The 56213-nt window shown below is 68.8% G+C and carries 52 protein-coding genes and 1 tRNA gene (2 of these 53 cut by a window edge); 15 read left to right on the top strand and 38 right to left on the bottom strand.

Annotated features, from left to right (window positions below; translation table 11 throughout):
• The 3 genes from GRI72_RS04920 to GRI72_RS04910 all read right to left on the bottom strand — a co-directional run.
• Nucleotides 1-917 carry the 5' portion of a pyruvate dehydrogenase complex E1 component subunit beta gene (locus GRI72_RS04920; RefSeq protein ID WP_160732822.1) on the bottom strand. 466 nt of this gene lie to the left of the window's left edge, so the window shows 917 of its 1383 coding nt (coding positions 1-917); it begins with the start codon at nucleotides 915-917; its stop codon lies off the left edge, out of view.
• 3 nt (nucleotides 918-920) lie between these two features.
• Nucleotides 921-2009 (bottom strand): pyruvate dehydrogenase (acetyl-transferring) E1 component subunit alpha, encoded by a 1089-nt coding sequence (gene pdhA / locus GRI72_RS04915; protein WP_160732821.1) that lies wholly within the window; start codon nucleotides 2007-2009, stop codon nucleotides 921-923.
• Between the two features lie 171 nt (nucleotides 2010-2180).
• On the bottom strand, nucleotides 2181-2504 hold the full coding sequence (locus tag GRI72_RS04910) for an FtsB family cell division protein (RefSeq protein ID WP_160732820.1): 324 nt from the start codon (nucleotides 2502-2504) through the stop codon (nucleotides 2181-2183).
• A 132-nt stretch (nucleotides 2505-2636) separates the two neighbouring features.
• Between GRI72_RS04910 and hppD the strand changes: the two genes are divergently transcribed.
• The 3 genes from hppD to GRI72_RS04895 all read left to right on the top strand — a co-directional run bounded on the left by hppD (nucleotide 2637) and on the right by GRI72_RS04895 (nucleotide 5248).
• Nucleotides 2637-3758, top strand: a complete 1122-nt coding sequence (gene hppD, locus GRI72_RS04905) for a 4-hydroxyphenylpyruvate dioxygenase (RefSeq protein WP_160732819.1) — start codon at nucleotides 2637-2639, stop codon at nucleotides 3756-3758.
• Nucleotides 3755-4321: a VOC family protein gene (locus tag GRI72_RS04900; RefSeq protein ID WP_160732818.1), complete on the top strand. Its 567-nt coding sequence runs from the start codon at nucleotides 3755-3757 to the stop codon at nucleotides 4319-4321. The genes hppD and GRI72_RS04900 overlap by 4 nt, the downstream gene beginning before the upstream one ends.
• A 63-nt stretch (nucleotides 4322-4384) precedes the next feature.
• Nucleotides 4385-5248 carry a mechanosensitive ion channel family protein gene (locus tag GRI72_RS04895; protein ID WP_337191151.1) on the top strand — a complete coding sequence of 288 codons (864 nt, stop codon included), beginning with the start codon at nucleotides 4385-4387 and terminating at the stop codon, nucleotides 5246-5248.
• 62 nt (nucleotides 5249-5310) lie between these two features.
• On the opposite strand, the gene GRI72_RS04890 is transcribed toward GRI72_RS04895, so the two are convergent.
• Nucleotides 5311-5387, bottom strand: a tRNA-Arg gene (locus GRI72_RS04890).
• Between the two features lie 46 nt (nucleotides 5388-5433).
• A complete protein-coding gene (locus GRI72_RS04885) occupies nucleotides 5434-5868 on the bottom strand; it encodes a (deoxy)nucleoside triphosphate pyrophosphohydrolase (RefSeq protein WP_160732816.1) in 435 nt (144 codons plus the stop codon).
• Nucleotides 5869-5944: 76 nt separating this feature from the next.
• Here GRI72_RS04885 and GRI72_RS04880 point away from each other — a divergent pair, with 76 nt between their 5' ends.
• Nucleotides 5945-6127, top strand: coding sequence for a Flp family type IVb pilin (locus GRI72_RS04880; protein ID WP_160732815.1), 183 nt, complete (start codon nucleotides 5945-5947; stop codon nucleotides 6125-6127).
• A 121-nt stretch (nucleotides 6128-6248) separates the two neighbouring features.
• Nucleotides 6249-6416, top strand: coding sequence for a Flp family type IVb pilin (locus GRI72_RS04875; protein WP_160732814.1), 168 nt, complete (start codon nucleotides 6249-6251; stop codon nucleotides 6414-6416).
• An 82-nt stretch (nucleotides 6417-6498) separates the two neighbouring features.
• Here the strand turns inward: GRI72_RS04875 and GRI72_RS04870 are convergent, their stop codons facing one another.
• The 5 genes from GRI72_RS04870 to GRI72_RS14835 form a co-directional block, all read right to left on the bottom strand.
• Nucleotides 6499-7974, bottom strand: coding sequence for a M48 family metalloprotease (locus tag GRI72_RS04870; RefSeq protein ID WP_160732813.1), 1476 nt, complete (start codon nucleotides 7972-7974; stop codon nucleotides 6499-6501).
• 103 nt (nucleotides 7975-8077) lie between these two features.
• Nucleotides 8078-9025: an acetyl-CoA carboxylase carboxyltransferase subunit alpha gene (locus GRI72_RS04865; RefSeq protein WP_160732812.1), complete on the bottom strand. Its 948-nt coding sequence runs from the start codon at nucleotides 9023-9025 to the stop codon at nucleotides 8078-8080.
• 10 nt (nucleotides 9026-9035) lie between these two features.
• A complete protein-coding gene (locus tag GRI72_RS04860; protein ID WP_160732811.1) occupies nucleotides 9036-9917 on the bottom strand; it encodes a tyrosine recombinase in 882 nt (293 codons plus the stop codon).
• Nucleotides 9917-11779 carry a hypothetical protein gene (locus GRI72_RS04855; RefSeq protein WP_160732810.1) on the bottom strand — a complete coding sequence of 621 codons (1863 nt, stop codon included), beginning with the start codon at nucleotides 11777-11779 and terminating at the stop codon, nucleotides 9917-9919. Before GRI72_RS04855 ends, GRI72_RS04860 begins: the two co-directional genes overlap by 1 nt.
• Nucleotides 11776-11910, bottom strand: coding sequence for a hypothetical protein (locus GRI72_RS14835; protein ID WP_272916368.1), 135 nt, complete (start codon nucleotides 11908-11910; stop codon nucleotides 11776-11778). The genes GRI72_RS04855 and GRI72_RS14835 overlap by 4 nt, the downstream gene beginning before the upstream one ends.
• 75 nt (nucleotides 11911-11985) lie before the next feature.
• Here GRI72_RS14835 and GRI72_RS04850 point away from each other — a divergent pair, with 75 nt between their 5' ends.
• Nucleotides 11986-12555 (top strand): shikimate kinase, encoded by a 570-nt coding sequence (locus GRI72_RS04850; RefSeq protein WP_160732809.1) that lies wholly within the window; start codon nucleotides 11986-11988, stop codon nucleotides 12553-12555.
• The gene (gene aroB / locus GRI72_RS04845; RefSeq protein ID WP_160732808.1) at nucleotides 12546-13655 is read left to right on the top strand and encodes a 3-dehydroquinate synthase; all 1110 of its coding nucleotides are present in this window, start codon (nucleotides 12546-12548) and stop codon (nucleotides 13653-13655) included. Before GRI72_RS04850 ends, aroB begins: the two co-directional genes overlap by 10 nt.
• On the opposite strand, the gene GRI72_RS04840 is transcribed toward aroB, so the two are convergent.
• From GRI72_RS04840 to pgi, 15 genes are all read right to left on the bottom strand, one after another.
• A complete protein-coding gene (locus tag GRI72_RS04840; RefSeq protein ID WP_160732807.1) occupies nucleotides 13641-14093 on the bottom strand; it encodes a DUF488 domain-containing protein in 453 nt (150 codons plus the stop codon). The two genes, aroB and GRI72_RS04840, sit on opposite strands and share 15 nt — an antisense overlap.
• On the bottom strand, nucleotides 14093-14464 hold the full coding sequence (locus tag GRI72_RS04835) for a tRNA-binding protein (RefSeq protein ID WP_160732806.1): 372 nt from the start codon (nucleotides 14462-14464) through the stop codon (nucleotides 14093-14095). Before GRI72_RS04835 ends, GRI72_RS04840 begins: the two co-directional genes overlap by 1 nt.
• Before the next feature lie 4 nt (nucleotides 14465-14468).
• A complete protein-coding gene (locus GRI72_RS04830; protein WP_160732805.1) occupies nucleotides 14469-16523 on the bottom strand; it encodes an acetyl-CoA carboxylase biotin carboxylase subunit in 2055 nt (684 codons plus the stop codon).
• A 19-nt stretch (nucleotides 16524-16542) separates the two neighbouring features.
• On the bottom strand, nucleotides 16543-17829 hold the full coding sequence (locus GRI72_RS04825) for an O-acetylhomoserine aminocarboxypropyltransferase (RefSeq protein WP_160732804.1): 1287 nt from the start codon (nucleotides 17827-17829) through the stop codon (nucleotides 16543-16545).
• Nucleotides 17830-17842: 13 nt separating this feature from the next.
• On the bottom strand, nucleotides 17843-18862 hold the full coding sequence (bioB, locus tag GRI72_RS04820; protein WP_160732803.1) for a biotin synthase BioB: 1020 nt from the start codon (nucleotides 18860-18862) through the stop codon (nucleotides 17843-17845).
• Nucleotides 18859-19320, bottom strand: coding sequence for a DMT family transporter (locus GRI72_RS04815; protein ID WP_237486798.1), 462 nt, complete (start codon nucleotides 19318-19320; stop codon nucleotides 18859-18861). The genes bioB and GRI72_RS04815 overlap by 4 nt, the downstream gene beginning before the upstream one ends.
• Before the next feature lie 109 nt (nucleotides 19321-19429).
• A complete protein-coding gene (scpA, locus tag GRI72_RS04810; protein WP_160732802.1) occupies nucleotides 19430-21583 on the bottom strand; it encodes a methylmalonyl-CoA mutase in 2154 nt (717 codons plus the stop codon).
• A gap of 124 nt (nucleotides 21584-21707) precedes the next feature.
• Entirely contained in the window at nucleotides 21708-22493 is a 786-nt protein-coding gene (locus GRI72_RS04805; protein ID WP_160732801.1) for an enoyl-CoA hydratase-related protein, read from the bottom strand.
• A 109-nt stretch (nucleotides 22494-22602) separates the two neighbouring features.
• Nucleotides 22603-23049: a methylmalonyl-CoA epimerase gene (mce, locus tag GRI72_RS04800; protein WP_160732800.1), complete on the bottom strand. Its 447-nt coding sequence runs from the start codon at nucleotides 23047-23049 to the stop codon at nucleotides 22603-22605.
• 69 nt (nucleotides 23050-23118) lie between these two features.
• Nucleotides 23119-23412: a hypothetical protein gene (locus tag GRI72_RS04795; RefSeq protein WP_160732799.1), complete on the bottom strand. Its 294-nt coding sequence runs from the start codon at nucleotides 23410-23412 to the stop codon at nucleotides 23119-23121.
• Nucleotides 23409-24941, bottom strand: a complete 1533-nt coding sequence (locus GRI72_RS04790; protein WP_160732798.1) for an acyl-CoA carboxylase subunit beta — start codon at nucleotides 24939-24941, stop codon at nucleotides 23409-23411. The genes GRI72_RS04795 and GRI72_RS04790 overlap by 4 nt, the downstream gene beginning before the upstream one ends.
• A 141-nt stretch (nucleotides 24942-25082) precedes the next feature.
• Nucleotides 25083-26447, bottom strand: coding sequence for a glutathione-disulfide reductase (gene gor / locus GRI72_RS04785; protein WP_160732797.1), 1365 nt, complete (start codon nucleotides 26445-26447; stop codon nucleotides 25083-25085).
• 71 nt (nucleotides 26448-26518) lie between these two features.
• Nucleotides 26519-27973 (bottom strand): DEAD/DEAH box helicase, encoded by a 1455-nt coding sequence (locus GRI72_RS04780; RefSeq protein WP_160732796.1) that lies wholly within the window; start codon nucleotides 27971-27973, stop codon nucleotides 26519-26521.
• A 195-nt stretch (nucleotides 27974-28168) separates the two neighbouring features.
• Nucleotides 28169-29557: a PAS domain S-box protein gene (locus GRI72_RS04775; RefSeq protein WP_237486797.1), complete on the bottom strand. Its 1389-nt coding sequence runs from the start codon at nucleotides 29555-29557 to the stop codon at nucleotides 28169-28171.
• 121 nt (nucleotides 29558-29678) lie between these two features.
• On the bottom strand, nucleotides 29679-31205 hold the full coding sequence (gene pgi, locus GRI72_RS04770) for a glucose-6-phosphate isomerase (RefSeq protein ID WP_160732795.1): 1527 nt from the start codon (nucleotides 31203-31205) through the stop codon (nucleotides 29679-29681).
• Between the two features lie 207 nt (nucleotides 31206-31412).
• Here pgi and lepB point away from each other — a divergent pair, with 207 nt between their 5' ends.
• The 4 genes from lepB to GRI72_RS04750 all read left to right on the top strand — a co-directional run bounded on the left by lepB (nucleotide 31413) and on the right by GRI72_RS04750 (nucleotide 34370).
• Complete coding sequence (gene lepB / locus GRI72_RS04765; protein ID WP_160732794.1) at nucleotides 31413-32255, top strand: signal peptidase I; 843 nt, start codon at nucleotides 31413-31415, stop codon at nucleotides 32253-32255.
• Nucleotides 32252-32923: a ribonuclease III gene (gene rnc, locus GRI72_RS04760; RefSeq protein ID WP_337191134.1), complete on the top strand. Its 672-nt coding sequence runs from the start codon at nucleotides 32252-32254 to the stop codon at nucleotides 32921-32923. Before lepB ends, rnc begins: the two co-directional genes overlap by 4 nt.
• Nucleotides 32920-33840, top strand: a complete 921-nt coding sequence (era, locus tag GRI72_RS04755) for a GTPase Era (RefSeq protein WP_160732792.1) — start codon at nucleotides 32920-32922, stop codon at nucleotides 33838-33840. The genes rnc and era overlap by 4 nt, the downstream gene beginning before the upstream one ends.
• A 110-nt stretch (nucleotides 33841-33950) precedes the next feature.
• Nucleotides 33951-34370, top strand: a complete 420-nt coding sequence (locus GRI72_RS04750) for a hypothetical protein (RefSeq protein WP_337191133.1) — start codon at nucleotides 33951-33953, stop codon at nucleotides 34368-34370.
• Here the strand turns inward: GRI72_RS04750 and GRI72_RS04745 are convergent, their stop codons facing one another.
• The 4 genes from GRI72_RS04745 to plsY all read right to left on the bottom strand — a co-directional run bounded on the left by GRI72_RS04745 (nucleotide 34371) and on the right by plsY (nucleotide 40003).
• Nucleotides 34371-35531: an alpha/beta fold hydrolase gene (locus tag GRI72_RS04745; RefSeq protein ID WP_160732791.1), complete on the bottom strand. Its 1161-nt coding sequence runs from the start codon at nucleotides 35529-35531 to the stop codon at nucleotides 34371-34373.
• A 38-nt stretch (nucleotides 35532-35569) separates the two neighbouring features.
• Nucleotides 35570-38173, bottom strand: coding sequence for a type I DNA topoisomerase (gene topA / locus GRI72_RS04740; RefSeq protein WP_160732790.1), 2604 nt, complete (start codon nucleotides 38171-38173; stop codon nucleotides 35570-35572).
• Nucleotides 38174-38279: 106 nt separating this feature from the next.
• Complete coding sequence (gene dprA / locus GRI72_RS04735) at nucleotides 38280-39377, bottom strand: DNA-processing protein DprA (protein ID WP_160732789.1); 1098 nt, start codon at nucleotides 39375-39377, stop codon at nucleotides 38280-38282.
• Entirely contained in the window at nucleotides 39374-40003 is a 630-nt protein-coding gene (gene plsY, locus GRI72_RS04730) for a glycerol-3-phosphate 1-O-acyltransferase PlsY (protein WP_160732788.1), read from the bottom strand. Before plsY ends, dprA begins: the two co-directional genes overlap by 4 nt.
• A 113-nt stretch (nucleotides 40004-40116) precedes the next feature.
• On the opposite strand from plsY, the gene murI reads away from it, so the two are divergent.
• Both murI and hemA read left to right on the top strand, forming a co-directional pair.
• Entirely contained in the window at nucleotides 40117-40911 is a 795-nt protein-coding gene (gene murI / locus GRI72_RS04725) for a glutamate racemase (protein ID WP_160733220.1), read from the top strand.
• Between the two features lie 101 nt (nucleotides 40912-41012).
• Nucleotides 41013-42233 carry a 5-aminolevulinate synthase gene (hemA, locus tag GRI72_RS04720; RefSeq protein ID WP_160732787.1) on the top strand — a complete coding sequence of 407 codons (1221 nt, stop codon included), beginning with the start codon at nucleotides 41013-41015 and terminating at the stop codon, nucleotides 42231-42233.
• 19 nt (nucleotides 42234-42252) lie between these two features.
• Here the strand turns inward: hemA and GRI72_RS04715 are convergent, their stop codons facing one another.
• The 3 genes from GRI72_RS04715 to GRI72_RS04705 form a co-directional block, all read right to left on the bottom strand.
• A complete protein-coding gene (locus GRI72_RS04715) occupies nucleotides 42253-42987 on the bottom strand; it encodes an extensin-like domain-containing protein (RefSeq protein WP_202388935.1) in 735 nt (244 codons plus the stop codon).
• Nucleotides 42988-43038: 51 nt separating this feature from the next.
• The gene (locus GRI72_RS04710) at nucleotides 43039-43668 is read right to left on the bottom strand and encodes a UdgX family uracil-DNA binding protein (protein WP_337191132.1); all 630 of its coding nucleotides are present in this window, start codon (nucleotides 43666-43668) and stop codon (nucleotides 43039-43041) included.
• Between the two features lie 178 nt (nucleotides 43669-43846).
• On the bottom strand, nucleotides 43847-45280 hold the full coding sequence (locus tag GRI72_RS04705) for a sodium-dependent transporter (RefSeq protein WP_160732785.1): 1434 nt from the start codon (nucleotides 45278-45280) through the stop codon (nucleotides 43847-43849).
• Nucleotides 45281-45395: 115 nt separating this feature from the next.
• Here GRI72_RS04705 and panB point away from each other — a divergent pair, with 115 nt between their 5' ends.
• Nucleotides 45396-46265: a 3-methyl-2-oxobutanoate hydroxymethyltransferase gene (panB, locus tag GRI72_RS04700; RefSeq protein WP_160732784.1), complete on the top strand. Its 870-nt coding sequence runs from the start codon at nucleotides 45396-45398 to the stop codon at nucleotides 46263-46265.
• Between the two features lie 97 nt (nucleotides 46266-46362).
• Entirely contained in the window at nucleotides 46363-47442 is a 1080-nt protein-coding gene (locus GRI72_RS04695) for a DUF475 domain-containing protein (protein ID WP_160732783.1), read from the top strand.
• Here GRI72_RS04695 and GRI72_RS04690 read toward each other — a convergent pair.
• From GRI72_RS04690 to GRI72_RS04665, 6 genes are all read right to left on the bottom strand, one after another.
• Entirely contained in the window at nucleotides 47405-48379 is a 975-nt protein-coding gene (locus GRI72_RS04690; RefSeq protein ID WP_337191131.1) for a bile acid:sodium symporter, read from the bottom strand. The two genes, GRI72_RS04695 and GRI72_RS04690, sit on opposite strands and share 38 nt — an antisense overlap.
• 66 nt (nucleotides 48380-48445) lie before the next feature.
• Nucleotides 48446-50191, bottom strand: coding sequence for a tetratricopeptide repeat protein (locus GRI72_RS04685; RefSeq protein WP_160732781.1), 1746 nt, complete (start codon nucleotides 50189-50191; stop codon nucleotides 48446-48448).
• A gap of 4 nt (nucleotides 50192-50195) precedes the next feature.
• Nucleotides 50196-51560, bottom strand: coding sequence for a PEP-CTERM-box response regulator transcription factor (gene prsR, locus GRI72_RS04680; RefSeq protein ID WP_160732780.1), 1365 nt, complete (start codon nucleotides 51558-51560; stop codon nucleotides 50196-50198).
• Nucleotides 51560-53689 carry an XrtA/PEP-CTERM system histidine kinase PrsK gene (prsK, locus tag GRI72_RS04675; RefSeq protein ID WP_160732779.1) on the bottom strand — a complete coding sequence of 710 codons (2130 nt, stop codon included), beginning with the start codon at nucleotides 53687-53689 and terminating at the stop codon, nucleotides 51560-51562. The genes prsR and prsK overlap by 1 nt, the downstream gene beginning before the upstream one ends.
• A complete protein-coding gene (locus GRI72_RS04670; protein ID WP_160732778.1) occupies nucleotides 53686-55071 on the bottom strand; it encodes a TIGR03013 family XrtA/PEP-CTERM system glycosyltransferase in 1386 nt (461 codons plus the stop codon). Before GRI72_RS04670 ends, prsK begins: the two co-directional genes overlap by 4 nt.
• A gap of 94 nt (nucleotides 55072-55165) precedes the next feature.
• Nucleotides 55166-56213: the 3' portion of a helix-turn-helix domain-containing protein gene (locus tag GRI72_RS04665; RefSeq protein WP_160732777.1), read on the bottom strand. Its footprint extends 368 nt past the window's final position; only the last 1048 of its 1416 coding nucleotides appear in the window; the start codon falls outside the window, past its right edge; its stop codon occupies nucleotides 55166-55168.

Raw genomic sequence — 56213 nt, 5'->3', positions numbered from 1 at the left:
TCCAGAAAGACGACCGGATCTTCGCTGCGGATCGCGGCCTTCAGCAGGCCTTTCGCGTCCGAGCTGTCATAGGGCGCGATGACGATCAGGCCGGGGACGCTAGCATACCACGGACCGTAGTTCTGGCTGTGTTGCGCCGCCACGCGGCTCGCCGCGCCGTTGGGGCCGCGGAAGACCACCGGGCACCGCATCTGGCCGCCGGACATGTAGTTCGTCTTGGCGGCGGAGTTCACGATATGGTCGATCGCCTGCATCGCGAAGTTGAAGGTCATGAACTCGACGATCGGACGCAGTCCGCCCATCGCCGCGCCCGTGCCGATGCCGGCGAAGCCATATTCGGTGATCGGGGTGTCGATCACCCGCTTCGGGCCGAATTCTTCGAGCAGGCCCTGGGTGACCTTGTAGGCGCCCTGGTACTCGGCGACTTCCTCGCCCATGACGAAGACCCGTTCGTCGCGGCGCATTTCTTCCGCCATCGCATCGCGCAGCGCCTCGCGCACGGTGACGCTGGCCATGTTGGTGCCATCGGGAATTTCCGGGTCCGCGCGCGGTTCGCGCCGGGGCCGTTGGGGCGCCGGGCCTGCCGATGCGCCCTCGTCGTCATCGGCCGCGGAGCTTTCTTCCCCTTCATCCGCCGGTTCCGCGGAAGACGCCTCGATATCGCCCACGTCCTCGCCCTCGTCGGCCAGGACCGCGATCACCGTGCCCACTTTCACGTTCTCGGTCCCCTCGGGCACGACGATCTTGCCGACCGTGCCCTCGTCGACCGCCTCGAACTCCATCGTCGCCTTGTCGGTCTCGATCTCGGCCAGGATATCGCCGGAGGAAACCTCGTCGCCCTCCTTGACCAGCCAGCGGGCCAGCGTTCCCTCTTCCATCGTGGGCGAAAGCGCCGGCATCTTCAGTTCGATCGCCATGGCTCAGTACCCCTCCACCAGGACATCGGTGTAGAGTTCGGCCGGCTCCGGCTCCGGCGAATTTTCCGCGAAATCCGCAGCTTCTGCCACGATCTTGCGAATTTCCTTGTCGATCGCCTTCAAGTCGTCCTCGCTCTTGCCCTGCTCGACCAGGGTCTTCTTCAGCCCCTCGATCGGATCCTTGTGCTCGCGAATGTCCTGCACTTCCTCGCGCGTGCGGTATTTCGCCGGGTCGGACATCGAGTGCCCGCGATAGCGATAGGTGTTCAGTTCCATCAGGACCGGGCCCATGCCTTCGCGCACGTGCTTGAAGGCGACTTCGGCCGCGGCGCGCACCTCGAGCACGTCCATCCCGTTCACGTCCATGCCGGGGATGCGGAACGCCGTGCCGCGCCGGTGAAACTCGGTCTCAGCGCTCGAACGGGCGGTGCTGGTGCCCATCGCGTACTGGTTGTTCTCGATCACGAAGACGATCGGCAGCTTCCACAGGCTGGCCATGTTGAACGTCTCGTAGACCTGGCCCTGGTTGGCCGCGCCGTCGCCGAAATAGGCGAGGCACAGGCCGCCGTCCTCGTTGTACTTGTGCGCGAGCGCGAGACCCCCGCCCAGCGCCACCTGGGCGCCGACGATGCCGTGCCCGCCGTAGAACTTGTGCTCGGTGCTGAACATGTGCATCGAGCCGCCCTTGCCCTTGGAGATGCCGGCCTGGCGGCCCGTCAACTCGGCCATGATGACCTTGGGATCGATGCCGTAGGCCAGCATGTGGCCGTGGTCACGGTAACCGGTGATCACGCTGTCGCGATCGTTGTCGAGCGCGCTCTGCAGGCCGATCGCGACCGCTTCCTGCCCGATATAGAGGTGGCAGAAACCGCCGATCAGGCCGAGGCCGTAGAGCTGCCCGGCCTTTTCCTCGAACCGGCGGATCAGCAGCATCTGGCGATAGAACGCGAGCAGCTCGTCCTCCGAAGCGTCGTAACGCTTCGCCTTCTCGAACGCTTCCTGGAGGCTGTGCAGCGCGAAATCGACGTCTTCCGCCGGGCCTTTGCCTTTGTTGCCGGCGGGCGTTTTGCGGGTCTTGGCGGTTCTGGCCAAATCTCTTTCCTCGGTTGTCGCGATCACCTGGGGAGGCGTGCCGTCTCTCGCGGCATGGCCGCCCTATAGGCGCAAGCCGATTGCAGGCGCAACGCCCCGGCGACGCCGTGAATACGAAATTTTGCGGGTGCCGCCGTGCGCCGGGGGGGCGCGATTCCGTAAGGGCGGCGCCTATTCGCCGGTTTCGTCGAGGATCAGCACCAGCTCGTCGGGATGGACGACGTTGAAGTTCTGCCGGAGCTGCTCGCCGACGAGGTCGGGATCGGCCTGCGCGGGATCGAGCAGGTCGACCCGGTTCTTCAGCGCGTCCCGCTCCTCCACCAGTTCGGCGATGCGGGTCTGGCGCTGTTCGAGCAGGCGGGCATTCTCCCCCCAGGCGAGCAGCCCGCTGGGCCCGGCAATGGCAAGCGCCATGAGCAGCAGGAGGATCGCGAGGGCCAGCCCCTGCGTCAACTTCTCCCGGGGGAGAGTGATCCTGTGTCCTTCGCGCGTCATGTCGCGACAGAATCACAGTTTGCCCGTGGATTCAAGGCGTTTGTCGCGATTGGCCGCCTGTCCGGACCCGCCCTTGCGCGCTGGCGCCGAATTGGTTACATATGAAACCAATAACCAAGGAGATAGCTTCAGATGCCCGACCTGTTCGACAACCCCGCCGGCCTTGACGGTTTCGAGTTCGTGGAATTCTGCGCACCCGAAAAGGGCGTGCTCGAACCCGTGTTCGAGGCCATGGGCTTCACCCACGTCGCGACCCACCGCAGCAAGGACGTCCAGCTCTGGCGCCAGGGCGGGATCAACCTGATCACCAATTACGAACCGCGCAGTGCCGCGTGGTACTTCGCGCGCGAGCACGGGCCGTCGGCCTGCGGCATGGCCTTCCGCGTGCGCGACGCGGCCAGGGCGTGGGACCACCTGATGGACAAGGGCGCCGAGCCGGTCCAGGTCGAAACCGGCCCGATGGAACTGCGCATCCCGGCGATCCGCGGAATCGGCGGGGCCATCCTCTACCTGGTGGACCGGTACGAGAACGAGGACGGCGAAGGCCTTTCGATCTACGACATCGACTTCGAATATCTGCCCGGTGTCGAGAAGCACCCGGCCGGTGCCGGCTTCAAGCTGATCGATCACCTGACCCACAACGTCTACGGCGGGCGGATGAAGTACTGGGCGGACTATTACGAATCGCTCTTCAACTTCCAGGAAATCCGCTATTTCGACATCAAGGGCGAATATACCGGCCTGACCTCGAAGGCGCTGACCGCGCCCGACGGCAAGATCCGCATCCCGCTCAACGAGGAAGGCGATGGCGGCAAGGGCCAGATCGAGGAATACCTGCGCGAGTTCAACGGCGAGGGTATCCAGCACATCGCGCTGATCTGCGACGACCTGATCGCCTGCTGGGACAATCTCAAGAAGCTGGGCGTGCCGTTCATGACCGCCCCGCCCGCGACGTACTACGAGATGCTCGACGAGCGCCTGCCCGGCCACGGCGAGGACGCGAAGGAACTGCAGGCGCGCGGCATCCTGCTGGACGGCACGACGGAAGGCGGCCAGCCGCGGCTGCTGCTCCAGATCTTCGCCGAGGCGCAGATCGGGCCGGTGTTCTTCGAGTTCATCCAGCGCAAGGGCGACGAGGGTTTCGGCGAAGGCAACTTCAAGGCCCTGTTCGAGAGCATGGAGCGCGACCAGATCAAGCGCGGCGCGCTGAAGGTCGAGGAGGGCGCGTCCACAGAGGCGGAGCCGGCCGAATGAGCGAGCACCCGATCAGGCTGGGCGGCGTTCACCACGCCGCCTATCGCTGCAAGGACGCGAAAGAGACCGTCGAGTGGTACGAGAAAGTGCTGGGCATGGAATATGTCAGCGCCTTTTCCGAAGACCACGTGCCCTCGACCGGGGAATACGATCCCTACATGCACGTGTTCCTCGACGCCGGGAATGGCAATGTCCTGGCCTTCTTCGAACTGCCGACGCAGAAGGAAATGGGCCGGGACGAGAATACCCCGGCCTGGGTCCAGCACCTGGCCTTCAAGGTCGGCAGCGAGGAAGAGCTTGTCGCCGCGAAGGATCATATCGAGGGGCTCGGCATCGACGTCCTCGGCCCGACGCATCACGGCATCTTCAAGTCGATCTATTTCTTCGATCCCAACGGGCACCGGGTCGAACTGGCCGCCGATATCGGGACCGACGAGCAATATGCCGAACTGAAGCGCGTGGCGATGCCGATGCTCGACGAATGGAGCCGGACCAAGAAGGCCCCGCGCCACGCCGACTGGCTGCACGAGATCGCCCGCCAGGAGCACGCTTCGCGCTCCTAGGAACGATACCGCGCCCCGGCCCGTTCCCTCTGGAGGCAACAGAGGGAGCATTCATTGAACTACGTGCAGGTGCTGCAGGACGAACTGCAGAAAATGGCCCGGGGCGCGGTCGAACTTCTGCCAAACCTGGCCATCGCGGCCGTCGTCCTGGTGGCGACGGCCTTTCTCGCCCGCCTGGCGGTTTCGATCAGCCGGCGGATCGCCGAGCGGTCCAGCGTCCGCAACGACTTGAAGGAGCTGCTCAAGACGCTGAGCAAGCTCGCCGTGTGGATCGTCGGCATACTGCTTGCGCTGACGATCCTGGTACCGGGCTTCACCTTCGGGGGGGTGGTAGCCGGCCTGGGGATCGGCGCCGTGGCGATCGGCTTCGCCTTCCAGGACATCTTCGAGAACTTCCTTGCCGGCGTGCTGATCATGCTGCGCGAGAAGATGCAGCTGGGCGACACGATCGAGGCCGAAGGTATCAGTGGCACGGTGGAGAAGATCACCCTGCGCGAAACCCATGTTCGCCAGTTCTCGGGCGAGCTGACCATCCTGCCCAACTCGATGATCTTCAAGAACGCGGTGAAGATCTTCACCGACCAGGCCCAGCGCCGGTTCGATCTCACGGTCGGCGTCTCCTACGACAGCGACCTCGCCGCCGTGCAGGACATTCTCGCCCGGGCCGTGTCGACGGTGGAAGGGATCGATCGCGAGCGCGGGGCCGAAGTCTATGCCCGCGAGTTCGGCGGCAGCTCGATCGACTTCCTCGTCCGCTGGTGGATCGACACGAACGAGCACAGCCTGTTCGCGGTCCACAACGACGTCGTCTTCGCGATCAAGAAGGCGCTGGACGAAGCCGGGGTCGAAATCCCCTATCCCCACGTGACGCACACTTTCGCAGAGCCGGTCCCCCTGCCCGCCGGCGGAAAGGACAGCGGCGCGTGAATCGCCCGGCGGCGGCGTCCGTGACGGGCGCCGCTGCTGCGATCCTTGGCGAAAGGGGAAAATGGCGCGCCCGAAAGGATTCGAACCTCTGACCCCCAGATTCGTAGTCTGGTGCTCTATCCAGCTGAGCTACGGGCGCGCTTGGAGGGCGCCACATAGGGGCGGCATTCGGCCTTGGCAATCCCCTATTGTCGGGAAAGTTCGGTTCCCGGGGAAAAGAGCCTGTCGCAAAGCGCCACGTCGAGCGGGGGGCGATCGAGCGTCGCGATTTCCGCTGCCGCGAACCAGGCGACCTCGCCGCCTTCCAGAGCCGCCGGCTCCCCGCGCCAGCGCTTGGCGGTGTAAAGAAGAATGACAATGGCCGGCCCGGCCCCGCCGGCCGGGCCCTGGGCGAAGGCGGCAGGGGCCAGCGCAGCCCGATCGACCGCGATGCCCAGCTCCTCGCGAATCTCGCGCACGAGGGCGGCGTCGGGCATCTCGCCGGGTTCGACCTTGCCCCCCGGGAATTCCCACAGGCCGCCGTGGTGCTTGTCGGCCGGGCGCCGGTGCATCAGCCAGCGCCCGTCGTCCCGCTGCAGGGCAAGCGCGGCGACCGCGATCCATGTCGGGGAATTTTCCATCTCGGGCCCGCCTGAAAACCTTTTCTTAACACCTGAGGCCCAAAAGCCCTTCCAGGGACCGTATCGGGGGCGACCAATGCAGTCGAAGCATTTTCTGACACGCATCGGTCGCGACACCCGCGGGGCGACCGCAGTTGAATACGGCCTGATCGTGACCTTGATCGTCGTCGCCTGCATCGGCGCGTTCACGACCGTTGCCGATGAAAGCATCGCGTTGTGGAGCACGGTTTCGACCGAAGTCACGAAGGAAAGAGGCTAGGAGAATATCGGGCCCGCCAGCCCTTAGCATTTTGTCAATTCTCCCCGCGTATTTCCAACAATTGCTCGTTCCGCGTTTTGGAAAGAGTTCGGGTATCGAAGACTGGACCAGGAGACTATACATGAAGTTCATCAACAAGCTGCTCCGCGACGAGCAGGGCGCCACCGCCATCGAATACGGCCTCATCGCCGCCCTGATCGCCGTTGCCGCGATCACCGCCATGTCGACGCTGGGCGACAACCTCTCGGCCACTTTCTCGGCCGTTTCGGACGACCTCGTCGCGGCCTGATCGGCGACGAACCTAGACACGCGAAGGGCGGCGGGAGCGATCCCGCCGCCCTTTTCGCGTCGGCTTGCGGCGCGGCGCGAGGTCAGGTGCCGCGAACGACGATCTTGACCTTCTGCCCGGCACGCAGCGTATCGCGCGAGCCGAGGCCGTTCAGGACGCGGAAGCGCTGTTCCTTCGCGTTGTCGTAGGCCATGCGGTTCGCCAGCGACGAAACCGTTTCGCCGCTGCGTACCGTCACCACATCAATCCGCCGCGGAACGACCCGGCTCGCCTCGGCCTGGCTGATTCGCCGCATCGAGTTGAACATCGGCGTGAACACGCCCGACCGGCCCGCCTGGCTGATCGTGGCGAAGTGATAGGCCTGGCCGTTCGAGAACTCGTAAGCGAAGACGACCACGTCGACCTGGCCATTGCCGCTGTTGACCCGCGCCGTGCCATAGGCGGCCGGCAGGCCGTTCACGGTCGTGCGTTGCAGGCTCGCCGGGGCCAGGGCCTGGCCGCTGCCGCCCAGCGCGCGGAAGACGTTCCGGACGTAGTTGGAAAGGTTCCCGTCATAGGGCCCGGTGCTCAGCTGGCCCTGCCCGCTCTGGCCGTTGATCGACACCGCGCGCGTGCCGTTGACCATGTAGAAGCCCTGCGGCGCGGTGAATGCCAGCCGCAGCTCGGGATGGATGAACTGCCGGCCCTCGATAATGCCCTGTTCCGGGTCGTCGCCATAGACCAGCCCGTCGATCCGCGCGAGGAAGGTGTCGCGGTTGGTCACGCCGGTGCGGTCGCCCGCCATCTGCCGCGCGGTCTGCACCCGGCTGGCCGGGTCGGGGTGGGTCGAAGCCCATTCGGGCAAAGTCGCGTCTCCGCGCCCTTGCAGCGAGGCATCGAGAGCGTTCTGGGCCGCAAGGCTCTGCAGCACCGTCGCCATTGCGCGCGGATCGTAGCCGGCCCGGGTCAGGTAGGTTACGCCGAGCTGGTCGGCCTCCAGCTCCTGACTGCGCGAGAAGCGCAGCGTGAGGAGTTGCGAACCCTGGAGGAACCCGCGCGAGAGCCGCTGCCCGATGCCGCTGTCGCCCAGGAAAATGCCCGAGAGGATCGCGCCTGCCGCGCCGAGCAGCGTGTTGCGCTGCGCGCGCGCCTGGCGCCGCTGCGAATGGCGCGCGGCGACATGGCCCACCTCGTGCCCGAGCACGCCGGCCAGTTCCGCCTCGTTGTTCATCAGCGTGACCAGCTGGCGCGTGGTGTAGACATAGCCGCCCGGAATCGCGAAGGCGTTGTTCACCGAGCTGTTGAGCAGGGTGACGGTGAAATCGGATGCCGCGTTGCCGAGGCCGGACTGGACCGCGATGTTGCGCCCGACCTGCTGGACGTATTGCGCGTGCGAGCCGGTCATCGCGCCGCCGAATTCGGCGAGGAGCTTGGGATGCGCCTCGGCCCCGGTCTGGGCTTCGGACTGGGTGATCGGCGTCGATGCGCTGGGGATATTGCCCCCCGCCCCCATGCAGGAGGCCAGGACGAGCGGCAGGGCCGCGGTGCAACCGAGTGCGATCTTCTTCAGGCGGGGCATGGGATCTCGTCTCCTCCGGGCAGGCGCGGCATGCTTGCGGCCGCTGCAATCCATCCTGCGGAACGAACCCCTTCGGCGAGCCCTTGGTTCCCGCCTGCCCCGATCAGGCGCCGCCGATCCGCAGGAAGCGTTCCTCGCGCGCGCGGCGCAGCTCGTCGGCGGAGCGGCCGGCCAGGGCGTCGAGTTCCTCGCCGATCGCCTGCGCCAGGCTGCCCGCAGCGGTCGCGGGATCGCGGTGCGCGCCGCCGACAGGCTCGGGCACGATGCGATCGATCACGCCCAGCTTTTCGAGGTGCTGCGCGGTCACTTTCATCGCTTCGGCCGCGTCGGGCGCCTTTTCCGCCGTGCGCCAGAGGATCGACGCGCAGCCTTCGGGCGAGATGACCGAGTAGATCGCGTGCTCGAACATCAGGACCCGCTCGGCACTGGCGAGCGCGACCGCGCCGCCCGATCCGCCTTCGCCGACGATCGTCGCGACCATCGGCACCGGAAGCGCGAGGCACGCCTCGGTCGAGCGGGCAATGGCCTCCGCCTGGCCGCGCTCCTCCGCCTCCACCCCGGGAAAGGCACCCGAGGTATCGACCAGCGTCACGACCGGCAGGCCGAAGCGCCCGGCCATTTCCATCAGGCGGATCGCCTTGCGGTAACCTTCGGGCTTGCCCATGCCGAAGTTGTGCCGCAGCCGGCTCTCGGTATCGTTGCCCTTCTCGTGCCCGATCAGCATGACGCGCCGCCCGCCGAGACGGGCAAACCCGCCCAGGATCGCTTCGTCCTCGCCGTAATAACGGTCGCCGCCGAGCGGGATGAACTCGTCGAACGCGTGGTGGACGAGGTCGCGGAAATGCGGCCGCGCCGGATGACGGGCGACTTGCGTCTTCTGCCACGGCGTCAGCGCGGCATACGTGCTGGCGAGCAGGTCGGCGCTCTTGCGCTCGAGCCGCCGGAGCTCGGCCGAGATATCGACGTCGTCGCCTTCGGCCGCGGATCGAAGCTCGGCAATGCGTGCTTCCAGCTGCGCGACAGGCTTCTCGAATTCGAGGTAGGAAATCATGGCTCTGCGCCTAGTCACGGCGGCCGCGATCGGCAAGGGGATGGCGCTGGTTTACCAGCGCGACCAGGCGCGCGCTGTCGACGTGGGTATAGATCTGCGTCGTCGCGATATCGGCGTGCCCGAGCAGCGACTGGAGAACCCGGAGGTCCGCCCCACCCTCCAGCAAGTGGGTGGCGAAGGCATGCCGCAGGACATGGGGGCTGACCTTTTCCGGGGCCAGGCCGGCGCGGGCGGCGAGGGCCTTCAGGATCTGGAACAGCCGGACCCGCGTCAGGTGCGCGCCCCCTCGCGAGGGGAAGAGGTAACGCCCGCCCGCCGGGCGCAGGGCCAGCCAGCGCGACAGCGCCTGCCGCGCCCGGCCGCCGACCGGCACCATGCGCGCCTGCCCCCCCTTGCCGCTCACGGTCAGGAACGGCGCATCGCGCGGAACGGCCGCCAGCGGCAGCGACACGAGCTCGCTGGCCCGCAGGCCGGAGCCGTAGAGCAGCTCGAGCAGGGCCAGCTGCCGGACGGCGAGCGGCTTGTCGCCGGAAGCTTCCTCCTCCGCGCGCCGGAACAGCGCCTCCACCTCGCCGTGGTCGAGAACCCTGGGCAGCGGGCGGCGCGTCGCAGGACGCGGCAGCGCGGGCGAGGGATCGTCTTCGCGCAGGCCCTCGTCCACCAGGAAGCCGTAGAACTGGCGCAGGGCCGATACCTTGCGCGCGACCGTGGACGGCGCGAGGTCCGCCCAGGCCCGGCCCAGGCGGGCGAGATCGTCGCGCCCGGCGCTGTCGAGCGGGCCGACGGCCTCGCTTGCCCCTTCGAGATCGCGCCGATAGGCGGCCAGGGTATTGGCGGCCGCGCCCCGCTGGGCCGCGAGCATGGCGAGGAAATCCTCGACCGCGGCGGTCATCAGGCCCGCGCCACGGCCTCCGCCGCGATCATGCGCGCCTCCGCCGAGAGGCCGACGCGGTTGAGCGAATCGACGATGCGGAACAGGTGGCGCGCGGTCATCCGGTCCCACCCGTCGCCCTGCATCCCCAGGCCCGCGAGCAGCGCGACGAGCGCGGCATTGTCCACTTCGGCCGCGCGGTCGATCGTGCGGGTCCAGCGGGTATGGCGATCGAGATCGAGCGCGAGGCGATCGGCGAACGATCGCCGCGTGTCGCCATCGATCCGGCCCAGCCCGGCGAGCGCGGCGACGAGAAAGCGCGACTTGCGCTGGCCCGCGCTGTCGTCGTCATCGACGAAGGCGTCGAGCGCGCCGCTCGAGACCGCGCTTTCGCCCGGTTCCGCGAGGGCGAGAAGGGCCCAGGCCTGGCTGCCTTCCTCGACCACGCCCGACCATTCCATCGCGTCGCGATCGAGCCCGGCGGTGAGCATCGAGGCGATCAGCGCCGGCGCATCTGCGGCCCACTGGCTCGACGGCGCGAGCCGCGCGGCGGCATAGGCGGTCAGGACCTGCAGGCCGTGATCGCGCTCGTCCATGCCCCAGATCGTCCGCATCGCCTCGACCCGTTCGGCGGCCGTCGGCGCGGCATAGGCCGTGCGCAGGGTGGCGGCCGTTTCCGCGGCCTCTCCCTCGGCGCCGTCGGCCAGGACCTGGCTGTAGAGGCTGACGATCGCGGAAGCGGACAGGATGCCCTCCCCCGCGGCCGCCAGCGCGCCGGGTGCCCGCTGCGCGGGTGCCAGCATCGGCGAGATCGCGGAGACGCGCTGGTAATAGGGCGCCGGTTCGGCCAGCAGCGATTCGGGGATCTCGGCACCGACGGCCGTGGCCAGCGCGTAACGCCAGGGGGTGATGTCCTCCACCTCGTCCCATTCGAGGTGAACCGCCCGCCGCCCGGCCCCGGCCGCGCCGGCATGGCGCTGGGCCAGGAGCACGTCGATCGCAGGCGCCGTCCCGCGCGAGAGCGCGCGGCTCAGCTCGGTGCCGGCGCGCACCCCCTGCCCGGCGTAGGCGGAACAGATCGAGCGCCAGAGCTGCCATTGCCCGTCCTCGCGCGCATTGCCCTGCAGCTGGATCGCCGGGCAGGCGCCGACAATGTCGGCCGTGGCGATATAGGCATCCAGCGCGGCATCGGTCAGCGCATCGTTCCAGTTGGCCGTGTCGATATCCTGCACGATCGCGCGCGCGGCGGTGTATTCGCCCAGCGCATTGAGCGTCGCGGCCCTCAGCGCGGCGAACTCCACCGGGTCCATCCCCCCGGGCGCGGCGAGGCGGCTGGCGAGGGCCCGGCGCACGAGGATATGGCCCCAGCGCGAGACCAGCGGGCCGCGCGTCCCGGCCAGGACCGCGCGCACCAGCGATTCGGGCTGCGCCGCGAGCGAGGCGGTTGCGAAGCCGCCTTCGCGCGGGCCGATCACGCCGATCCTTTCGAGCGAGCGGCGCGCGGCAGGCGGGATGTCGAACCGCGGTTTCAGCCCCAGCAGCTCGTCGAGCGCATCGGTGTCCATCGCCTCCAGCTCCTCCAGCGAGGGGAGTTCGTCGGGCAGGTCGATCGACGGCGCGGGGGCCGGTGCGGAAGGGCCATCCTGCGGCAGGGGCTGGACGACCGGCGAACTCGTGCCGGGCGCGGAAGGCGTCGGGGCGGCGGTGGGGGTTGCCGTCGGGCGCGCGGTCGGGGCCGGGCTTGGCTGGACCGGGCTTGGCTGGGCCGGCGGCGGAGGGTCGTCGAACCCGGGCGGCAGCAGCGATTCCGGCGCGTCCTGCGCCAGGACGAGCGTGGAGCTGAGCGCCAGCAGGGCCGCGCCTGTCGCGAGCGCGCCCTTCATCGCGCAGCCCCGGGCAGCGCGACCGGCTGTGCAATGGGCCGCAGCGGCTCTTCCCCGCCGTCGATCCATGCATAGAGCACCAGCGCGGCAACCAGCACCACGATCGCCCCCACGGCACGCCTACCCGTCATTGCCAATCCAGCGGACCTTTCCTGCACACCCTGCATGGTTGCGCGGCATCTAGCCCATCTATAGGCGAAGCGGCAATGACCCATGCCGCCGAAAAGCTCAGCGATGCAGAGATTGCGCGGATCGCCCACCGGATCGATCGGCCGGTGGCGCTGGTCGGGCTGATGGGCGTGGGCAAGTCCACCGTCGGGCGCAAGCTCGCCGCCCTGCTGGGCAAGGACTTCGTCGATGCCGACGAGGAGATAGAGGCCGCGGCGCAGATGAGCGTGTCCGACATCTTCGACCGTTTCGGCGAACCCTATTTCCGCGACGGAGAGCGCCGGGTGATCGCCCGCCTGATCGAGGATCGCCGCGGCGTGATCGCGACCGGGGGCGGCGCGTTCGTGAACGGGGAAACGCGCGCCCTCCTGCTGGACCAGGCGGCCGTGGTGTGGATCGACTGCGATATCGATACCCTGGTGGAACGCACCACGCGCCGCGACGTGCGCCCCCTCTTGCGCGAAGGCGACCCGCACGAGATCCTTTCGCGCCTGCACCGCGAACGCGAACCGTTCTACTCGCAGGCCCATATCCGAATCACTGGCGAAAACGGCCCGCACGTCGATACGGCGATGGCCATTATCGGAGCACTCGACCGATGGCTGTAGTCCCCGTCAAACTGGGCGGACGATCCTACGACGTGCATATCGGGCCCGGCCTCCTGGCCGATGCCGCGGCCCATTGCGCGCCGCTGCTGCGCAAGCGGGCCGTCTCGATCGTCACCGACGCCAATGTCGCCGGCCACTGGCGCGAGCCGGTGGAACGGTCGTTCGCGGCGGGCGGGATCGCGACGCGCTGGCTCGTCCTCGATCCCGGCGAATCGGCCAAGAGCTGGCAGGGGCTGGCGACGGTGGTGGACTGGCTGCTCGCCGGCCAGGTCGAGCGGGGCGATCACGTCGTCGCGCTGGGCGGCGGGGTCATCGGGGACCTGGTGGGCTTCGCCGCCGCGATTCTCAAGCGTGGATGCCATTTCATCCAGCTCCCGACCTCGCTCCTCGCGCAAGTGGACAGCTCGGTCGGCGGCAAGACCGCGATCAATACCGGCGCGGGGAAGAACCTGGTCGGCGCCTTTCACCAGCCCTCGCTGGTGCTGGCGGACCTTTCCGCCCTCGGCACCCTGCCCGGCCGGCAGGTGCGCGCCGGCTATGCCGAAGTGCTGAAATACGGCGTTCTCGGCGATCGCGCGTTCTTCGACTGGCTGGCCGACAACGGCCCGCGCGTGATCGCGGGGGAGAGCGAGGCGCTGGAACATGCCGTCGCCACCAGCGTCGCGGCCAAGGCCCGGATCGTCGCCGAGGACGAACGCGAGACGGCCGACCGGCGCGCGCTGTTGAACCTCGGCCATACTTTCGGCCACGCGCTGGAGGCCGAAACGGGCTTTTCCGATCGCCTGCTGCACGGGGAGGCGGTGGCGCTGGGAATGGTGCTGGCCGCGCGCTATTCGGCGCGCATCGGGCTTATGTCCGCGGACGAAGCGGCGCGCGTGACCGCGGCCGTCGATGCCGCGGGCTTGCCGGGAGAGATCGCCGCGCTCGGCCTCGACTGCGACGGGCGGCGCCTTGCCGACCATATGCTGCACGACAAGAAGATGGACGCCGGCACCCTGCCCTTCATCCTGCTGAAGGGGATCGGCGCGGCCTTCGTGGACCGCGATGTCGCGCTGGCCGACGTGGCCGCCTTCCTCGACGAACAGCTACGCGCGCACTAGCTCGGGCTGGAGATCGACCTGCTCGAAATCGGAGAACAGCGCCGCGACCAGCAGGTTGCGATGGCATTCGCAGGCCTGGCGTTCGTAACACAGCAGCGCCACCCGGCGGGTTTCGGCCAGGGCGCGCAGCTCGGCCATCTGGGCCAGCGCCTCGGGCAGTTCGAGCTGGCCGGAATAGATCCGATCGAGCGCGGCGAGGTCGCCCCGCCGCGCCGCCGCGCGCCCTTCGGACGGGGTGCCGAGATGGCGGAAATGGCGATAGCCGATCCCCGCCTCCTCCACCGCGGCGCGCAGGCTGTTCTTGGAGAAGCCCGGCCTGCGCGACAGCGGCAGGTACCGCACGTCGACGAGAACCTCGACCCCCGCCTTGGCCAGGCATTCGACCAGCGCGGCCTGGGTGACCTGCTCGTAGCCGATCGTCCAGACGCGCCGGGCCATCAGAACAGGCGCGACCCGTTCGGCACCGGCCTGTCCGGCTGGAACAGCACGACTTCGCCGTTCTCGTCGGCGAACCCGAGCGTCAGGACTTCGGACATCATCGGCCCGATCTGCCGCGGCGGAAAGTTGACCACCGCCGCGACCTGGCGGCCCTCCAGCTCCTCCGGCGCGTAGTTCGCGACGATCTGGGCGGAACTCTTCTTCTCGCCTATCGCCGGCCCGAAATCGATCCGCAGCCGGTAACTCGGCTTGCGCGCCTCGGGAAAAGGCTCGACCGAAACGATCGTGCCGACGCGGATGTCGGCCTTCAGGAAAGTCGCGAAATCGGTCTGCTCCGCCGCGGGAGCGTCGGGCGCATGGCTGAGATGCATCGTCCTATTCCAGCTCCAGTATGACCTCGTCCACCGCGAGGCTGTCGCCCTCGCCGGCGTTGATCCTGCCGACGATGGCCTGCTTCTCGGCGCGCAGGATGTTTTCCATCTTCATCGCCTCGACCGTCGCCAGCGGCTGGCCGGGCTGGACCTCGTCGCCTTCCGCCACGTGCAGCTTCACCAGGAGGCCCGGCATCGGGCAGATCAGCATCTTCGAAAGGTCGGGCGGCTCCTTCTCGATCATGTGGCCGGCGAGATGCGCGATCCGGCTCTGCAGGATCCGCAGGTGATGCGTCGCGCCGCGCGTCGTGACAGCATAGCCGGTGCGCGTCGGCCGCAACTGCAGGGTCAGCCACTCGCCGTCCCCCTCCTCGCTCCCGCCGTATTCGACCGAGACCGTCGCGTCGCCGGGCGTGTATTCCATCTCCAGCATGACCGGCTCGCCATCGACGGTGATCGCGTCCTCGCCCAGGCGCACCTCATAAGTGGAGGAGCCTTCCTCGCGCTCGCCGATCCGCACGGTCCAGTCGCCGGGGGCGTAGAACGCGCTGTCGAGCTGCTGGTCGATCCGGCGCGCGCGGTCGGCATCGGCGGTGGCGATCACCCCGCCCACCGCGGCCAGCACGCGCTTGAGCTCGTCCGAAGCGGGCGCGCCGGCGAAGCCTTCCGGATATTCCTCGGCGATGAAGCCGGTCGTCAGTTCGCCCGAGCGGAACCGCGGGTGCTGCATGATCGCGTTGAGGAAATCGACGTTGTGGCCCAGCCCCTCGATCCGGAAGGCGTCGAGCGCGGCGACCTGCAGGTCGGCCGCCTCGTCGCGGGTCGCGCCCCAGGTGACGAGCTTGGCGATCATCGGGTCGTAGAACATCGAGACTTCGCCGCCTTCGAACACGCCGTCGTCCACGCGCACGCCGTCCACGCCGCGGCGGCCGTTCGCCTGCCCGTCGTCGGCCCAGGGCTCGACCGGCGGCTGGTAACGCACGAGGCGCCCGGTGGACGGGAGGAAGCCGCGATAGGGGTCTTCGGCATAGACGCGGTTCTCGATCGCCCAGCCGTCGATTTTCACGTCGTCCTGCGCGATCGCCAGCTTCTCGCCCGCGGCGACGCGGATCATCTGTTCGACCAGGTCCACGCCGGTGATCGCCTCGGTGACCGGATGCTCCACCTGCAGGCGCGTGTTCATCTCGAGGAAGTAGAAGCTTTCCCCGGTCTTGTCGGCGCCGCTGACGATCAGTTCGACCGTGCCCGCGCTGTAATAGCCGACGGCCTTCGACAGCGCGACGCACTGTTCGCCCATCGCCTTGCGCATCTTCGGCGTCACGAACGGCGACGGCGCCTCTTCGACCACCTTCTGGTGGCGCCGCTGGATCGAGCATTCGCGTTCGTTCAGGTAGATCACGTTGCCGTGCTGGTCGCCGAGGATCTGGATCTCGATATGGCGCGGATCCTCGATAAACTTCTCGATGAAGACGCGGTCGTCGCCGAAGGAATTGAGCCCTTCGCGCTTCACGCTCTCGAAGCCCTCGCGTACGTCCTTCTCGCTATAGGCGAGGCGCATGCCCTTGCCCCCGCCGCCGGCGCTGGCCTTCATCATCACCGGGTAACCGATGTCGTTGGCGATCTCGACCGCGTGATCGGTATCGCGGATCTCGCCGACGAAGCCGGGGACGACGTTCACCCCCGCCTCGCGCGCGATCTTCTTCGATTCGATCTTGTCGCCCATCGCCGCGATCGCCTCGGCCGGCGGCCCGATGAAGGCGATTCCCTCCTTCGCCAGCGCCTCGACGAAGCTCGCGCGTTCGGACAGGAAGCCGTAGCCCGGGTGCACCGCCTCCGCCCCGGTTTGCTTGCAGGCGGCGATGATCCTGTCGGCGACGAGATAGCTCTCGGATGCCTGCGCCGGGCCGATATGCACGGCCTCGTCGGCCATGCGGACGAAGGGCGCGCGGGCATCGGCGTCCGAATAGACGGCCACGGTGGCAATGCCCATGCGCCGGGCGGTCTTGATGACCCGGCAGGCGATTTCGCCGCGATTGGCAATGAGGATCTTCTTGAACATCGTCGGTCTTCCCGTGCGCTTAGATCTGGGCCAGGGCCTGGTCGAGGTCGGCAATGATATCGTCCACGTGCTCGATACCTACCGAAAGGCGGACGACGTCGGGGCCTGCGCCCGCCGCCTCCAGCTCGTCGGCCGAAAGCTGGCTGTGGGTGGTCGAGGCCGGGTGGATGATCAGGCTGCGCGTATCGCCGATATTGGCGAGGTGGCTGAACATCCCGACTCCGGAGACGAGCGCCTTGCCCGCTTCGAACCCGCCCTTCAGCCCGAAAGTGAAGACCGCGCCGCCGTGCCCGCCGAGATAGCGGTCGGCCAGCGGCTTGTACCGGTCGCCGTCCAGCCCGGCGTAGGAAACCCACGCCACTTTCGCATGGTCCCGCAGCCATTGCGCAACCGCCAGCGCGTTGCTGCAATGCCGCTCCATGCGCAGCACCAGCGTCTCCATGCCGGTGAGCGCGAGGAAGGCGTTCATCGGGGCCATCGCGGGGCCGAGATCGCGCAGCCCGAGCACGCGGCAGGCGGTGATGAAGGCGATCGGCCCGATCGGTTCGAGCGCGTCGGCGAGCACCACCCCGTGATAGGAACCGTTGGGCTGGGTCAGGCTGGGGAACTTGTCGCTCGCCTTCCAGTCGAACCTGCCCGAATCGACGATCAGCCCGCCGACCGCATTGCCGTGGCCGTTGAGGAACTTGGTGCAGGAATGGACGACGATGTCGGCGCCGTGATCGAACGGACGGCACAGCGCGGGCGTTGCCAGGGTATTGTCGACGATCAGCGGCACGCCGGCATCGTGCGCGGCCCCGGCGATCGCCGCGATATCGCTGACCACGCCGCCGGGGTTCGCCAGGCTTTCGATGAAGACGCAGCGCGTCTTGTCATCGATCGCCGCAGCGACATTGGCGGGATCGTCGGCATCGACGAAGCGCGTTTCCCAGCCGAACTTGCGGAAGCTTTCGCCAAGCTGGTTGAGCGAGCCTCCATAAAGCTTTTTCGCGGCGACGATGTTGCAGCCCGGCTCCATCAGCGTGTGAAACGCAATCAGTTGCGCGGCATGGCCCGACGCCACGCCGAGAGCTCCGCCCCCGCCTTCGAGCGCGGCAATCTTCTTTTCCAGCGCATCGTTGGTAGGGTTCATGATGCGCGAATAGATATTGCCGAATTCCTGCAGGCCGAACAGCCGCGCGGCGTGGTCGGGATCGTCGAAAACATAGCTTGCCGTCTGGTAGATCGGCGTGATCCGCGCCTTCGTCGTCGGATCGGGCTCCTGCCCGGCATGGATCGTCAGCGTTTCCAGCTTCTGTTCGGTCATCGTCTCCCTTTCCTTACTCGGCCGGCTCGCAGGCGCCCTGGCAGGAAGCCGTACGCATCGGTTCATCCTGCTGCAGGGCCGTCAGCCCGAGCTTGGCGAAGAGCGCGGCGTCGGTATCGTCGCCGGCATTGGGGGCGGTCAGCAGCTTGTCGCCGGTGAAGATCGAATTCGCCCCTGCCATGAAGCACAGCGCCTGCGTCGCTTCGCTCATGCTCTCGCGCCCGGCCGAAAGGCGCACCATGCTCATCGGCATGCAGATCCGCGCCACCGCCACGGTACGGACGAACTCGATATCGTCGATCTTCGCAAGCGGCGTATCGGCGAGCATGTCGCCCAGCACCGTGCCCTTGACCGGCACCAGCGCGTTGACCGGCACGCTTTCGGGATGGCGTTCGAGCGTGGCGAGCGTGTGGACGAAGCCGACGCGGTCGTCGCGCGTCTCGCCCATGCCGACGATCCCGCCGCTGCAAACGTTGATCCCCGCATCGCGCACGTTCTGCAGCGTATCGAGCCGGTCCTGGTAATTGCGGGTCGAGATCACGCGCTCGTAATATTCCGGGCCCGTGTCGACATTGTGGTTGTAATAATCGAGCCCGGCCTCCTTGAGCATCTCGGCCTGCCTGGGCGTCAACATGCCCAGCGTCATGCAGGTCTCCATCCCCATCGCGCGCACGCCTTTCACGATCTCGACGATCGCGGGCATGTCGCGGTCCTTGGGGTTGCGCCATGCAGCGCCCATGCAGAACCGCTGGGAGCCGGCGTCCTTGGCCTGTGCCGCCGATTGCAGCACGCGCTGGACGTCCATCAGCTTGGTCGCCTCGACCCCGCTGTCGGCCTTCACGCTTTGCGAGCAATAGCCGCAATCCTCCGGACACCCGCCGGTCTTGATCGACAGCAGCGTGCAGAGCTGCACCTGCTCGGGCGGATGGAATTCGCGGTGGACGGTGGCGGCCTGGAACAGCAATTCCGTAAAAGGAAGATCGAACAGCGCCGCGATCTCGTCACGGGTCCAATCGGTGCGGATATTGGTCATACGGGTTTCCTGGCTAGGTAGAGGCCGACTGCCATGACTACCAGGCCCAGCGCGCGCTTGGGGGTGATCGCGCTCTGGATGGAGCCAAGCAGGCCGAAATGGTCGATGATCGCCGCAGCGACGATCTGGCCGAGCAGCACGAAAAAGATCGCGTTGCCCAGGCCGATACGCGGGGCGGAGAATGCCACCGAAGTGGCGTAGAACAACATCACGAGCGCCCCGATCCACAACCAGGGCCGCTCGAAGGTGAAGGCACTGGCAGCGGGGAAACCGGTAAAGGCCAGCATCGCGCTGGCGATCACGAATCCAACCGCGAAAGTCACCGCGGTCGCGGCGACGGGGCCGCCGAGCTGCTGGCCCAGTGCGGCATTCAGCGCGGCGAAAACGGGAATGCCGAGCCCCGCGGCGAACATCATTGCCGCGATCGGTACGAAGGCGCTGGAGGTCGGCGCGCTCATCTGGGCAAAGCCGTGGCATTCAGCGTTTTGCCGATGATGTTCGATGATGCCACGGCCGCATTCTGCGCTGTGGCCGGTACCGCTACCGGATGCGCACCGGCGAACGGCCTCATTCCGCTGCCTCGTCGAGGTTCTCGCCGGCCGGGGGCATATTGTGCCCCAGCAGACGCAGCACGTCGGCGGCGCATTCGACCACATTGCTGCCCGGACCGTAGATCCCCTGGACCCCGGCATCGCGCAGGAAGTCGTAGTCCTTCTGCGGGATCACGCCGCCGGCGACGACCTTGATATCCGCGCGGCCGGCGTCCTTCAGGTGGCCGATCAGTTCGGGGATCAGCGTCTTGTGCCCGGCCGCGAGGCTGCTCGCCCCCACGGCATCGACGTCGTTCTCCAGCGCCATCGCCGCCGTCTCGCGCGGGGTCTGGAACAGCGGGCCGGAGAGCACCTCGAACCCCATGTCGGCGAAGGCGCTGGCGATGACGTTGGCCCCGCGATCGTGGCCGTCCTGCCCCATCTTCGCGACCATGACCTTCGGCTTGCGCCCCAGCCTGCGGGCGACCGCGTCCACCCCGCGCACGACCTGTTCGTAGCGTTCATCGCCGGCATAGGCGCGCGAATAGACGCCCTTCACCGGCGTCGGCATCGTGTCGTAACGGCCGAAGGCACGCTCCATCGCGGCCGAGATTTCGCCCAGCGTCGCGTCGTGACGCGCGGCCTCGACCGCCAGCGCCAGCAGGTTCTCGCCCCCCTCGGCACCGTGCGCCAGCGCATCCAGCGCGCGCTGGCAGGCCTGCTCGTCGCGCGCCGCGCGCACCTGCTCGATCCGGGCGATCTGGCTCTGGCGGACCTTGTGGTTGTCGATATCGAGCGTGTCGATCTCGTCTTCCTGGTCGCGGCGATACTTGTTGACGCCGACGATCACGGTCTCGCCGCGGTCGACGCTCGCCTGCTTGGCTGCCGCGGCCTCCTCGATCTGCGCCTTGGGTTTGCCGCTGGCGACATATTCGGTCATCCCGCCCGCCGCCTCGACCTCGTCGAGCATCGCCTTGGCCTGATCGACCAGCGCGGCGGTGAGGCTCTCGATGTAATAGCTGCCGCCCAGCGGATCGGCGACATTGGTGATCCCGGTCTCTTCCTGGATCACCAGCTGCGTGTTGCGCGCGATGCGGGCGGAGAAATCGGTCGGCAGCGCGATCGCCTCGTCCAGCGCATTGGTGTGCAGCGACTGCGTGCCGCCCAGCACCGCCGCCATCGCCTCGATCGTCGTGCGGATGACGTTGTTGTACGGGTCCTGCTCCTGCAGCGAGACGCCGCTGGTCTGACAATGGGTGCGCAGCATCTTCGACTTGGGATTCTGCGCGCCCAGTTCGGTCATGACATCGTGCCACAGATGGCGCGCGGCGCGCATCTTGGCGATCTCCATGAAGAAGTTCATGCCGATGCCCCAGAAAAAGGACAGGCGCGGCGCGAAGGCATCGATATCGAGCCCGGCCTCCATCGCGCGCTTCGCATATTCCTTGCCGTCGGCGATGGTGAAGGCGAGTTCCTGCACCGCAGTCGCCCCGGCTTCGTGCATGTGATAGCCGCTGATCGAGATGCTGTTGAACCGCGGCATGTTGGCCGAAGTATAGGCAATGATGTCGGAGACGATCCGCATGCTCGGTTCGGGCGGGTAGATATAGGTGTTGCGGACCATGAACTCCTTGAGGATGTCGTTCTGGATGGTCCCCGAAAGCTTCTCCTGCGCCACGCCCTGGCGCTCGCCCGCGACGATGTAGAACGCCATGACCGGGATCACCGCGCCGTTCATCGTCATCGACACGCTCATCTGGTCGAGCGGGATCTGGTCGAACAGGATTTCCATGTCGCGCACGGTGTCGATCGCGACGCCCGCCTTGCCGACATCGCCGACGACGCGCGGATGGTCGCTGTCGTAGCCGCGGTGGGTGGCGAGGTCGAAAGCGACCGACAGCCCCTTCTGCCCGGCGGCGAGATTGCGGCGATAGAAGGCGTTCGATTCCTCGGCCGTGGAGAAGCCGGCGTACTGGCGGATCGTCCACGGGCGCCCGGTGTACATCGAGGCGTAGGGGCCGCGCGTGAACGGCGCGATGCCCGGCACGCCCGGGTCCAGATCGGCGGTATCCTGCGAGGTGTAGAGCGGCTTTACCGCGATCCCTTCGGGCGTATGCCAGGTCAGGTCGCGCCCCTTGACCTCCTTGTCGGCAAGGGGCTTCCAGTCTTCGTAAGTCGGCTTGTCGGTCATGCGCATCCCCTAAACACAATCGTATGCACAGGGGAAGAGCGGGCCGCGCGGCTTGCACCGCTGCCCCGCTGCCCCGGGCGGCCCGGCCGGTCACTCGGCCTTGCCGATCACTCGCCCTTGCCGGTCACTCGCCCTTGAACGCGGGCTTTCGCTTCTGGAGGAAGGCCATGCCGCCTTCCATCGCGTCCTGCGTCGCGGCGGCGCGCCGCTGCCCCTCGGCCTCGGCCAGGAGGACCTGGTCGACCGTGCCGTCGAGCGCGGCGGCGATATTCGCCTTCATCGTGGCGTAGGCGACCGTGGGCCCGTCGGCGAGCCGCTCGGCCAGGCCCCGCGCCTCGGCCATCAGGGCATCGTCGTCCACCGCCTTGTAGATCAGGCCCCAGTCCTCCGCCTGCTCGGCGCCGATCTTCTCGCCGAGCATCATCATCCGCGTCGCCCGCGCCCGCCCGATCGCGCGGCTGAGCAGCCAGGTCGATCCGCCATCGGGCACGAGGCCGATATTGACGAAGGCCTGGAGGAAATAGGCGCTCCTGCCCGCGAGCACGAAGTCGCCCGCCAGCGCGAGCGAGCAGCCGATCCCCGCCGCCGGGCCGTTGACCGCGCAGACCACCGGCACCGGCGCGCGCAGGATCTGGCTGATCGCGGGGTTGTAATGGTTCTGCAGCGCGCGATGGCTGCCGCCGCTGGCCTGGAGTGCGCTGCCCTCCCCCCGCGCGGACAAGTCGGCGCCGGAACAGAACCCCTTGCCCGCGCCGGTAATCAGGACCGCGCGCGCATCGCCCAGGTCGTAGAACGCGCTGCCGATCTCGTCCGCCATCTGCGGCGGCATCGCGTTCAGCCGGTCGGGCCGGTTGAGCGTAATGGTGACCAGCGGCCCTTCGTTCTCGACGATGATGGTTTCGTAGCGCACGCGTCTCTCCCAAGCGTTTCGTTTCGCAACCGAGAGTGGCGGCGAAGTCCGCCGCGCGCAAGCCCGTTGGCCGCCAGGCCCGGTGCTGCGAGCGGACCGGCCGCGCCGGTCAGTGGCCGGCGGCCTTCGGCGTTTCCATGATTTCGGTGAGCTGGCCCATCATGTCCTTGGGATGGAGGAAGAAGATCGGCGTGCCATGCGCGCCGATCCGCGTGGGGCCGAGGATGCGCTTGCCTTTCCCTTCGAACCAGGAACGCGCCTGCTCGATGTCCTCGACCTCGTAACAGACGTGATGCTGCCCGCCCTGCGGGTTCTTCTGGAGGAATCCGGTCAACGGGCTTTCGGGTCCGAGCGGCTCGATCAGCTCGATCTGCGTGCCCTTCCCGACCTCGCCCTGCGCGTCGGGCGTATCGACGAAGCAGACCTTCACCCCCTGCTCGGCAAGGTCGAACGGTTCATGCGCGATCGTAGCGCCCATGACGTCGCGGTAATAGCGCAGCGATTCCTCGATGCTCGGGGTGGCGACCCCGATATGGTTCAACCGTCCCAGTTTCACGCGCCATCTCCCATCAAGTCGTCAGGCCGAGCCTGCCCCGGCATGGATCGCCGCCGCTGCCGCACCGGTTCACTGTGCCCCGTCGAAGAAAAGCGCAAGCGCGCCGACGATCGCGCAAACGCCGATCAGCGCCGTCACCGCCACCTGCAAGGCGAACAGCATCGGCTCGCTATCGCGGTCGGCGCGAAGGCCCTTCCAGTCATACGTGCCGGTTTGCAGCGAACGGGCGACGGTCCAGGCGCAGAAGATCGATCCGGCGAAGAACACCAGCGCCACGAAGTCCAGCGACAGGGTCACTTCCTGCCCCCACATCGTGGCGGTGATGCCATCCGCGTCGGCGACAGGCTTCTCGGCAGGCGTCACAACGGGATATTGTCGTGCTTCTTCCATGGGTTCTCGAGCTGCTTGCCTCGCAGCTTCCTCAGGCCCAGCGCGATCCGGCGGCGGGTCGAGTGCGGATAGATCACCTCGTCGATATAGCCGCGGCTTGCCGCGACGAAGGGGTTGGCGAAGCGATCTTCGTATTCCTTCGTCTTCTCCGCGATCTTGTCGGGATCGTCGCGGTCCTGGCGGAAGATGATCTCCACCGCGCCCTTCGCGCCCATCACCGCGATTTCCGCCGTGGGCCAGGCGTAGTTCAGGTCGCCGCGCAAATGCTTCGACGCCATCACGTCGTAGGCCCCGCCGTAGGCCTTGCGGGTGATCACGGTGATCTTCGGCACGGTCGCCTCGGCATAGGCGAACAGCAGCTTCGCACCGTGCTTGATGATCCCGCCCAGTTCCTGGCTCGTGCCGGGCAGGAAGCCGGGCACGTCGACGAACGTCAGGATCGGGATGTCGAAGGCATCGCAGAACCGCACGAAGCGCGCGGCCTTCTTGCTCGAATTGATATCGAGCACGCCCGCGAGCACCATCGGCTGGTTCGCCACAACGCCCACCGTGCGCCCCTCCACCCGGCCGAAACCGCAGATGATATTGGCCGCGTGGGCCGGCTGGATCTCGAAGAAATCCCCTTCGTCCAGCGTCTTGCGGATGACTTCGTGCATGTCGTAGGGCTGGTTGGCATTGTCCGGCACCAGCGTATCGAGCGAAGGTTCCTCGCGGTCCCACGGGTCGGCGGTCGGCCGTTCGGGCACGTCCTCGCGGTTCGACAGCGGCAGGTAGTCGAAGAAATTGCGCGTCTGCAGCAGCGTCTCGATATCGTTCTCGAACGCGAGGTCGGCCACGCTGGTCTTGGTCGTGTGGGTGACCGCGCCGCCCAGCTCCTCCTGCGAGACGACTTCGTTGGTGACGGTCTTCACCACGTCGGGCCCGGTGACGAACATGTAGCTGGAATCCTTCACCATGAAGATGAAGTCGGTCATCGCCGGGGAATAGACCGCCCCGCCCGCGCACGGCCCCATGATCAGGCTGATCTGGGGAATGACGCCGCTCGCCAGCACGTTGCGCTGGAACACCTCGGCATAGCCGCCCAATGAGGCGACGCCTTCCTGGATGCGCGCGCCGCCGCTGTCGTTGAGGCCGATGACCGGGGCGCCGACCTTCATCGCGGTATCCATCACCTTGCAGATCTTCTCCGCGTGGCGCTTGGACAGGCTGCCGCCGAAGACGGTGAAATCCTGGCTGAAGACATAGACCAGCCGCCCGTTGATCGTGCCCGATCCGGTGACCACGCCGTCGCCGGTGATCTTCTGGTCCTGCATCCCGAAATCGACGCAGTCATGCTCGACGTAAGTGTCGAGTTCCTCGAAGCTGCCTTCGTCGAGCAGCACGTCGAGCCGTTCGCGGGCGGTGAGCTTGCCCTTGGCGTGCTGCGCATCGATGCGCTTCTGCCCGCCGCCCATGCGGGCGGCTTCGCGGCGGCGTTCCATTTCGGCGATATTGGCTGACATCGGCATCCCTGCAGTTGTTCTCCGGCCGGCCTAGCGGGCGGTGCAAGCGAGCGTCAATCTCTCATGGCGGCCGTCGCGCGCCGCCCGGGGGCTTTCATGGCCGGCCGCCGCGCGCCACGTCCCCGAGGGGGAGCTGGCGGACTAGCGCAGCAGGACCAGCTCTTCCGCCATCGTCGGGTGGATCGCCACGGTCGCGTCGAAATCGGCCTTGGTCAGCCCGGCCTTCACCGCGACCGCTGCCGCCTGCATGATCTCGGCCGCTTCGGGCCCGATCATGTGAATGCCGAGGATACGGCCCGAATCCTCGTCGCACACCATCTTGTAGAGGCTGCGCTCGTTGCGCCCGGCGAGGACGTTCTTCATCGGGCGGAAATCGGACTGGTAGACGCGCACCGAGCCGTAAGTGTTGCGCGCCTGCCCCTCGGTCAGGCCGACCCCGGCGAGGGGCGGGTGGCTGAAGACCGCGCTGGGGATGCAGGTGTGGTCCACCGCCACCGGGTCGCCGCCGCCGAACACGGTATCGGCGAAGGCCTGGCCTTCGCGGATCGCGACGGGCGTCAACTGGACGCGGTCGGTCACGTCGCCGACGGCGTGGATATGATCGACGCTGGTCTTGCTGAACCGGTCGACCACGATCTCGCCCTTGTCGCCGGTCTTCACGCCGGCCTTGTCGAGGCCGAGCCCCTCGGTATTGGGCACGCGCCCGGTGGCGAAGAGGACGCAATCGACCTCCAGGTCGTCGTGATTGGTCATCGAAACGCGCAAGGTGCCGTCGTCGGTCTTCTCGATTCCGCGGAATTCGGCGTGGAAGCGGAAATCGATGCCCTTCATCATGCTGATCTGCAGCAGCCGGTCGCGCAGCGCCTCGTCGTAGCCGCGCAGCAGCTGGTCGCTGCGGTTGATGATCGTGACGTGGCTGCCGAACTCGTTGAAGATGCCGGCGAACTCGTTGGCAATATAGCCGCCGCCGGCAATCAGGATGCGCCTGGGCAGGGTTTCGAGGTGGAACGCCTCGTTGCTGGTGATGCCCAGCTCGTTGCCCGGGCAGTCGGGCACGTGGGGCCGGGCGCCGGTCGCGATCAGGATATGCCTCGCGGTGACCGTCCTGCCGCCCGAAAGGCGGATCTCGTGCGGGCCGGCCAGTTCGGCGCGCTCGTTGATCACCTCGACCCCGTGGTTGTCGAGCGTCTCGGTATAGAGGCCGTTCAGGCGATCGACGTCGCGCAGCACGTTGTCGCGCAGCGTTTCCCAGTCGAAGCGCGCGTTCTCGATCGTCCAGCCGAAAGCCTGCGCGTCTTCCAGGTCTTCGGCGAAATGGGCGCCGTAGACCAGCATCTTCTTGGGCACGCAGCCGCGGATGACGCAGGTCCCGCCGACGCGGTGCTCCTCCGCCACGGCGACGCGCGCGCCATGCGAGGCGGCGACGCGGCTGGCGCGAACGCCCCCCGAACCCGCGCCGATCGTGAACAGGTCGTAATCGTATTCGGGGGAAGTCTTGCTCGCCATCGCTGCGCTCCTGTTGCCGGGAGCGCGCGATATGGCGACGCGGCGGCGGCAGGGCAACCGCCGCCCGCCGGTCAGCGCCCCTGGCGCCGCCGGTTACGGTTGCGCGAAGGGCGCTTGCCCCCGCCCTGGCCCTGGCCCCCGCCGTGGCCCTGACCCCTGCCCTGGCCCTGGGCCCGCTCGGCCGAAGCCGAGCCGCCGTGGGCCGGCTTGCCCCCGTCGCGCCGCGGCTTGCCCGCGCGCCCCAGGTGCTTCTTGCCCGGCTGCGCCTGGCCTGCCTGGGCAGAGCGCGGCGCCCCCTCGCCGCCGCGCGGCTTGGGCTGGACGCGCTGGCGCGGCTGGCGCGCGGCCGGCTTGGTCGGCCCGACGCCTTCGACCACGGCCCGGAAATTGTCCGGCAGGGCGAGCCGTTCGAACTCCGCATCGGTGGTCTTGCGGATATCCTTCAGATAGGCGCGCTCGTCCTCGGCGCAGAAGGCGATGGCAATGCCGTCGCGCCCGGCGCGCGCGGTGCGGCCGATCCGGTGGACGTACTGTTCCGGCACGTTCGGCAGCTCGTAGTTCACGACGTGGCTGACGCCGGGAATGTCGATCCCGCGCGCGGCGACGTCGGTCGCCACCAGCACCGGCGTTTTCGCCGAGCGGAACTCGCCCAGCGCGCGTTCGCGCTGCGGCTGGCTCTTGTTGCCGTGGATCGCGTTGGCAGGCACGCCCGCCTGGGCGAGCTTCTTCACCACGCGGTCCGCGCCATGCTTGGTCCGGGTGAAGACCAGGACGCGCTCGATCTTGCCCGGGACCGCGTGGCGCCCGCGCAGGATCATCTCCAGCAGGGCCTGCTTCTCGTCCTGCTGGACCATGAACAGGTACTGGTCGATCCGTTCCGCGGTCGTGCTCTCGGGCGTGACCGAAACGTGGACCGGCTCGTGGCAGTACTTGCCCACCAGCTCCTTGATCTGGCCCGGCATCGTGGCGCTGAAGAACAGCGTCTGCCGGTCTTCGGGCACGAGCTGGCTGATCTTGCGCAGCGCGTGGATGAAGCCGAGGTCGAGCATCTGGTCCGCCTCGTCGAGGACGAGGATCTCGACCGCGCCGAGGCCGAAGGCCTTCTGGTCGATCAGGTCGAGCAGGCGGCCCGGCGTGGCGACGAGGATGTCGGTCCCCCGGTGCAGCTTGTTGCGGTCCTTGTTGACCGAAGTGCCGCCGACGATCGACTGCACCTTGAGGCCCGCGAGCGCGCCGTAGTCCTTGGCCGACTGGGCGATCTGCCCGGCGAGCTCGCGCGTCGGCGCGAGCACGAGCATGCGGCACGACTTGAACGGCGTCTGCTGCCCCGCCTCGCGCAGCCGGTCGATGCTGGGCAGCATGAAGGCCGCCGTCTTGCCGGTGCCGGTCTGGGCGATGCCCAGCAGGTCGCGCCCTTCGAGCACGGGGGGAATGGCCTGGGCCTGGATCGGCGTGGGCGTGTTGTAACCCTTCAGGTCGAGCGCCTGGAGGACGGGCTGCGACAGCCCGAGTTGATCGAATGTCATGGGTAAAAAACTCGCAATCGATGCGGCGCGCAGCCGGATCGGCGCGCGGCGCGGGGGTTGAAACCGCCCGCGTGAAAAGGGAAGTCTGTGAGAAAAACCGAAACGCGGCCGGGGCGCCCCCTGTCTCGGGATCGCCGCTTCACGCTGGCACGCGCGCTTCGCTGGTCAGGCAGATGGGGGCTGGACGGGGGAAAGTCAATCGCCGGTTTCGCCGGCGGGCGATTTCCTCGCTTCCGCCAGGACGTCGGACGGGGCGCGCACGTGCCAGCGCAACCCGTCGGGCAGGTAATCGAGCGTCACGTCGGCGCGCATCGCCATTTCCGGGTTGCGCTTGATGATGACCGTGCCGAAGCCTGTGCGGGTCGGCTTCTTCACCGGCGGGCCGTCGCGCTCGCGCCATTCCAGGTCGAGCACGTCGGCCCCGTCCTCGCGCTCCAGCCGCCAGCGCAGGGCGATGCAGCCTTCCGCGCTGGAAAGCGCGCCGTACTTGGCCGCGTTGGTCGCAAGCTCGTGGATCGCGAGGCCCAGCGCCTCCGCCGCCGGCGGCTTGAGCCGCACGTCCGCCGGCCCGTCGAACACCACCCGCCCTTCGGAAACGTCGCTGACGTGGAGGACCTGCGATTTCGCGATGTCTTCCACCGTCGCTCCGGCCCAGGCCCCCTCGGTCAGCAGGTCCTGGTTGGCCGAAAGCGCGGCGATCCGGCGGGTCAGCGCCTCGACCAGTTCCGGGTCCCGCCCGTCCACCGTGCGCTGGATGATCGCCTGGATCGTCGCGAGGATATTGCGCGAGCGGTGGTTGACCTCGTTCATCAACAGGCGGATGCGCTCGTTCGTCTCGCGTTCCTCGGTAATGTCGGTGTTGGTCCCGCACCACAGGACGACGTTCCCCGCCTCGTCGCGCAGCGGGTGCGCATGGGTGAGGAACCAGCGATATTCGCCGTCCTTGCGGCGCAGGGGGAAGGTATCCTTCCACGGTTCGCCGGTGTCCCAGGCACGCTGGACGCTGCGCACGACGCGATCGACGTGGTCGGGATGGTGCACCGCGCGCCAGCCCCAGCCTTCCATCTCCTCCAGCGTGGTGCCGGTGTATTCGTACCAGCGTTCGTTATACCAGAAGATCCACCCTTCGCTGTCGGCCATCCAGGCCAGCTGCGGGATATTGTTGGCCAGCGCCTTGAACTGCTGCTGGCTGCGCAGCAGCTCGGCCCGCAGGTTCGCCTGTTCGCGCAGGTCGTTCGCGATCTTCGATGCGCCGACGATCCGCCCGTCGCCATCGCGAATGGGCGAAACGGTGATCGCGACCGGGATCTCGGTGCCGTCCGCGCCCAGGCGCATCGTCTCGAACTTGGGCACGAGCTCGCCGTTGCGAACGCGCGCGAGGATCGAGTCTTCCTCGTCCTGGCGGTCGGCGGGAATGATCCGGCGGATCGACTGGCCGATCATTTCCTCCGCCGGGATGCCGAACAGCCGCTCCGCCGCGGCGTTCCAGCTCATCACGATACCGTCGAGGTCCTTCGACACGATCGCGTCGGAGGAGTGATTGACGATCGCCGCGAGATGCGCGTCGCGAAAGGCGTCTGGCAAGGCTGGCACCAGCAGGAACTAGCACAGCCCCCGGCAAAAACAACGGCCTTATCAAGGGCCTGCCCCTGCCTTCCAAGAAAGCCCCCGAAGCGCGCGCGAAGACCGGCCGCGCCGCCCCCGGTCAGCCGAGGCCCGCCGCGTCGAGCAACGCGCGCGTGCCGGGGTCGAAAGTGCCGCCGCCCGCCTCGATATCGCGGGCCATGCGCTTGCCCAGCTCCACCCCGAACTGGTCGAACGGGTTGATGCCCATCAGCACGGCATTGGCGAAAGTGCGGTGTTCGTGGAACGCGATCAGCGCGCCGAAGGTCGCCGGGTCGATATCGTCGCACAGGATCGTCGCGCTCGGCCGGTCGCCGGGGAAATGGCGCGCCGGGTCCTCCCCCTTGTCGCCCGCCATCAGCGCGGCACCCTGGGCGAAACAGTTGGTGAGCAGGATGCGGTGATGCGCGGGATCGAGCGTGTCGCCGGGCGCGATGCTGGCGATGAAATCGACCGGCACGACGTGGGTGCCCTGGTGCAGCAGCTGGAACACCGCGTGCTGGGCGTCGGTCCCCACCCCGCCCCAGGTGATCGGCGCGGTCGGGCCGGAGACCGGTTCCTGCCCCGCGGTCACCCGCTTGCCGTTCGATTCCATCTCCAGCTGCTGCAGGTAGTCGGGCAGAAGCGCCAGCCGCTCGTCGTAGGCGAAGACCGCGCGCGTCTGGCATTCGCGGATACGCGCGTAGTAGAGATCGGAAAATGCCGCCCGCAGCGGCAGGTTCTCGCGCCCGTCGGCCGCCTGGAAATGGGCATCCACCGCCTGCGCGCCGGCCAGCATCTCGCGGAATTCCTCCATCCCGATGGCCAGCGCGACGGGAAAACCGATGCTGGACCACAGCGAATAGCGGCCGCCGACCGTTTCCGGGAACGGCAGGACGCGGGTTTCGTCGACGCCCCATTCCACGGCCTTCCCGGGGCTGGCGGTCAGCGCGACGACGCGGCCGGACGGGTCCGCCACGCCGTTGTCCGCCAGCCAGGCCAGCGCGCTGGCGGCATTCGTCATCGTCTCGATCGTGGTGAAGGTCTTGCTCGCCACCGCGATCAGCGTGGTCGCCGGGTCGCAGGCGGCAAACGCGCGTTCGAGCGCAAGCCCGTCGATGTTCGACACGACGTGGACATCCACCCGCGCGCCGTCGCGGGTCAGCGCGTCGACCGCCAGCGCCGGGCCCAGCGCGCTGCCGCCGATGCCGATGTGGATCAGGTGCTGCACGTTGCCCAGCGCGCCGTCGTGGATCGCATCGACCAGCATTTCCATCCGGCGCAGCAGGGCCGCGGCCTCTTCCGCCTTGGCGGCATCGCCCGATCCGCGCATCGCGGCGTGGGTCGCGGCGCGCCCCTCGGTCGGGTTGACGACTTCGCCGTCGAACATCGCGCGGCGCATGGCGGCGAAGCCGGCGGCATCGGCCAGCGCCTCGAACGCGGTGCACAAGTCGTCGTCGAGGTGGGTCTTGGACCAGTCGAAGCGGACCTGGCCCGCGTCTTCCCCCGGCAGGTCCAGGCTGCCGGAAAAGCGCGCGGCCCGTCCCTCGTCCGCATGGAACAGTTCCCCCAGCGTCCGCCGCGGCACTGCCGCGATTGCATCCCAGGCGGCCGAAACTGCGTCGCTCATGCGAAAATCCCTTTCCTACTTCGTCCTCTCCCGACTAGGGCTTGTGGCCATGTTTTCAAGCATCGCGATGCCGCTGGCGGCGCCCCGGCCGAAAGTCACACCCCGCCCCGCCCGCGCGGCCCGGAAAGTCACACGCAACCGTGCGAACGCGGCCCGGGGCGCGGGCTGCGCGCGATTCAACACGTTGCACGAACGTAACGCGTCGGCATGACCCGGACCGCCCCCGCCGCACCCCGATCCGACGCGTCCGGGCAGGACCAGGGCGAAACCCCGGCCAGCTTCACCTGGTTCCTGATCAAGCTCGCCCTCGCGGTGCTGATCTTCCGCAGCTTCGTCTTCTCGCCCTTCTCGATCCCCAGCGAATCGATGCTGCCGCGGCTGATGAACGGCGACTACCTGATCGCGGCCAAGTGGCCTTACGGCTTCTCCAGCCACTCGCTGCCCTTCTCGCTCCCGCTGATCCCCGGGCGCGTGCTGGCCAGCGCGCCGGAGCGCGGCGACGTGGTGATCTTCAAGCACCCGGTTGACGGGGCCGACTACATCAAGCGCGCGATCGCCCTGCCCGGCGACACGGTCGAGCTGCGCGGCGGCCAGCTCGTGCTGAACGGCGAACCGGTGCGCAAGGAACGGATCGAGGACTTCGTCGTCCCCGTGTCGCCCAACACCGGCTGCGCCTGGGGCGGCGTGCGCGAGGAAACCGGCCCGGCGGGCGACGCGGACGGCGCGGCCTGCCGCTATGCCCGGTTCCGCGAGACCCTGCCCACCGGTCGCAGTTACGAGGTGCTCGACTTCGGCCGCACGCCGCAGGACGACTTCGGCCCGCTGATCGTGCCCGAAGGCCATGTCTTCGTGCTCGGCGACAACCGCGACAACTCGCAAGACAGCCGCTTCCCCCCCACGATCGGCGGGGGCGTGGGCCTGGTGCCGCAGCAGAACCTGGTCGGGCGCGCGACGATGCTGATGTGGTCCACCGACGGCAGCGCCGAATGGCTCCTGCCGTGGACCTGGTTCACCGCCGCGCGGTGGGACCGGATCGGAGACGGCCTGTGAGCGCGCTGCCCCCCGCGACCCGCGAATGGCTCGCCGCCTCCGGCTTCACCGTCGCGGACGAGGGGCGCTGGCACGAGGCGCTGACCCACGGCAGCACCGGCGAGACGCGCCATTACCAGCGGCTCGAGTTCCTCGGCGACCGGGTGCTGGGCCTCGCGATCGCGGGCTGGCTGTTCGAGCTTTCGGGGGACGAGGAAGGCAAGCTGGCGCAGCGGCTGAACGCGCTCGTCAGCAAGCGCGCCTGCGCCCACGTCGCGCGGCGGATCGGCGTGCCCGACCACGTCCGCCTGGGCAAGCAGGCGCGCGACGACGGCGCGGCCGACAGCGAGAACGTGCTGGGCGACGTGATGGAGGCCCTGCTCGGCGCCAACCACATCGACGGCGGCTTCGACGCGACCCGCGACCTCGTGCGCAGGCTCTGGCGCGAACAGGTCGAAGGCAAGGCGGGCCGGGCCAAGCACCCGAAGAGCGCGCTGCAGGAATGGGCCGCCGGCAACCGGCGCCGCGCGCCCGAATACACGCTGCTCGACCGGTCGGGCCCCGATCACGCGGCGCGCTTCACCGTTCGCGTCTCCGTGCACAACGTGGGCGAGGCGGAAGCGACCGCCGGCAGCAAGCAGGACGCCGAAACCGCCGCTGCGCGGGCATTCATGGAGAAGTTCGGATGAACGGCGAGAGCCAGACCCGTTGCGGCCTCGTGGCCGTGATCGGCGCGCCCAATGCGGGCAAGTCCACCCTGGTCAACCAGCTGGTGGGGCAGAAAGTGGCGATCACCAGCGCCAAGGCGCAGACCACGCGCGCCCGGATGCTGGGCATTGCCCTGGGGGAGGCGGGCGACGGCGCGCCGACGCAGATGATCCTGGTCGATACCCCGGGGATCTTCGCGCCCCGGCGGCGGCTCGACCGGGCGATGGTCTCGGCCGCCTGGGAAGGGGCCGAGGCGGCCGACGCGGTCCTGCTGATGGTCGATCCGGTCAAGCAGCGCCGGCACGAGCTGGAGCCGCTGCTCGAGGCGCTGGCCCAGCGGCCGGAGCGCCGGATACTGGTCTTGAACAAGGTGGACGTGGCGAAGAAGGAGCCGCTGCTCGCGCTCGCCCAGGAACTGACCGGCAAGGTCGATTTCGCCAAGGTGTTCTTCGTCTCCGCGCTCACCGGCGACGGGGTGGCGGACCTGAAGACCGCGCTGGCGGGGATGATGCCGGTGGCCGAATGGATGTATCCCGAAGACCAGGTGAGCGACGCGAGCGAACGCCTGCTGGCAGCGGAGATCACGCGCGAGCAGCTCTATCGCCAGTTGCACGAGGAACTGCCCTACGACAGCGCGGTCCGGCCCGAGCTCTATCGCACCCGTCCCGACGGCAGCCTGGAGATCCACCAGCAGATCGTCGTCGCGCGCGACAACCAGCGCGCGATCGTGCTCGGCAAGGGCGGCAGCCGGATCAAGTCGATCGGCGAGGCCGCGCGCAAGGAACTGTCCGGGCTGCTCGGCGTGAAGGTCCATCTGTTCCTCCACGTTAAGGTGGAGGAGAACTGGAGCGAGAGCCGCGAGGTCTACGAGGAGATGGGGCTGGATTGGGTCCGCTAGGGGGTATAGCCTCGCCCGCGTTCGCGTGAACACTGAGCATGAACGACAAGGGGAGAATTGCGATGCGTAATGCCTGTCCCGGCCCCGTGGGAACGACCGCGAGAAACGCCGTGAGAACCGCGGCCGGCACCGCCATGGCCGCCGCCCTGCTCGCCGGCTGCGTGCCGGTGGACGATGCCCCGCCGCCTGCCTCCGACTGCCCGGTTTCCGACAGCCGCAACTGGCATGCCTGGATCGACCGGATGCCCGGGCCCGGCAGCAAGCCCACGCTCCACATCAGCGGCGAAGTGGACCTGCCGACGCCGGGATACCAGGTCTCGCTCAAGCCCGGGCCCGCGGACCGCGCGATGCCGCCGGGGCAGCGCTTCGCGCTGGAAACCCGCGCGCCCGACGGGATGGTCGCGCAAGTCATCACGCCGACCGAGGTGCGCTATCGCGGCCCCGCGACTTATCCGCGCTATCGCGAGATCATCATCGGGTGCGGCGGATCGACGCTGGTGACGATCCCCGACGTCATGGTCACCGAGTGATCACAGCCGCCGGCAGTTGCTGGCGGGCCTCTCGCCGGCGAAGCGCCGGGCGATCCAGTCGAGGGTCGCCCGCGCGCTGTTCGCCGCGGTCCGGGCATGGTCGCCGCCGGCCAGCGGTTCGTACCACACCGCCCTGCCCCGCCGGCACAGCGCCTGCGCGAAATCGCGGGTGACGGCGGCGGAAACGATCGGGTCCTGCGCGCTCTGCGCGATCAGCACCGGCCCGGGCACGCGCCCCGCCGCGATGCTGTTGCGCCGGGCGAGGCCGGACCAACCGTCGATCTCGGCAATGTCCTTGTTCCGCAAGGCGTTGCGGATCGCGAGAATGCCGACGATCGTGCCCAGCCGCGGCTTGGCGTCCAGTTCGATGCAGTTGTTGCGCGCCAGGCGCGAGGCCACGCCGCGATCGATGCGGTTGAACACCTTGTCCATCGGCGCGCCGTAGCGCTGCGACCAGCTATAGGTGAGATAGGCCAGGAGCATGGCCTGCACGTTCTTGTCGCCCATGCCCTCGAGGTTGCGCGGCAGGTCGGTCGGCGGCGCAGCGGCGGCGGTGCCGACCAGCCGCAGTTCGCGGGCATAGGCGCGCGCCTCGGCCGCGGTCCAGAGCGCGGCATGGCCACCCTGCGATTCGCCCCAGACCGCGAAGTCGCGCCCGGCGGCCGCGCCCGGGATCTGCCGCGCGGCACGCACGGCATCGAGCACCGACCGCGCAGTCTCCCGCCCGGCGAGATAGCCATGCGGCATCGGGCTGCCGAGACCCGGATAGTCCGGCGCCACGACGACGTACCCGGCCGCGATCATCTCGCCCAGCGCGGGCGTCACCGCGAAGAAAGCCGGGTTGCTCGACAGCGCGCACCGCTCGACCACGCCCGAGGTCCCGTGCGCCCAGGCCACGACCTTGCGCGCCCGCCCCGGCGCGGCCTCGCGCGGGGCGACGACCATGCCGGTGACGCGCAGCGGCCGGTCGTCGTCGCTGCGGGTCCAGTAAACGATCCGCCAGGCCTGCGCGCCGGGCGGCGCGGCAACGACCGGGTCGGCGGACACGAGCGTGCCGGGCCGCTGCAGCGCCGCGACCGTCGCCGCTTCCTGCGCCAGCGCGGGCGGCCCCGCGGTGGCGATCGCCAGGGCAATGGCCCACAGAAGACGCTTCAGTACCATCGGCCGCTCTCCCCTCGGTTTCGCGGCCCGGCACTGGATCAAGAGCCTGCCGCTTCCTCCTTCTTCGCCGCAGAACCTTTCTTACCGGTTGATTTGCGGCCGGTCGACTTCTTCGCCGTTGCCTTCTTGGCGGGTGCCTTCTTGGCGGGTGCCTTCTTGCGCGTCTTCTTCTTGGCAGGACCCTTCGCGGCGCGTGCGTCGATCAGCTCGATCGCCTGGGCTTCGGTCACGTCTTCGGGCTTCACGTCCTTGGGGATCGTGGCATTGGTCGTCCCGTCGGTGACATAGGGGCCGTAGCGGCCCGGCATCACCCTGATCTCCCCGCCCGAGGTGGGATGCGCGCCGAGCGTCTTGATCGGTTCCGCCTTCGCCCGGCCGCGCCCGCCCCTCTGCGCGGCCTCGGCCAGGAGCGCGACCGCCGCGTTCATCCCGGTGTCGAACACGTCGCGGGTGGAGGCGAGCTTGGCGTACTTGCCATCGTGGCGCAGATAGGGGCCGTAGCGCCCGATGCTGGCCTCGATATCCTCCCCCGTTTCCGGGTGCTTGCCGACGATCCGGGGCAGCGAGAGGAGCTTCACCGCCCATTCGAGGTCGAAATCGGGCAGGTCCTTGGGAATGCTGGCCCGCTTCGCCTCCTTGCCTTCACCCATCTGGACGTAGGGGCCGAACCGGCCGGTCTTGCGGTGGATCTCCTCCCCGGTTTCCGGGTGCTGGCCGAGAATGCCGTCTTCGGCCGCCGCTTCGCCGTCCGCGCCCGGCTGGGCGAAACGGCGGGTGTACTTGCATTCGGGATAGTTCGCGCAGGCGACGAAGGCCCCGTAGCGGCCGCCGCGCAGCGCCAGCCGGCCACCCTCGCGCCCTTCCTGTTCGCACAGCGGGCAGGTGCGCGGGTCCTTGCCGTCCTCGCGCGGGGGGAAGAGGAAGTCGGACAGGAACTCGTCCAGCGCCTCGGTCACTTCCGAGGGCTTGCGCTCCATCACTTCCTCGGTCTTCGGCTTGAAGTCGCGCCAGAACTGGTTGAGCAGCGCCTTCCATTCCTCGCGGCCGCCCGAAACCTCGTCCAGCTCGTCTTCCATGCCGGCGGTGAAGTCGTAGGCGACGTAGCGATCGAAGAACCGTTCGAGGAACGCGGTCAGCAGGCGGCCCGATTCCTCGGCGAAGAAGCGGTTCTTCTCCATCCGCACATAGGCCCGGTCGCGCAGGGTCTGAATGGTCGAGGCGTAAGTGGAAGGCCGCCCGATGCCCAGCTCCTCCAGCCGCTTGACCAGCGAGGCTTCGGAGAAGCGCGGGGGCGGCTGGGTAAAGTGCTGGTTCGCCTCGACCCCCTTCTTCACCGGGCTGTCGCCCTTGTTCATCACCGGCAGGAGGCCGTCGTCGTCATCGCTGTCGCGATCGTCGAGCCCCTCCTGGTACACGGCGAAGAAGCCGGGGAACTTCACGACCTGGCCGGTCGCGCGCAGTTCGTGGCGGCCGGTCCCCTCGCGCAGGGTGACCGTGGTCCGTTCCAGCCGGGCGGGCGTCATCTGGCTGGCCATGGCCCGCTTGAACACCAGGTCGTAGAGCTTGGCCTCGTCGCCCGAACCGGCCCGGTCGCGACTGAAATCGGTCGGCCGGATGGCCTCGTGCGCTTCCTGCGCGTTCTTCGCCTTGGTGCTGTAGTGGCGCGGCTTCTCCGGCAGGTAGTGCCCGTCGTAACGGTCGGCGATCGCCTTGCGGCAGGCGCTGATCGCGCCACCGTCCATCTGCACGCCGTCGGTACGCATGTACGTGATCGCGCCCGCTTCGTAGAGCGACTGCGCGAGGCGCATCGTGTGGCTGGCCGAGAAACCGAGCTTGCGCGCGGCCTCCTGCTGCAGCGTGGAGGTGGTGAACGGCGGCGCGGGATTGCGCGTCAGCGGCCGGGTCTCGATTTCCTCGACCGTGAAGCGACCCTGCTCGACCGCCGATTTCGCGGCCTGCGCGGCCCCTTCGTCGCCCAGCGAGAGCTTGTCCAGCTTGGCCCCGTCGTAGCGGACGAGGCGCGCATCGAACTCGGTGCCGTCCTGTTCGAGGCGCGCGACGGCCGACCAGTACTCCTGCGGCCGGAAAGCCTCGATCTCACGCTCGCGATCGACGATCAGGCGCAGCGCGACCGACTGCACGCGCCCTGCGCTCTTGGCCCCGGGAAGGCGGCGCCAGAGGACCGGGGAGAGCGTGAAGCCGTAGAGGTAATCGAGCGCGCGCCGGGCGAGATAGGCATCGATCAGGTCGCTATCGAGCTCGCGCGGGCGGCCCATCGCCTCGGTCACCGCGGGCTTGGTGATCGCGTTGAACGTCACCCTGTCCACCTTGGCCGGCAGCGCCTTGCGCTTGGCGAGCAGCTCGCGCACGTGCCACGAGATCGCCTCTCCCTCGCGATCGGGGTCGGTCGCGAGCACGAGGCGATCGGCCTTCTTCGCCGCGTCGGCGATTTCCTTGAAGCGGCTCTGCTTGTCGCGATAGAGTTCCCAGTCCATCGCGAAATCCTCGTCCGGGCGAACGCTGCCGTCCTTCGGCGGCAGGTCGCGGACATGGCCGTAGGATGCGAGGACCTTGAAGTCCTTGCCCAGGTATTTCTCGATGGTTTTCGCCTTGGCCGGCGATTCGACGATGACAAGCTGCATGGAGGTAACGGCAGTCCCTTACGTGTGTACGTGCGCGAGGGTGGCGAGATGTGGCCGCGTTCGTCAATCCATCAATTCGCCTCCGATGACGCCGCGAGCCCGCCCTTCACCCCCCGGCAAGGCTGACCCGCCCTGCCGAGTGCCGCTGGAGACGGCCGGCGATCTCCAGCTCCAGCAGGGCCAGGTGCACCGCGGCCGGCGTTTCCCCCGACTGGCGGATCACCTCGTCCACGCTGACAGGCACGCTGGACAGCAGGCTGTCGACCGCGGCCGGCCGGGCATCGGCCAGCTCCGCGGCCTCGAACGCGAAATCCGCCGGCGCTTCGGCCAGGGCGGTGCGCGGCGTGCCGTCGAACCCGGTCAGCAGTTCGATCACCTCCTCGGGCGATTGCACCAGGACGGCGCCGTCGCGGATGAGCTGGTTGCATCCCTGCGACCGGGCATCGAGCGGGCTGCCCGGGATCGCCATGACCTCGCGCCCGGCCTCGGCCGCCAGGCGGGCGGTGATCAGCGAGCCCGAACGCGGCGCGGCCTCGACCACCAGCGTCCCGGCGGCGAGCCCGGCGATGATCCTGTTGCGACTGGGGAAGTGGCTGCCGCGCGGCTCGGTCCCCGGCGGCTGCTCGGCCAGCAGCAGGCCCTGCGCCGCGATCCCGGCCTGCAGTTCGGCGTGTTGCGGGGGGTAGGCGATGTCGATTCCGCTGGCGATCACGCCGATCGTGGCCGGCATGGCCCCGCGGTGCGCGGCCCCGTCGATCCCGCGGGCAAGCCCGGACACGACGGTCATGCCGGCACCGGCCAGCGCGGCGGCGAAATCGCGGGCCAGCTTCGACGAGGCGGCCGAGGCATTGCGCGCGCCGACGATCGCGACGCAGGGCCGCTCCGCCAGCGAGAGGTCGCCGCGATAGAGCAGGATCGGCGGCGCGCCCTCGATCCGGCTCAGGAGCCGCGGATAGCCAGGCTGGTCGTGGAACAGGTATCGTGCGCCGTGATCGCGGGCCGCCTCGACCTCGCGGGCGATGGTCTGCGCCGGGGCCGCGCGCCCTGCACGCCCGGCCCGCGCGCCCACTTCGGGCAGGGCCTCGATCGCCGCCTCCGCCGTGCCGAATCGGGCCAGCAATTGGGCGTAGGAGACCGGGCCGATGTTGGGCGAACGCAGCAGCCTGATGCGGGCGAAGGCTTCCGGCTGCGAGAGGCCGCTCACTTGCCGGAGCCGACCTTCGGCTCGGTCCCGGCGGCAAGGCGGCGAATGTTCGCGCGGTGCAGCCACAGGACCAGCACGGCGATCAGCGCGAGGGCCGGCACGAAGGACAGGTAGCCCATGACGGCCGCGACGATCGCCGCCGCGCAGACCGCGCTCATCCCCGCGAGCGAGCTGATCCGCGTCAGGCCGAGAATACCGAGCCAGACGAGCGCATAGGCAAGCCCGATCGGCCAGGCGAGGCCGAAGCTGACCCCGGCATTGGTCGCCACCCCCTTGCCCCCGCGAAAGCCGAGCCAGACCGGGAAGCAATGGCCGAGCACGGCGAAGAGCGCCGCGACGGGCACGGGGCCGATGGCAGCTTCCGGCATCGCCCCGGGCATGGCGAACAGGCGCCCGGCGAGCATGACCGGGACGAAGCCCTTGGCCAGGTCGAGCAGGAGCGTCGCCGCCGCCAGCCCCTTGTTCCCGGTGCGAAGCACGTTGGTCGCGCCGATATTGCCGCTGCCGATCTTGCGAACGTCGCCCATCCCGGCGATCCGCGTCAGCAGCAGGCCGAACGGGATCGACCCGCAGGCATAGCCCAGCGCTGCCGCCAGCAAGATCGCAGTTGTCAGACCCGTTTCCACGCCACCTCCCGGCCCAGCGCCAATCGCTTGTCGAAGCGGGTTACTTCCAATAGGCGCAGCGGCAAAGCAATAGCGGACCTTCACGTCCCCGCGCGAACGGAGCGAGTTTGGACATTTCTGCACATTCCCCCGTCCTGCTGTTCGATTCGGGCGTCGGCGGACTGACGGTGCTGGACGCGCTGCGGCGGGTGCGGCCCGAAGTGCCCGTCATCTATGCCGCCGACCTTGCCGGCCTGCCCTACGGCGCGAAAAGCGAGGCGGAGATCGCGGCCCGGGTCTGCGGCCTTCTCGGCCGGATGGCCGAACGGTGGCATCCGCGCCTCGTCTGCATCGCCTGCAACACCGCCAGCACGATCGCGCTGGGGATGGTCCGCGAGGTGCTGGAGATCCCCGTCGTCGGCACGGTTCCCGCGATCAAGCCGGCGGCGGCGCTCACTCGCACCGGGGTGATCGGGCTGCTCGGGACCGAGGCGACGATCCGCCAGGCCTATGTCGACAAGCTGGAGGAGGCCTTCGCCGCCAGACGGACTCTGCTGCGCCATCCGGCCCCCGGCCTCGTGGGGGCGGCAGAGGCCAAGCTGCGCGGGCACGCGGTCGATCCGGCGGCAATCGCGGCGGCGACCGCGGGTTTGCGCGAACAGGCCGGCGGGGACCGGATCGACACGCTCGTGCTCGCCTGCACGCATTTCCCGTTGCTGCGCGACGAGTTGCAAGCGGCCTTCGGCGCCGCAACCCGCCTCGTCGACGGGGCGGAAGGGATCGCCCGGCGAATCGCGCATCTCGTCGAAGGGCAGCCGATGGCGCGCGCTGAACCCGACCGCGCGGTCACGACCGGCGGCCTGGAAGACTTGACCGGGCTCGCCCCGGCCTTCGCCGCGCGCGGGATCGAGCGGCTCGACCGGTTCTAAATGCGAACCTTTCGCAAAGATCGCGGTGGAAATGGCGGGCACAGGGGCCTAAATGCCGGCCCGGAGCGGCCGCTGTTGCAGCGACGAAGACCGAGCGAGCGATGAATTACGACCAGATCTTCGACCAGGCGATCGACCGCCTGCATTCCGAGGGCCGCTATCGCGTCTTCATCGATATCCTGCGCAACAAGGGCGCCTATCCCAACGCGCGCTGCTTCGCCGGGCACAACGGGCCGAAGCCGATCACCGTCTGGTGTTCGAACGATTACCTCGCGATGGGGCAGCACCCCAAGGTGATCGAGGCGATGGAAAACGCCCTGCACGATGTCGGAGCGGGCAGCGGCGGCACGCGCAATATCGGGGGCAACACCCATTTCCACATCGAGCTGGAGCGCGAGCTGGCCGACCTGCACGGCAAGGAAGGCGCCCTGCTGTTCACCAGCGGCTACGTCTCCAACGACGCCACGCTCTCCACGCTGGCCAAGCTCCTGCCGGGCTGCGTGATCTTTTCCGACGAGCTGAACCACGCGAGCATGATCGCCGGCATCCGCAATTCCGGCTGCGAGAAGCGCGTGTTTCGCCACAACGACATCGCCCATCTCGAGGAACTGCTGGCTGCCGAAGCGCCGGAAACGCCCAAGGTCATCGCCTTCGAAAGCGTCTATTCGATGGACGGCGACGTCGCGCCGATCCACGCGATCTGCGACCTGGCCGAAAAGTACAACGCGCTGACCTATATCGACGAAGTCCACGCGGTGGGCATGTACGGGGAACGCGGCGGCGGCATCTCCGAACGCGACGAGGCCGCGCACCGGATCGACATTATCGAAGGGACGCTGGGCAAGGCGTTCGGCGTGATGGGCGGTTACATCGCGGCCGACACCAAGGTGATCGACTGCATCCGGTCCTATGCCCCGGGGTTCATCTTCACCACCTCGCTCAGCCCCGTGCTCGTCGCCGGCGTCCTGGCCGCGGTTCGCCACCTGAAGGATTCGAGCGAGGAGCGCGAGGCGCAGCAGCGCAACGCCGCGACGCTGAAGGCCAAGTTCGCCGCCGCCGGCCTGCCCGTCATGGCGAGCGAGACGCATATCGTCCCGCTGATGGTCGGCGACCCGGTGCGCGCGAAGAAAATCAGCGACATCCTGCTCGCCGAATACGGCGCCTACGTGCAGCCGATCAATTTCCCCACCGTTCCGCGCGGCACTGAGCGGCTGCGCTTCACCCCCGGCCCCGCCCATACCGAGGCGATGATGGACGAGTTGACCGCCGCGCTGGTCGAGATCTGGGACCGGCTCGAACTGCAGCTCGCCCAGGCCGCCTGATCGCCCACCGCGCGAACCGTCACCGACAGACCCCGGTGTAGCGGCCCGACTGGTCGAAGTGGAAATGGTTGGCGTGGGCCGCGTTGTAATCGGGCGAAAGGACCGTCGCGAACAGCGGGCAGGCACCATTGCGCACCTCGCGCAGGAACTGCGCCGCCTCCCCCTCCCCCGGCCAGTCGCCGAGCACGCTGATCCGGCGTCCGTCCTCCAGCACGAAACCGCCGATGTCGATCGCGTTGCCGGTCGCATGTTCGCTCCACCGCCCTTCGGATCGGCCGTAGAGCCGGCGGCAGCTATAGGCGCCCATGTGCTCGATCCGGCTGACCTCGGCGCCGAAGTGGCGGCGCGCGGCTGGCTGGACGATATCGCGCAGCCATAGCTCCAGCCCGACCGCCACCGGGCAGGTCGTGGGCGGTACGCGCGGCGCAAGCGGCAGCGTTTCGATCACGGTGCGGTCGGGGCGGTGGCAGGCGCCCTCTCCCTGGCTCTCCAGCGCGCGAAAGGAAACATCGCTGCGCTCCAGCACCGCGCGGCATTCGGCCAGGTCGTCCTTCAGCGCGAGCAGCTTCGTGCGCGTCGCCCATCCCGGCGGGTCGTCGAGGTCGAGCGGCGCCCAGGGATTGTGCTGCGGGTGGTCCGCCAGCCAGCCGCGCCCCGCCAGCAGGATGCCGGCCACGATCAGCAGGGCAGCCACGCGCAAGTCGCCGCGAAAACGACCGATGCGGCGAGAGATGCCGGCGCCCCGCTCAGCCAAGGGCGCCCCCGGGCGGCCGGGAGTGGAAAAGGCGCGGGCCGGCGCGGTCGCTCATCGGGTCAGTTCCTCCAGGCGATCCTTCACAGCGGCCAGGTCGGCATCGAAAAGCCGCTCCTGCTCCGCCTTCTTCCCGCCGCTCAACCGCAGGAGGTACGACGGATGGGCCGTGACCCAGGCTTCCGCCCCGTCGCCGAGCGTGATCCCCTCCCCCCGCGAGCGGGAGATGCGGACCGTCTTGCCCAGCACCCCGCGCGCCGCGCTGACGCCCAGCGCCAGGACGAGGCGCGGCGCGACGATCGCGCGTTCGCGTTCGAGCCACCAGCGGCAGGTGTCGATCTCTCCGGTCGTGGGCGACTTGTGCAGCCGCCGCTTGCCCCGGCGGGCGAACTTGAAATGCTTCACGGCGTTGGTGAGATAGGCCCGCTCGCGCTCGATGCCGGCCTTTGCAAGCCGCTGGTCGAGCAGGCGCCCGGCCGGCCCGACGAAGGGCCGGCCCGCGCGATCCTCTACATCGCCCGGCTGTTCGCCGACGATCATCAGCGGCGCGTCGCGCGGGCCCTCGCCCATGACGGCGCGGTTGTCGAGCGCCCCGATGGGGCAGGCGCGGCAATTGCAGATGGCCTCGCCGACCCCGGGCAATGTCTCGGGGGCTTCCATCTCGGAACTGTCGGACTCTCGCATTGCGGCTCCGTTCGTCCAGGGGAGAAACCGGCCTCGGTCCCGGCCTTGCGGCCGGCCACCTGGCCGCCAGCGGCGGGCATTTCCCACCGGGGGTCCCCCCTGCAACGCACGAGGCCGCGATTCGATGCATGTTTCCCGCATCGCCGCCGCGCGCGGCGGAGGCGACAGCGGCGTGAAGCTACACCAGCAGTTCGGGGAACAGGCCGAAGACCAGGATCAGGGCCACCGCGATCGGGCACACCCAGGCGACCAGGAAGCGCCAGGCGAGGAACAGCCCCCCGCTCAGGCCGCTCTGCATCTCGACCAGCCGGCGATCGGCCTTCCACCCGACGAAGATCGACATCAGCAGGCCGGCCAGCGGCAGCATGAGCTTGCCGGTAAAGCCGTCCAGCGTATCGAGAATGTCGGCCTCGGCAAAAATGCTCCAGAAGCCGAGCGGGCGCACGTCGGACCAGACGTTGTATCCCAGCGCGCAGGCAATGCCGATGACGAAGGCCCCGCCGCCGATCATGATCGCGGCCGCGGGACGGCGCAGGCCGAAGCGGTCGATCGCCCAGGCGGTGGGCCCTTCGAGCAGCGAGATCGAGCTGGTCAGGGCGGCGAAGAAGATCAGGACGAAGAAGAGCAACCCGATCAGCGAGCCGCCGGGCATCGTCTGGAACGCGACCGGCAGCGACTGGAAGATCAGCGCCGGGCCGGCCGAAGGGTCCAGGCCGACGGCAAAGACGATCGGGAAGATCATCAGGCCCGCGATCAGCGCCACGCCGGTATCGGCAACGCTGATCGTGGCCGCGGTGGGCGCCAGGTTCACCTCGCGCCCGACATAGGCGCCGTAAGTGATCAGCGCGCCCGAGGCGAGGCTGAGCGAGAAGAACGCCTGGCCCAGCGCCTCGTTGATCGCCGGGGCCGTGAGCTTGGAGAAATCGGGGGTGAACATGAAGGCCAGCGCCCGTTCGAAGTCGCCGGTGAACGCGCCGTAGATCGTGATGCCGAGCAGAAGGAAGAAGAACGCAGGCATGAGCCAGGTGGCCGCCTTCTCGATTCCGTCGTGCACCCCGCTGGCGACGATGGTGATGGTCGCGACCATGAACAGGGCGTGGACCCCGATCAGGCGGCCGGGGCTCGCGAACAGCTCGCCCATCATCCCGCTGACGGCATCCTGCCCCATGTCGGAGAACGCGCCCCGCAGCGGTTCGCCCGCGAAGAGGTTGCCGAAGAAATCGCCGCCCGAAAGCCAGATGTAATAGAGGACCCAGCCGGCGACGACCGAGTAGAACGAGAGGATCAGGAACCCGGCGAGGATCTCGATCCCGCCGAAAAGGCGCCACTTGCGCGAAACGCGCGATTCCTCCGCCACGCGGGCGACCGAGCCGATCGCGTCGGACTGTCCCGCCCGGCCGACCACGAATTCGGACAACATCAGCGGCAGGCCGATCAGGAGGACGCAGACCAGGTAGACAAGGACGAAGGCCCCGCCCCCGTTTTCGCCCGCAAGGGTCGGGAAACGCCAGATGTTGCCGAGACCCACGGCGGCGCCGACGGCCGCCAGGATGAATGCCGTGCGCGAGGACCAGCCCTGCTCACCTGCTTGCGCACCTGCACTTGCGACCATCCCGGTATCTCTCCCTCTCAACGATTCTGCCCCTGTTGAAAGCCCTGTTGCAAGTTTTCGACCAAAGGCCAAGGGCGCGGTTGGCGCTTGCCCCCAACGCCGCTAGAACCGGGGCATGTCCACGACCTTCCAGCTCGATACCGCGACCAGCCGCGCCACGCCCACGCCGCAGCCGATGCGCCGGCTGACCGTGCCGAAGATACGCCAGCGCAAGAAGGACGGCGTGACCGAGCAGCCGCTCGTCATGCTGACCGCCTATACCGCCCGCCAGGCCCAGCTGCTCGACGAGCATTGCGACCTGCTGCTGGTCGGCGATTCGCTGGCCCAGGTAATCTACGGCCTGCCCTCCACGATCCCGGTGACGCTGGAAATGATGGCCAACCACGCCGCCGCGGTCGTGCGCGGCAGCTACCACTCGGTCGTCATCGTCGACATGCCTTTCGGCAGCTACGAGGCATCGCCCCGGCAAGCGTTCGAGAGCGCATCGCGCCTGCTGAAGGAAAGCGGCGCTGCTGGGGTCAAGCTGGAGGGCGGCGCGGCCATGGCCGAGACGGTCGCCTTCCTGGCCGAGCGCGGCATTCCCGTGATGGGCCACGTCGGACTGACGCCGCAGGCGGTCAACGTCCTCGGCGGCTATGCCGCCCGCGGGCGCAGCGATGCGGAGGCGGAGAAGATCGTCGGCGATGCCAAGGCGCTGGACGAGGCCGGGGCCTTCGCGATCGTGGTCGAAGGCGTCGTCGAACCGATCGCGATCTCGGTGACCGAGGGCGTCTCTTGCCCGACGATCGGGATCGGGGCCTCGGCCCAGTGCGACGGCCAGGTCCTCGTCTGCGAAGACATGCTGGGCATGTTCGAACGCGTGCCGCGCTTCGTGAAACGCTACGAGGAGATGGCCGAGGTGATTTCCCGGGCCGCCGCGACCTATGCCGCGGAAGTCCGCGACCGATCGTTCCCCGGCGAGGCGCAGACCTACCAGCCGAAGTAGCCCGCACGGGAACTTGCGCTCCGGCGCCGGATTTCCTAGCCGGCGCGGTGACCGGTCCGCCGCCTCGTTCCAGCCGTCCATTTCACGGGATCGCCGCATGGCCACGCTGCTTCGCTTCTACAAGTTCTCGCTGGTCTTCACCGCGACCTGCTTCGCGCTGGGGATCTGGTACGGCTGGTCCAGCACCGGCACGCTCGCCGGCACGCTGTCGATGCTGTGGATCATCCTGGTCCTCTCGATCCTCGAGATTTCGCTCAGCTTCGACAACGCCGTGGTCAACGCCACGGTGCTGCGGCACATGGACCCGGTCTGGCAACGGCGCTTCCTGATCTGGGGCATCGCGATCGCGGTGTTCGGCACCCGCATCGTCTTCCCGCTCGCCATTGTCGCGATCGCGGCAGGGCTGGGGCCGATCGACACGATCGACCTCTCGCTCAACCGGCCGCAGGAGTACGAGGCTATCGTGAGCTCGGCCCACGTCGGCATCGCCGGTTTCGGCGGGGCCTTCCTGGCCATGGTGGGCCTGAAGTTCTTCTTCGACAACGAGAAGGACATTCACTGGATCGCGGTGATAGAGCGGCACCTGTCGCGCTTCGCCGCGCTCCCGGCGGCGGAGATCGCGTTCCTGCTGCTGGTCCTGTGGGGCATTTCCGCGATGCTGGAGCCGGAAGAGGCCCTGACCTTCCTCGTCGCCGGCATCCTGGGCCTGGTCACCTTCATCGCCGTGCAGGGCGTCAACAAGATCCTCGAGATCCACGAAGAGAAACAGCGACTGGCCGGCGCGGCGGTGCGCAGCGGGCTGGGCGGGTTCCTCTACCTCGAGGTGCTCGACGCCTCCTTCAGCTTCGACGGCGTGATCGGCGCATTCGCCCTGTCGAACAACATGATCGTGATCGCGCTCGGCCTGTCGATCGGCGCGATGTTCGTGCGCTCGATGACAATCCACCTGGTGGAGAAAGGCACGCTGGCGCAGTACCGTTTCCTCGAACATGGGGCTTTCTGGGCGATCATCGCGCTGGGCGGGATCATGCTGTTCTCTGCCCGCTTCCACGTTCCGGAAACGATCACCGGCCTGATCGGGGCGACGCTGATCCTGATCTCGCTGGCCTGGTCGGTGCGCCACAACCGCCGTCAGCCGGTCACTCCGACGGGCGGGAACGCATCGCCAGACGCGTAGCGAGCGGCACCGAAACGATCAGCTGGAACAGGTGATAGGCGAGCAGCGGCACGAGGATCAGGCCCGCCCGCTCCGCGCCGAACAGGATCAGCGCGATCGGCGCGCCGCTCACCACGCTCTTGTGCGCGCCGGCGAACATGAAGGAAATGCGGGTCGCCCGGGGCAGCCGCAGCGCGCCCCCGAGCAGCCAGCCCCCGCCGAACGCGAACAGCAGCAGGCCGGCCAGCGCGGCGCCGACGACGATCCATTGCCAGGTGCCCAGCGCCTGCCAGATGCCCTGTTCGACCGCGGCCGAGAAGGCGACATAGACGGCGATCGCGATGGCCGCGCGGTCCAGCCAGGTCACGAGCCGCGGATGCCCCGTCACCCAGGCGCGGCCCAGCCCCTGGAGCGCCTGGCCGAGCACGAAGGGCAGGACCAGCAGTGCCAGTATCCGTCCAAGCGCGCCCCAGCCCACGTCGACCGTCGCGAACCCGCCCAGCAGGGCGAAGAGCGGGGCCGTGACGAAGACGCCGAGAATGTTCAGCAGCGCGGCCGCGACGACCGAGGCGGCGACGTTGCCCCCGGCGAGCGAGGTATAGGCCGTGGCGGATTGCACGGTGGACGCCAGCGTGCCGAGAAAGAGGAACCCGATCGCGATTTCGCCCGGCACGTGGCCATCGACGAGGCGCGAGAGCGCGAGCCCGGCCAGCGCCATCGCGCCGAAGCACCAGGCCACCAGCGGCAGCAGGAACCGCCCTTGCCCCAGCCCCTTGAGGACATCGCCGCGCGCCAGCCGCAGCCCGTTGAGGAAGAACAGCAGGAAGATCGCGAGGCTCGAAACCGCCTGCGCGACCGCCTTTCCAGCCCCGGCCGCGGGCAACAGCGTGGCCAGCAGGATGGCGACCACCAACAGCCTGACCATCGGATCGATGCGGGGGAGGATCGAAGCGCGCACGGCGCAGGCCATGCCGGCTTGCCAGCGCCTTGTCGAGCCGCCCCGGGCACGGGGTCTGCCGCGCGCCTAGGGGGCGCTCGCCAGCGCTTCCACCGCCGCCTGCGCCGGTGCGCCGTCACCGCGCAGGACCTGCGCGAGCGCCGCGCGCGCGCCGCGGTGCCGGCGTTGCAGGCGGAATGCGCGCATGGCCAGTTCCCTCGCCTCTTCCTGCCGCCCCGCGCGCGCCGCGGCCCGCGCGGCGAGCGACAACAGCCCGGGGTCCTGCGCGCCGCCCAGGGCGAGCGCGCGGCGCAGCAGGGCCTCGGCGCCATCGAGCCAGTCGTCCTCGAAGGCAAGCCGGGCGGCCAGCGCCAGCGCCTCGCGATTGGCCGGCTCGCTCGCGAGCTGGTTGGCCAGGAGCCACTCCGCCCCGGCGCGATCGTCGATGGCCGCGTGGGCTGCGAGCATTCGGCGCGCCAGCGGCCAGGGCCGGCGAATGGCCGCCGCCGCGCGATAGCTTTCGATCGCCTCGCGCGGCCGGCCGGCAGCGAGGTGCACATCGCCGGCAAGGCTCCGCGCATCGGCCGAGCCGGGGAAGCGGCCGAGGAAGGCCTTGGCCGCAGCCATGGCCTGTGCGGTCCTGCCTTCCGCCAGCGCCGCGCGGATATAGGCCTGTGTCTCGATCCCGCTTGGCGCTTCGCCCAGTGTGAGCGGACCGCCGGGCCTGCCGCTTGCCAGCAGGACCGGGCTGTCAGGCATGGGCGCGGCCGCCCGCTCCAGGAAAGGCGCGGCCTGCTCGCGTTCGCCCAGCGCCTCGTAAGCCCGGCCCACGGTCTGCACCAGGTAGCGGTCGGCATCCTCGGCCCGCGCGGCCGCGGCGAAGCGATAGACCAGTTCGCGGTTGTTGCCCGCGAGGTGGAGCGCGCGCACCAGAAGTTGCCGGACGCGCCGGTTGTCCGGCTGTTCGCGCAGCAGACGATCGAGCACCTGCGCCGCGCTGGCAGGGTTGCCCGTTTCGAGATCGACGACGGCACCGGTCAAACGGGCCGCGGCGTCGATCCGCCGGGCAGAGCCCCCGCGCGCGAGGAGGTCGCGCGCCAGGCCGAATTCGCCCGCCCGCGCCGCCAGCACCGCCTGGTAGAGCAGGACGCGCGGATCGCGCGGCGCCAGCCCGGCCATCTCGCGGACCTGCGCGAGCATTTCCGGCGCGCGGCCAAGCTCGCCCAGCGTGGCGGCACTATCCGCGAGGAGATCGACGTTCGCCGGCTCCACCTCCAGCGCGGCCTCGAACCACGGCAGCGCCGCCTCCATTCCGTGCGCATCGCGCACGAGCTGTCCGCGCAGGTGCAGCGCCTCGGCATTGCGCGGCGCCAGTTCCACCGCGCGCTCGCTCGCCGCGATCGCCTGCGCCTGCTCTCCGCCGAGATAGCGCAGGCGGCCGATATCGCTCCACAGGCGGGGATCGTCGGGCGCGATCCGCAGAGCGCGGTCGAACGCCGCGCCCGCGGCGGCGAGGTTGCCCTCGCGCATTTCCAGCCTGCCCAGGATGCGGAAACCCCGCGCCCGCGTGCCTGGCGAGAACTGGCCGCCTCCCAGCCAGGCCCGCGCCGCCACCAGGTCGCCCTGGAGCAGCTCGGCCTCGCCGAGATAGGCGGCCAGCTCCTCGCGCGCGGTGCCGCGGTCGAGCTGGCGCCGCAGCGCGATCTCGGCCCCCAGCGGATCGCCCCGCTCCATCGCGGCGACCGCGACGTCGACCGGGTCGGATGCCGGCTGTGGCTGCGAACAGGCGGCCATTGCCAGCGCCAGCAGCGCGATCGTGCCCCTGCCCGCCATCGGCTCAGCCCTGCAGATCGTACTGCTTGAGCAGGTCGTAGAGGGTCGGCCGGCTGATCCCGAGCAGCTTTGCCGCCTTCGAGATATTGCCTTCGCTGCGCGACAGTGCCTGCCGGATCACGCGCCGGTCGGCCCGCTCGCGCGCGCTCTTGATATTGAGCGGCAGCGCCTCTTCCTCCAGCGCGTCCTCCAGGTCGAGGTCGGCCGCGCCGACCAGCTTTCCATCGGCCATGATGACCGCGCGCTTGACCCGGTTTTCCAGCTCGCGGACATTGCCGGGCCAGTTCCAGGCGTCGATCGCGGCGAGGGCGTCGGGTGCGAAACCCTTGATCGCCGGGTTCATTTCCGCCGCCATGCGCTTGAGGAAGGCCTTGGCAAGGAGGACGGGATCGCCCGGCCGCTGGGACAGGGGGGGGATCTTGATCACGATTTCCGCCAGCCGGTAGAACAGGTCCTCGCGGAAGCGCCCCTCGCGCGTCATCGCCTCGAGATCCTGGTGCGTCGCGCAGACGATCCGCGTGTCCACGTCGATCGCGCTGCGTCCGCCGAGGCGCTCGATCTGCCGTTCCTGGAGGAAGCGCAGCAGCTTGACCTGGAGGGGCAGCGGAATGTCGCCCACTTCGTCGAGAAACAGCGTGCCGCCATGGGCCTGCTCGATCTTCCCCTCGGTCGTTTTCACCGCCCCGGTGAAGGCCCCTTTCTCGTGTCCGAACAGTTCCGCCTCGAGCAGGGTTTCGGGAATCGCGGCGCAGTTGATCGCGACGAAGCGCCCCGCCGCACGGCCGCTGGCATCGTGCAGACCGCGGGCGAGCAGTTCCTTGCCCGTGCCGCTCGCGCCGAGGAGCATGACCGAGACGTCGGTATTCGCGACCCGTTCGATCGTACGCGCGACCTTCATCATTTCGGGCGCCGCGGTGATCAGGCTGCCGAGCACGGTCTTGCCTTCCGGGCTGCGCAGCGCGAGACGCGCGTTTTCCTGCTCCATCTCCCACAAGTTGAACGCGCGGCGCACGATCAGGCCCAGCTCGTCGATATCGACCGGCTTGCGGTAGAAGTCGTAAGCCCCGCGCGAGATCGCCTCGAGCGCGCTCTCGCGGGCCGAGTGGCCCGATGCGACGATGACCTTCGTATCGGGCTTGAGCGCCATGATCGCGTCGAGCACCGCGAACCCTTCGCTCACCCCGTCCGGATCGGGCGGCAGGCCAAGGTCGAGCGTGACGACCGGCGGCGCATCGGACCGCAACGCGGCGAGCGCCGATTCGCGGTCGCGGGCCGCGACGATCTCGAAATCCTCGTAAGCCCACTTGAGCTGCGCCTGCAGGCCCTCGTCGTCCTCGACCACCAGCAGCCGGGGTTTGTCCTGCGCCATCAGGCCGCCTCCGATCCGTCGCCGCGCGAGTCATCGTGGCCGCCCGCGCGCGCAATCTGGGCGGCGACGAACATCGGCAGGGTGACCGAGAAGCGCGTGCCGATGCCGGGCCGCGAATCGACGTCGATCCGCCCGCCCATCGCGCGCACCAGTTCGCGCGCCTCGTAGGCGCCGATGCCGAAACCGTTGGATTTCGACGATACGAACGGCTTGAACAGGCCGTCGCGAACGAAGTCCGCCGACATGCCGGGGCCCGAATCGACGATGTCGATCCGACCGCGCACGCCGTCGCTGGAAACGTCGAGATAGACCGGCATCCCCTCTTCGCTGGCATCGAGCGCGTTCTGGACGAGGTGTCCGATCGCCTGCTCCAGCGCCTCCCCGTCGGCGAGGACCTCAACCTCGGCGGTGCCGATCACCGACAGCGCGCCGCGATCGCCGAGCGAGGACCGGACCCGCTGTGCCAGCGCGCCCAGCGAGACACGGTCGAGCGAGGAACTTCCGGCCGACTGGTAACGGCCCAGCCGGTTCATCAGCGCGGTCAGCTTTTCCGCGCTGTTGCGCAGGGTCACCAGCATGTCCGCCCGGAAGTCCGGGTTGTCCGCATGGCGCTCCGCGTTGCGCGCCAGCAGCGAAAGCTGGCTGGCGAGGTTCTTCACATCGTGCATGACGAAGGCGATCCGGCGCGAGAATTCGTCGAACTGGCGCGCTTCGAGCAGGGCCTGGTGGCTCGCCCGTTCGGCGAGGTAGCTGGCGAGCTGCCGGCCGACGAGGCGCAGCAGGTCGAAGTCCTCCCAGTCCAGCTTGCGCGCGATCGGCGGCCTCGCCAGGACGACGAGCCCGCGGAGCTGGTCGAAGTGAAGCAGCGGCACCGCGGCCCAGGCGCGCGGCAGGTCGCGCAGCCAGGGGGGCAGGTCGATCGGCGGATCGCACGCCTCGGGCCGGGCGCGCTGCGCCTCTACGTCGACGATGTGGGCCGCTTTCTCCACTGCGGCCGCGAAACGGGCGGGGATCGCGCGCGGCGGAACCTCGATCTCGGGCCAGTTCCAGCGCGCGGCCAGGACCATTGCACCATCCTCGTCCGGGACGAAGAGCAGTCCTGAAGGGCTCTCCGCCACTTCCGCCATGGCGCGGGTCGCGCGCTCGTAGAGGTCGCTGCCGTCCTGAGCCGGCCCGGCCTGTCCCATTGTCTGGGCCAGGCGAAGCCACTCGGTGCGATAGTCGTAACGGTGTTCGAACAGGTGCTTGATCACCGTCACCTTCCACCAGCCGCGCAGCTTGCGCGACGGCAGCCAGTAGAGCGCGGCCACGACTGCCGCGAACAGCAGGCCGACCTGGGTAAGGCGCTGCACCCCGTCGCCGAGGAGATCGAGCGACTGCGCGAGGATCGCCATCGCCACGAGATAGGCCCCGATCAGCACCAGCGAGAGCGTGCGGAAAGCGACCGCGTGCGACGGGCTGAGCCGCCGCGCCTGCACCTCGGCACTGCCGCCGAAGACGACGATCGCCCCGACCAGCCCCGCGACGATGCCGTGGAAAGCCGCCAGCCCGTCGAGCGTGCCGCCGAGATAGGCGATCGTGTAGAAGTTGAGATCGTAGGCCCAGAACGCCGCCAGGCCGCCCGCGGGCCAGCGCAGCAGCGTCCGCGTCGCCGGCCCCGCCCCGGCATAGAGATTGTGAACCAGCATCAGCGCGCCAACCGCCACCAGCACGTTCAGAAGGGCGGAAATGTCGAAGGCAGGCGAATCCGGGTTGGCCAGCGTGCCGCGTGCCGCCAGGGCAATCGCCAGTTGCAACCCGGTCACGAACACGAGCGAGAAAACCAGCGGGCGAACCGCCTGCATCAGGTGGTGGCGGCCGTCCGCGGCGAAGAGGCGGTAGAGGACCGCGATCCAGGCGACGTCGCGGGCGGCGGCCAGGGCCACGCCCAGCCCGTGCCCCGCCCCGAGCGCGGCGACCGCCAGGCACCAGGCACCGGTCGCCGCCAGCGCGCCGAGGGTCCACCCGCGGTGCGGGATCGCCACGCGCCGGTTGCGCAGCAGCCAGCCGGCAGAGACCGTGCAGGCCAGCGCCCCCGCCAGATGCAGGAAGAAGCCGACGAACTGCCAGCCTGCGGCGAGCCCCGTCATCGGGCCCCCTCGTGCCACAGCACGACGCGCAGGGTCTGGAGCAGGATCAGCAGGTCGAGGAAGGGCGTGTAGTTCTTGGCGTAATAGAGATCGTATTCCAGCTTGTGCCGCGCGTCCTCGATCGACGCGCCGTAGGGGTAGTTGATCTGCGCCCAGCCGGTGATCCCGGGCTTCACCATGTGCCGCTCTGCATAATAGGGCAGCTTCTCCTCCAGGTCGGCGACGAACTTGGGCACTTCGGGGCGCGGGCCGACGAAGCTCATCTTCCCCGTCAGCACGGTCCAGACCTGCGGCAGTTCGTCGATCCGGGTCTTGCGTATGAACCGGCCGACGCGGGTGATCCGGCTATCGTTTCGCTCGGCCCATTTCGCCCCGTCCTTTTCCGCATCGACACGCATCGAGCGCAGCTTCACCAGGTCGAACGGCTGCCCGTAGAGGCCCACGCGGGTCTGGCGAAAGAACGCCGGCCCCTTGCTGTCGAGCTTCACCAGCAGGGCGAACAGCGCGATCACGGGGAAAGTCAGCAGCAGCAACAGGCCGCTGGCGACGATGTCGAACACCCGCTTGAAAGCGCTGGAGAACATCCGGCCGGACGAAAAGCCGTCGGAAAAGATCAGCCAGCTGGGATTGAGCGTGTCGAGATCGACGCGGCCCGTCTCGCGTTCCAGGAAGCTGGAGAAATCGTTGACGTGAACGCCCATCGTCTTGATCCGCAGCAGGTCCTTGAGCGGCAGGGCGTTGCGCCGTTCCTCCAGCGCCAGGACGACTTCGCTCGCCCCCAGGTTCTCGACGAACCGGCCGAGATCGTGAATGGCAGAGCGGGCGATCGCTTCCTCCACCTCGCGCTCGCCATCGGACATGGCGATGTAGGAAACGATCGCGAAGCCGCTTTCGGGGCGGTCGCCCAGTTCGCGCAGGCGCTGCGCGCGCCGGCCCGCGCCGAGCACGAGGATGCGCCGCCGAAAGGCCGAGGCGCCGAGGAACGAGCCGAGCAGGAGGCGATTGAGCAGCAGGAAGGCCGCTGACAGCACCATCGCGAAGAGCAGGGTCGAACGCCAGAAGGTCAGGCCCGGGATCAGGAAATCGAGCAGCGACAGGGCGATGATCGCCAGGCTGATTGCGACCAGCAGGCGGGCGCAGGCATAGCGCATCGAACGCAGCGCCTCGCTGCCGTACACCCCGACCGAGATCATCGCGATCCAGACCGTGGTCGCGAACCCGGCCAGCGGGGCCACCCTGTCGCCCAGCGGGCCGGTATCGATCCCCGCCTGCGACGCGCGCAGGATCCAGCCGAGCTCGCCGGCGGCGACGAGCAGCAGCAGGTCGACCAGGCCCAGCAGCAAGACCGCGTGGGGGATATAGTGCTTGAAGAGGCGGATCATTCCCGTCCGGTCCGGAAAATTGCGAATACCGGGCCGGCATAGGCGCCAGAGGTGAAATGTCGGTAAACTTTACAGCCTGTCCCCCGCGCGCCGTTCACCCGCGCCTGCGCGAGGGCGGAGCGTCGCCGGCCGCATGGGCGCTGAAACGATAGGGGCTGAACCCGCGCTCGTGGCTGTCGAACGCCAGCTGCGCGTTACGCGGCGGCAGCGAGCGCTGTCGGCAATCGACCGCGTGGCAGGCCTGGCATCCCGGGCCGATGCGCTGGGCCTGTTCGCGCCGCAGCGGCAGCCCGCGCGCGGCCGCGAGTTCGCCGGCGAAGCGCGCCTCGATCCCGACGACGACCGAGAACTGCGCCTCGTCGCCCGCACCCACGCCTTCCGACATGCGCGCGACGGTCAGCCAGTGGTCGTGCGCCTCGGCCCCTTCGACCGCGATTTCCTGCACGCACCACTCGCCCGCGCGGTCGAAGGCCCGGTGCAGGTGCCACAGCGGGCACGTCGCGTCGCCCTCGAAGAACGTTGCCCCGCTCGCCCCCGCGAAGCGCTTGGAAAACTGGCCGGCGCGGTCGACCCGGGCCATGAAGAACGGCAGGCCCCGCTGGCCGACCCGCTGCAAGGTGGTCAGCCGGTGCGCGAGCTGTTCGAAGCTGACCCCGAAGCGGCGCATCAGGACGGGAAAGTCGTAGCCGGTCGCGTCGCATGCGCGCAGGAACCGGCCATAGGGCATGATCAGCGCGGCGGCGAAATAGCTCTGCAGGTGCCGCTCGAACAGCCGCCGCGCCTGCTCGCTCGCCAGGTCCGCCCCCGCCGCGAGCGCCCGGATCGCGTCGCGCTGTTCCAGCAGGGCGAGCTGGGCCGCGATCTGGAAATTGCGCGATGCCGGGTCGAGCATTTCCGAAAGCTGCAGCTGCCGGGCGTGGAGGTCGAGCCGGCGGACGAGGTCCGGCATGACGTCGCGCGGCAGGATGCGGAGCGCGATCTGGTGCCGTTCGCGCAGCCGCTCAGTCAGCGCCGCGCCCAGGTCGGCGCGCGACAGGCGCAGCTCATCGGCCAGTTCCTCCGCCGCCGTGTCGAGATCGGCGAAGTGGTTGCGCCAACGCTCGATCTCGCGCCGGCAGGCGGCCAGGGGGTCTTCCCCGCTC

Source organism: Pelagerythrobacter marinus, from assembly GCF_009827515.1.
GTDB classification, from domain to species: domain Bacteria; phylum Pseudomonadota; class Alphaproteobacteria; order Sphingomonadales; family Sphingomonadaceae; genus Pelagerythrobacter; species Pelagerythrobacter marinus.
Note: the sequence above shows the minus strand (reverse complement) of the source record. Positions and strands in the feature narration are given on the sequence as shown.

Coding starts and splice junctions, on each gene's coding strand:
- GRI72_RS04910 (WP_160732820.1), bottom strand. CDS start 2,504: ATGACGCGCGAAGGACACAGGATCACTCTCCCCCGGGAGAAGTTGACG.
- hppD (WP_160732819.1), top strand. CDS start 2,637: ATGCCCGACCTGTTCGACAACCCCGCCGGCCTTGACGGTTTCGAGTTC.
- GRI72_RS04900 (WP_160732818.1), top strand. CDS start 3,755: ATGAGCGAGCACCCGATCAGGCTGGGCGGCGTTCACCACGCCGCCTAT.
- GRI72_RS04885 (WP_160732816.1), bottom strand. CDS start 5,868: ATGGAAAATTCCCCGACATGGATCGCGGTCGCCGCGCTTGCCCTGCAG.
- GRI72_RS04880 (WP_160732815.1), top strand. CDS start 5,945: ATGCAGTCGAAGCATTTTCTGACACGCATCGGTCGCGACACCCGCGGG.
- GRI72_RS04875 (WP_160732814.1), top strand. CDS start 6,249: ATGAAGTTCATCAACAAGCTGCTCCGCGACGAGCAGGGCGCCACCGCC.
- GRI72_RS04870 (WP_160732813.1), bottom strand. CDS start 7,974: ATGCCCCGCCTGAAGAAGATCGCACTCGGTTGCACCGCGGCCCTGCCG.
- GRI72_RS04865 (WP_160732812.1), bottom strand. CDS start 9,025: ATGATTTCCTACCTCGAATTCGAGAAGCCTGTCGCGCAGCTGGAAGCA.
- GRI72_RS04860 (WP_160732811.1), bottom strand. CDS start 9,917: ATGACCGCCGCGGTCGAGGATTTCCTCGCCATGCTCGCGGCCCAGCGG.
- GRI72_RS04855 (WP_160732810.1), bottom strand. CDS start 11,779: ATGAAGGGCGCGCTCGCGACAGGCGCGGCCCTGCTGGCGCTCAGCTCC.
- GRI72_RS14835 (WP_272916368.1), bottom strand. CDS start 11,910: ATGACGGGTAGGCGTGCCGTGGGGGCGATCGTGGTGCTGGTTGCCGCG.
- GRI72_RS04850 (WP_160732809.1), top strand. CDS start 11,986: ATGACCCATGCCGCCGAAAAGCTCAGCGATGCAGAGATTGCGCGGATC.
- aroB (WP_160732808.1), top strand. CDS start 12,546: ATGGCTGTAGTCCCCGTCAAACTGGGCGGACGATCCTACGACGTGCAT.
- GRI72_RS04840 (WP_160732807.1), bottom strand. CDS start 14,093: ATGGCCCGGCGCGTCTGGACGATCGGCTACGAGCAGGTCACCCAGGCC.
- GRI72_RS04835 (WP_160732806.1), bottom strand. CDS start 14,464: ATGCATCTCAGCCATGCGCCCGACGCTCCCGCGGCGGAGCAGACCGAT.
- GRI72_RS04830 (WP_160732805.1), bottom strand. CDS start 16,523: ATGTTCAAGAAGATCCTCATTGCCAATCGCGGCGAAATCGCCTGCCGG.
- GRI72_RS04825 (WP_160732804.1), bottom strand. CDS start 17,829: ATGACCGAACAGAAGCTGGAAACGCTGACGATCCATGCCGGGCAGGAG.
- bioB (WP_160732803.1), bottom strand. CDS start 18,862: ATGACCAATATCCGCACCGATTGGACCCGTGACGAGATCGCGGCGCTG.
- GRI72_RS04815 (WP_237486798.1), bottom strand. CDS start 19,320: ATGAGCGCGCCGACCTCCAGCGCCTTCGTACCGATCGCGGCAATGATG.
- scpA (WP_160732802.1), bottom strand. CDS start 21,583: ATGACCGACAAGCCGACTTACGAAGACTGGAAGCCCCTTGCCGACAAG.
- GRI72_RS04790 (WP_160732798.1), bottom strand. CDS start 24,941: ATGTCAGCCAATATCGCCGAAATGGAACGCCGCCGCGAAGCCGCCCGC.
- gor (WP_160732797.1), bottom strand. CDS start 26,447: ATGGCGAGCAAGACTTCCCCCGAATACGATTACGACCTGTTCACGATC.
- GRI72_RS04780 (WP_160732796.1), bottom strand. CDS start 27,973: ATGACATTCGATCAACTCGGGCTGTCGCAGCCCGTCCTCCAGGCGCTC.
- pgi (WP_160732795.1), bottom strand. CDS start 31,205: ATGAGCGACGCAGTTTCGGCCGCCTGGGATGCAATCGCGGCAGTGCCG.
- lepB (WP_160732794.1), top strand. CDS start 31,413: ATGACCCGGACCGCCCCCGCCGCACCCCGATCCGACGCGTCCGGGCAG.
- era (WP_160732792.1), top strand. CDS start 32,920: ATGAACGGCGAGAGCCAGACCCGTTGCGGCCTCGTGGCCGTGATCGGC.
- GRI72_RS04745 (WP_160732791.1), bottom strand. CDS start 35,531: ATGGTACTGAAGCGTCTTCTGTGGGCCATTGCCCTGGCGATCGCCACC.
- topA (WP_160732790.1), bottom strand. CDS start 38,173: ATGCAGCTTGTCATCGTCGAATCGCCGGCCAAGGCGAAAACCATCGAG.
- hemA (WP_160732787.1), top strand. CDS start 41,013: ATGAATTACGACCAGATCTTCGACCAGGCGATCGACCGCCTGCATTCC.
- GRI72_RS04710 (WP_337191132.1), bottom strand. CDS start 43,668: ATGCGAGAGTCCGACAGTTCCGAGATGGAAGCCCCCGAGACATTGCCC.
- GRI72_RS04705 (WP_160732785.1), bottom strand. CDS start 45,280: ATGGTCGCAAGTGCAGGTGCGCAAGCAGGTGAGCAGGGCTGGTCCTCG.
- panB (WP_160732784.1), top strand. CDS start 45,396: ATGTCCACGACCTTCCAGCTCGATACCGCGACCAGCCGCGCCACGCCC.
- GRI72_RS04695 (WP_160732783.1), top strand. CDS start 46,363: ATGGCCACGCTGCTTCGCTTCTACAAGTTCTCGCTGGTCTTCACCGCG.
- GRI72_RS04685 (WP_160732781.1), bottom strand. CDS start 50,191: ATGGCGGGCAGGGGCACGATCGCGCTGCTGGCGCTGGCAATGGCCGCC.
- prsR (WP_160732780.1), bottom strand. CDS start 51,560: ATGGCGCAGGACAAACCCCGGCTGCTGGTGGTCGAGGACGACGAGGGC.
- prsK (WP_160732779.1), bottom strand. CDS start 53,689: ATGACGGGGCTCGCCGCAGGCTGGCAGTTCGTCGGCTTCTTCCTGCAT.
- GRI72_RS04670 (WP_160732778.1), bottom strand. CDS start 55,071: ATGATCCGCCTCTTCAAGCACTATATCCCCCACGCGGTCTTGCTGCTG.